General features: G+C 71.9%; 57 protein-coding genes, 1 tRNA gene and 1 pseudogene (1 of these 59 running past the window's edge). 35 read left to right on the top strand and 24 right to left on the bottom strand.

The window, feature by feature from the left end; genetic code table 11:
- Window positions 1–827, bottom strand: partial view of a glucose-1-phosphate adenylyltransferase gene (glgC, locus tag QZL85_RS11655; RefSeq protein WP_295576851.1) — the 5' portion only. 418 nt of this gene lie to the left of the window's left edge; the window shows 827 of its 1,245 coding nt (coding positions 1–827); the start codon lies at window positions 825–827; its stop codon lies off the left edge, out of view.
- Window positions 828–873: 46 nt separating this feature from the next.
- On the opposite strand from glgC, the gene glgA reads away from it, so the two are divergent.
- From glgA to QZL85_RS11635, 4 genes are all read left to right on the top strand, one after another.
- Complete coding sequence (glgA, locus tag QZL85_RS11650) at window positions 874–2,067, top strand: glycogen synthase (protein WP_295576849.1); 1,194 nt, start codon at window positions 874–876, stop codon at window positions 2,065–2,067.
- A 9-nt stretch (window positions 2,068–2,076) separates the two neighbouring features.
- Complete coding sequence (locus QZL85_RS11645; RefSeq protein ID WP_295576847.1) at window positions 2,077–2,862, top strand: ABC transporter ATP-binding protein; 786 nt, start codon at window positions 2,077–2,079, stop codon at window positions 2,860–2,862.
- 86 nt (window positions 2,863–2,948) lie between these two features.
- The gene (locus tag QZL85_RS11640; RefSeq protein ID WP_028495801.1) at window positions 2,949–3,200 is read left to right on the top strand and encodes a type B 50S ribosomal protein L31; all 252 of its coding nucleotides are present in this window, start codon (window positions 2,949–2,951) and stop codon (window positions 3,198–3,200) included.
- Between the two features lie 71 nt (window positions 3,201–3,271).
- Entirely contained in the window at window positions 3,272–3,784 is a 513-nt protein-coding gene (locus QZL85_RS11635) for a hypothetical protein (RefSeq protein WP_295576846.1), read from the top strand.
- Window positions 3,785–3,893: 109 nt separating this feature from the next.
- On the opposite strand, the gene QZL85_RS11630 is transcribed toward QZL85_RS11635, so the two are convergent.
- The gene (locus QZL85_RS11630; protein ID WP_295576845.1) at window positions 3,894–4,661 is read right to left on the bottom strand and encodes an exonuclease domain-containing protein; all 768 of its coding nucleotides are present in this window, start codon (window positions 4,659–4,661) and stop codon (window positions 3,894–3,896) included.
- Window positions 4,662–4,726: 65 nt separating this feature from the next.
- On the opposite strand from QZL85_RS11630, the gene QZL85_RS11625 reads away from it, so the two are divergent.
- Window positions 4,727–5,626 (top strand): alpha/beta fold hydrolase, encoded by a 900-nt coding sequence (locus QZL85_RS11625; protein WP_295576844.1) that lies wholly within the window; start codon window positions 4,727–4,729, stop codon window positions 5,624–5,626.
- On the opposite strand, the gene QZL85_RS11620 is transcribed toward QZL85_RS11625, so the two are convergent.
- The gene (locus QZL85_RS11620) at window positions 5,586–6,146 is read right to left on the bottom strand and encodes a CGNR zinc finger domain-containing protein (protein WP_295576843.1); all 561 of its coding nucleotides are present in this window, start codon (window positions 6,144–6,146) and stop codon (window positions 5,586–5,588) included. The two genes, QZL85_RS11625 and QZL85_RS11620, sit on opposite strands and share 41 nt — an antisense overlap.
- 93 nt (window positions 6,147–6,239) lie before the next feature.
- On the opposite strand from QZL85_RS11620, the gene QZL85_RS11615 reads away from it, so the two are divergent.
- Entirely contained in the window at window positions 6,240–7,229 is a 990-nt protein-coding gene (locus QZL85_RS11615) for a DMT family transporter (protein WP_295577198.1), read from the top strand.
- Here QZL85_RS11615 and QZL85_RS11610 read toward each other — a convergent pair.
- On the bottom strand, window positions 7,177–7,650 hold the full coding sequence (locus QZL85_RS11610) for an Lrp/AsnC family transcriptional regulator (protein ID WP_295576842.1): 474 nt from the start codon (window positions 7,648–7,650) through the stop codon (window positions 7,177–7,179). The genes QZL85_RS11615 and QZL85_RS11610 overlap by 53 nt on opposite strands.
- Window positions 7,651–7,819: 169 nt before the next feature.
- Between QZL85_RS11610 and pdhA the strand changes: the two genes are divergently transcribed.
- From pdhA to QZL85_RS11595, 3 genes are read left to right on the top strand one after another with little or no spacing between them, the layout of a single operon-like run.
- Window positions 7,820–8,950 (top strand): pyruvate dehydrogenase (acetyl-transferring) E1 component subunit alpha, encoded by a 1,131-nt coding sequence (gene pdhA, locus QZL85_RS11605; RefSeq protein ID WP_295576841.1) that lies wholly within the window; start codon window positions 7,820–7,822, stop codon window positions 8,948–8,950.
- A complete protein-coding gene (locus QZL85_RS11600) occupies window positions 8,947–9,957 on the top strand; it encodes an alpha-ketoacid dehydrogenase subunit beta (RefSeq protein ID WP_295576840.1) in 1,011 nt (336 codons plus the stop codon). The genes pdhA and QZL85_RS11600 overlap by 4 nt, the downstream gene beginning before the upstream one ends.
- The gene (locus QZL85_RS11595; protein WP_295576839.1) at window positions 9,954–11,315 is read left to right on the top strand and encodes a dihydrolipoamide acetyltransferase family protein; all 1,362 of its coding nucleotides are present in this window, start codon (window positions 9,954–9,956) and stop codon (window positions 11,313–11,315) included. The genes QZL85_RS11600 and QZL85_RS11595 overlap by 4 nt, the downstream gene beginning before the upstream one ends.
- A gap of 28 nt (window positions 11,316–11,343) precedes the next feature.
- Here the strand turns inward: QZL85_RS11595 and QZL85_RS11590 are convergent, their stop codons facing one another.
- Window positions 11,344–11,976 (bottom strand): TetR/AcrR family transcriptional regulator, encoded by a 633-nt coding sequence (locus tag QZL85_RS11590; protein WP_295576838.1) that lies wholly within the window; start codon window positions 11,974–11,976, stop codon window positions 11,344–11,346.
- Window positions 11,977–12,077: 101 nt separating this feature from the next.
- Here QZL85_RS11590 and QZL85_RS11585 point away from each other — a divergent pair, with 101 nt between their 5' ends.
- Genes QZL85_RS11585 through QZL85_RS11565 form a run of 5 tightly spaced genes read left to right on the top strand, consistent with a single transcriptional unit; the run spans window position 12,078 to window position 18,051 of the window.
- Window positions 12,078–13,682, top strand: a complete 1,605-nt coding sequence (locus QZL85_RS11585; RefSeq protein ID WP_295576837.1) for a carboxyl transferase domain-containing protein — start codon at window positions 12,078–12,080, stop codon at window positions 13,680–13,682.
- Window positions 13,683–13,686: 4 nt separating this feature from the next.
- On the top strand, window positions 13,687–15,591 hold the full coding sequence (locus QZL85_RS11580) for a biotin carboxylase N-terminal domain-containing protein (protein ID WP_295576836.1): 1,905 nt from the start codon (window positions 13,687–13,689) through the stop codon (window positions 15,589–15,591).
- Entirely contained in the window at window positions 15,581–16,744 is a 1,164-nt protein-coding gene (locus QZL85_RS11575) for an acyl-CoA dehydrogenase family protein (RefSeq protein WP_295576835.1), read from the top strand. Before QZL85_RS11580 ends, QZL85_RS11575 begins: the two co-directional genes overlap by 11 nt.
- Before the next feature lie 18 nt (window positions 16,745–16,762).
- On the top strand, window positions 16,763–17,242 hold the full coding sequence (locus QZL85_RS11570) for a MaoC family dehydratase (RefSeq protein WP_295576834.1): 480 nt from the start codon (window positions 16,763–16,765) through the stop codon (window positions 17,240–17,242).
- Between the two features lie 11 nt (window positions 17,243–17,253).
- Window positions 17,254–18,051 (top strand): CoA ester lyase, encoded by a 798-nt coding sequence (locus QZL85_RS11565; RefSeq protein ID WP_295577197.1) that lies wholly within the window; start codon window positions 17,254–17,256, stop codon window positions 18,049–18,051.
- A 24-nt stretch (window positions 18,052–18,075) separates the two neighbouring features.
- On the opposite strand, the gene QZL85_RS11560 is transcribed toward QZL85_RS11565, so the two are convergent.
- Window positions 18,076–18,681, bottom strand: coding sequence for a histidine phosphatase family protein (locus QZL85_RS11560; protein ID WP_295576833.1), 606 nt, complete (start codon window positions 18,679–18,681; stop codon window positions 18,076–18,078).
- Window positions 18,682–18,715: 34 nt separating this feature from the next.
- Window positions 18,716–19,573, bottom strand: a complete 858-nt coding sequence (locus QZL85_RS11555) for a Sir2 family NAD-dependent protein deacetylase (protein ID WP_295576832.1) — start codon at window positions 19,571–19,573, stop codon at window positions 18,716–18,718.
- Between the two features lie 61 nt (window positions 19,574–19,634).
- Between QZL85_RS11555 and QZL85_RS11550 the strand changes: the two genes are divergently transcribed.
- Entirely contained in the window at window positions 19,635–20,435 is an 801-nt protein-coding gene (locus QZL85_RS11550) for an RNA methyltransferase (RefSeq protein WP_295576831.1), read from the top strand.
- 18 nt (window positions 20,436–20,453) lie between these two features.
- Here the strand turns inward: QZL85_RS11550 and QZL85_RS11545 are convergent, their stop codons facing one another.
- Window positions 20,454–21,311 carry an SGNH/GDSL hydrolase family protein gene (locus QZL85_RS11545; protein ID WP_295576829.1) on the bottom strand — a complete coding sequence of 286 codons (858 nt, stop codon included), beginning with the start codon at window positions 21,309–21,311 and terminating at the stop codon, window positions 20,454–20,456.
- A gap of 67 nt (window positions 21,312–21,378) precedes the next feature.
- On the opposite strand from QZL85_RS11545, the gene QZL85_RS11540 reads away from it, so the two are divergent.
- From QZL85_RS11540 to QZL85_RS11520, 5 genes are all read left to right on the top strand, one after another.
- The gene (locus QZL85_RS11540) at window positions 21,379–23,199 is read left to right on the top strand and encodes a DEAD/DEAH box helicase (RefSeq protein ID WP_295576828.1); all 1,821 of its coding nucleotides are present in this window, start codon (window positions 21,379–21,381) and stop codon (window positions 23,197–23,199) included.
- Window positions 23,200–23,307: 108 nt separating this feature from the next.
- The gene (locus QZL85_RS11535; RefSeq protein ID WP_295576827.1) at window positions 23,308–24,396 is read left to right on the top strand and encodes a VIT1/CCC1 family protein; all 1,089 of its coding nucleotides are present in this window, start codon (window positions 23,308–23,310) and stop codon (window positions 24,394–24,396) included.
- Window positions 24,397–24,467: 71 nt separating this feature from the next.
- A tRNA-Leu gene (locus QZL85_RS11530) sits at window positions 24,468–24,552 on the top strand.
- 75 nt (window positions 24,553–24,627) lie between these two features.
- A complete protein-coding gene (locus QZL85_RS11525) occupies window positions 24,628–25,926 on the top strand; it encodes a M20/M25/M40 family metallo-hydrolase (RefSeq protein WP_295576826.1) in 1,299 nt (432 codons plus the stop codon).
- 9 nt (window positions 25,927–25,935) lie between these two features.
- The gene (locus tag QZL85_RS11520; protein ID WP_295576825.1) at window positions 25,936–26,769 is read left to right on the top strand and encodes an undecaprenyl-diphosphate phosphatase; all 834 of its coding nucleotides are present in this window, start codon (window positions 25,936–25,938) and stop codon (window positions 26,767–26,769) included.
- A 12-nt stretch (window positions 26,770–26,781) separates the two neighbouring features.
- Here QZL85_RS11520 and QZL85_RS11515 read toward each other — a convergent pair whose 3' ends face one another.
- Window positions 26,782–27,642: a PAC2 family protein gene (locus QZL85_RS11515; protein ID WP_295576824.1), complete on the bottom strand. Its 861-nt coding sequence runs from the start codon at window positions 27,640–27,642 to the stop codon at window positions 26,782–26,784.
- A 103-nt stretch (window positions 27,643–27,745) separates the two neighbouring features.
- Here QZL85_RS11515 and QZL85_RS11510 point away from each other — a divergent pair, with 103 nt between their 5' ends.
- From QZL85_RS11510 to lnt, 9 genes are all read left to right on the top strand, one after another.
- Window positions 27,746–28,435 carry an HAD family phosphatase gene (locus QZL85_RS11510; protein ID WP_295576822.1) on the top strand — a complete coding sequence of 230 codons (690 nt, stop codon included), beginning with the start codon at window positions 27,746–27,748 and terminating at the stop codon, window positions 28,433–28,435.
- The gene (locus QZL85_RS11505; RefSeq protein ID WP_295576821.1) at window positions 28,432–29,445 is read left to right on the top strand and encodes a tRNA (adenine-N1)-methyltransferase; all 1,014 of its coding nucleotides are present in this window, start codon (window positions 28,432–28,434) and stop codon (window positions 29,443–29,445) included. The genes QZL85_RS11510 and QZL85_RS11505 overlap by 4 nt, the downstream gene beginning before the upstream one ends.
- Before the next feature lie 4 nt (window positions 29,446–29,449).
- A complete protein-coding gene (locus tag QZL85_RS11500) occupies window positions 29,450–30,400 on the top strand; it encodes an FKBP-type peptidyl-prolyl cis-trans isomerase (RefSeq protein ID WP_295576820.1) in 951 nt (316 codons plus the stop codon).
- A gap of 57 nt (window positions 30,401–30,457) precedes the next feature.
- Complete coding sequence (locus tag QZL85_RS11495; protein ID WP_295576819.1) at window positions 30,458–31,450, top strand: YafY family protein; 993 nt, start codon at window positions 30,458–30,460, stop codon at window positions 31,448–31,450.
- Window positions 31,447–32,406, top strand: coding sequence for a YafY family protein (locus QZL85_RS11490; RefSeq protein WP_295576818.1), 960 nt, complete (start codon window positions 31,447–31,449; stop codon window positions 32,404–32,406). Before QZL85_RS11495 ends, QZL85_RS11490 begins: the two co-directional genes overlap by 4 nt.
- A gap of 57 nt (window positions 32,407–32,463) precedes the next feature.
- The gene (locus tag QZL85_RS11485; protein ID WP_295576817.1) at window positions 32,464–32,730 is read left to right on the top strand and encodes a twin-arginine translocase TatA/TatE family subunit; all 267 of its coding nucleotides are present in this window, start codon (window positions 32,464–32,466) and stop codon (window positions 32,728–32,730) included.
- Between the two features lie 66 nt (window positions 32,731–32,796).
- Entirely contained in the window at window positions 32,797–33,564 is a 768-nt protein-coding gene (gene tatC / locus QZL85_RS11480; RefSeq protein WP_295577196.1) for a twin-arginine translocase subunit TatC, read from the top strand.
- Window positions 33,564–36,035 (top strand): RNA helicase, encoded by a 2,472-nt coding sequence (locus QZL85_RS11475; RefSeq protein WP_295577194.1) that lies wholly within the window; start codon window positions 33,564–33,566, stop codon window positions 36,033–36,035. The genes tatC and QZL85_RS11475 overlap by 1 nt, the downstream gene beginning before the upstream one ends.
- A 38-nt stretch (window positions 36,036–36,073) precedes the next feature.
- The gene (gene lnt, locus QZL85_RS11470) at window positions 36,074–37,639 is read left to right on the top strand and encodes an apolipoprotein N-acyltransferase (protein WP_295576816.1); all 1,566 of its coding nucleotides are present in this window, start codon (window positions 36,074–36,076) and stop codon (window positions 37,637–37,639) included.
- Between the two features lie 3 nt (window positions 37,640–37,642).
- Here the strand turns inward: lnt and QZL85_RS11465 are convergent, their stop codons facing one another.
- From QZL85_RS11465 to QZL85_RS11450, 4 genes are all read right to left on the bottom strand, one after another.
- Window positions 37,643–38,017, bottom strand: a complete 375-nt coding sequence (locus QZL85_RS11465) for an RNA polymerase-binding protein RbpA (protein ID WP_295576814.1) — start codon at window positions 38,015–38,017, stop codon at window positions 37,643–37,645.
- A gap of 105 nt (window positions 38,018–38,122) precedes the next feature.
- A complete protein-coding gene (locus tag QZL85_RS11460) occupies window positions 38,123–38,896 on the bottom strand; it encodes a glycerophosphodiester phosphodiesterase family protein (RefSeq protein WP_295576812.1) in 774 nt (257 codons plus the stop codon).
- On the bottom strand, window positions 38,893–39,900 hold the full coding sequence (locus QZL85_RS11455) for an SPFH domain-containing protein (protein WP_295576810.1): 1,008 nt from the start codon (window positions 39,898–39,900) through the stop codon (window positions 38,893–38,895). The genes QZL85_RS11460 and QZL85_RS11455 overlap by 4 nt, the downstream gene beginning before the upstream one ends.
- On the bottom strand, window positions 39,893–40,369 hold the full coding sequence (locus QZL85_RS11450; RefSeq protein WP_295576808.1) for an NfeD family protein: 477 nt from the start codon (window positions 40,367–40,369) through the stop codon (window positions 39,893–39,895). The genes QZL85_RS11455 and QZL85_RS11450 overlap by 8 nt, the downstream gene beginning before the upstream one ends.
- A gap of 121 nt (window positions 40,370–40,490) precedes the next feature.
- Here QZL85_RS11450 and QZL85_RS11445 point away from each other — a divergent pair, with 121 nt between their 5' ends.
- Together QZL85_RS11445 and QZL85_RS11440 are read left to right on the top strand one after the other, a co-directional pair.
- The gene (locus QZL85_RS11445; RefSeq protein WP_295576806.1) at window positions 40,491–41,255 is read left to right on the top strand and encodes an SDR family oxidoreductase; all 765 of its coding nucleotides are present in this window, start codon (window positions 40,491–40,493) and stop codon (window positions 41,253–41,255) included.
- Between the two features lie 2 nt (window positions 41,256–41,257).
- Entirely contained in the window at window positions 41,258–43,240 is a 1,983-nt protein-coding gene (locus QZL85_RS11440; protein WP_295576804.1) for a S9 family peptidase, read from the top strand.
- Window positions 43,241–43,309: 69 nt separating this feature from the next.
- Here the strand turns inward: QZL85_RS11440 and QZL85_RS11435 are convergent.
- From QZL85_RS11435 to QZL85_RS11410, 6 genes and pseudogenes are all read right to left on the bottom strand, one after another.
- Window positions 43,310–43,843 (bottom strand): annotated as a pseudogene (locus QZL85_RS11435) (DUF308 domain-containing protein); the annotation flags it as partial.
- Window positions 43,844–43,892: 49 nt separating this feature from the next.
- Complete coding sequence (locus QZL85_RS11430) at window positions 43,893–44,813, bottom strand: AEC family transporter (protein WP_295576802.1); 921 nt, start codon at window positions 44,811–44,813, stop codon at window positions 43,893–43,895.
- 113 nt (window positions 44,814–44,926) lie between these two features.
- The gene (locus QZL85_RS11425) at window positions 44,927–45,646 is read right to left on the bottom strand and encodes an aquaporin (protein WP_295576801.1); all 720 of its coding nucleotides are present in this window, start codon (window positions 45,644–45,646) and stop codon (window positions 44,927–44,929) included.
- Complete coding sequence (locus QZL85_RS11420) at window positions 45,643–46,299, bottom strand: arsenate reductase ArsC (RefSeq protein ID WP_295576800.1); 657 nt, start codon at window positions 46,297–46,299, stop codon at window positions 45,643–45,645. Before QZL85_RS11420 ends, QZL85_RS11425 begins: the two co-directional genes overlap by 4 nt.
- Window positions 46,296–46,712, bottom strand: coding sequence for an arsenate reductase ArsC (locus QZL85_RS11415; protein ID WP_295576799.1), 417 nt, complete (start codon window positions 46,710–46,712; stop codon window positions 46,296–46,298). Before QZL85_RS11415 ends, QZL85_RS11420 begins: the two co-directional genes overlap by 4 nt.
- Before the next feature lie 40 nt (window positions 46,713–46,752).
- A complete protein-coding gene (locus QZL85_RS11410) occupies window positions 46,753–47,667 on the bottom strand; it encodes a metalloregulator ArsR/SmtB family transcription factor (RefSeq protein ID WP_295576798.1) in 915 nt (304 codons plus the stop codon).
- A 37-nt stretch (window positions 47,668–47,704) separates the two neighbouring features.
- Here QZL85_RS11410 and QZL85_RS11405 point away from each other — a divergent pair, with 37 nt between their 5' ends.
- Both QZL85_RS11405 and QZL85_RS11400 read left to right on the top strand, forming a co-directional pair.
- On the top strand, window positions 47,705–48,307 hold the full coding sequence (locus QZL85_RS11405; protein ID WP_295576797.1) for a dihydrofolate reductase family protein: 603 nt from the start codon (window positions 47,705–47,707) through the stop codon (window positions 48,305–48,307).
- Window positions 48,304–49,116 (top strand): MBL fold metallo-hydrolase, encoded by an 813-nt coding sequence (locus QZL85_RS11400; RefSeq protein WP_295576796.1) that lies wholly within the window; start codon window positions 48,304–48,306, stop codon window positions 49,114–49,116. Before QZL85_RS11405 ends, QZL85_RS11400 begins: the two co-directional genes overlap by 4 nt.
- A 14-nt stretch (window positions 49,117–49,130) precedes the next feature.
- Here the strand turns inward: QZL85_RS11400 and QZL85_RS11395 are convergent, their stop codons facing one another.
- Entirely contained in the window at window positions 49,131–50,027 is an 897-nt protein-coding gene (locus tag QZL85_RS11395) for an SRPBCC family protein (protein WP_295576795.1), read from the bottom strand.
- On the bottom strand, window positions 50,024–50,356 hold the full coding sequence (locus QZL85_RS11390; protein ID WP_295576794.1) for a helix-turn-helix transcriptional regulator: 333 nt from the start codon (window positions 50,354–50,356) through the stop codon (window positions 50,024–50,026). The genes QZL85_RS11395 and QZL85_RS11390 overlap by 4 nt, the downstream gene beginning before the upstream one ends.
- 74 nt (window positions 50,357–50,430) lie before the next feature.
- Between QZL85_RS11390 and QZL85_RS11385 the strand changes: the two genes are divergently transcribed.
- Window positions 50,431–51,051, top strand: a complete 621-nt coding sequence (locus QZL85_RS11385; RefSeq protein ID WP_295576793.1) for a DUF2087 domain-containing protein — start codon at window positions 50,431–50,433, stop codon at window positions 51,049–51,051.
- A gap of 4 nt (window positions 51,052–51,055) precedes the next feature.
- On the opposite strand, the gene QZL85_RS11380 is transcribed toward QZL85_RS11385, so the two are convergent.
- The 3 genes from QZL85_RS11380 to QZL85_RS11370 all read right to left on the bottom strand — a co-directional run bounded on the left by QZL85_RS11380 (window position 51,056) and on the right by QZL85_RS11370 (window position 53,555).
- Complete coding sequence (locus QZL85_RS11380) at window positions 51,056–52,300, bottom strand: RNA polymerase sigma factor (protein WP_295576792.1); 1,245 nt, start codon at window positions 52,298–52,300, stop codon at window positions 51,056–51,058.
- Window positions 52,300–52,719, bottom strand: coding sequence for a YciI family protein (locus tag QZL85_RS11375; RefSeq protein ID WP_295576791.1), 420 nt, complete (start codon window positions 52,717–52,719; stop codon window positions 52,300–52,302). Before QZL85_RS11375 ends, QZL85_RS11380 begins: the two co-directional genes overlap by 1 nt.
- A 92-nt stretch (window positions 52,720–52,811) precedes the next feature.
- Entirely contained in the window at window positions 52,812–53,555 is a 744-nt protein-coding gene (locus QZL85_RS11370; RefSeq protein ID WP_295576790.1) for an SUMF1/EgtB/PvdO family nonheme iron enzyme, read from the bottom strand.
- A 34-nt stretch (window positions 53,556–53,589) separates the two neighbouring features.
- Here QZL85_RS11370 and QZL85_RS11365 point away from each other — a divergent pair.
- Window positions 53,590–54,887 (top strand): nitrate/nitrite transporter (locus QZL85_RS11365; RefSeq protein ID WP_295576789.1); only part of this gene is annotated, 1,298 nt, incomplete at its 3' end.

Raw genomic sequence — 54,887 nt, 5'->3', positions numbered from 1 at the left:
ATGTGGGCGTCGAAGAACGAATCGATCGTCCCCACGTCCCGCCAGTAGTCGCGGTCGCGATCCGTGGACCCGGGCACGTCGTTGCGCTTGAAGTCGTACACGGCGGCCTCGCCGCGGCGCACGAAGTAGGGGACGATGTCGCCACCCATGTCGTGATTCGACGTCGGGAGCTCCCCGTCGGCCTCCACGGCCTCGATGAGCGCGTCGGTGTCGAAGATGTAGTTGCCCATCGAGGCGAGGACCTCGTGCGGGCTGTCCGAGAGCCCGGTCGGGTTCTGCGGCTTCTCCAGGAACTCGCGGATCGTGAGGTTGTCCGCCGGGTCGAGGTCGATCACGCCGAACTGATTGGCGAGGGCGATCGGCTGCCGGATGCCGGCGACCGTCGCGCGTGCGCCGGATTCGATGTGCGCATCGATCATCTGCTCGAAGTCCATGCGGTACACGTGGTCGGCGCCGATCACGGCGACGATGTCGGGCTTCTCGTCGTGGATGAGGTTCAGCGACTGCAGGATCGCGTCGGCCGACCCGGAGAACCACCTCTTGCCCAGGCGCTGCTGCGCCGGCACCGACGCGACGTACGCGTTCAGGAGCGCCGACATCCGCCACGTCTGCGACACATGGCGGTCGAGGCTGTGCGACTTGTACTGCGTGAGCACGACGATCTGCCGAAGACCGGAGTTCACGAGGTTGGAGATGGCGAAGTCGATCAACCGGTACTGCCCGCCGAAGGGCACGGCCGGTTTGGCGCGATCCACCGTCAACGGCATGAGGCGTTTGCCCTCGCCGCCGGCGAGGATGATTCCGAAGACCTTCGGCGCTGCAGGCATGCCCCCACACTAGGCCCGGGTTCGGGCTCTGTACTAGTTTCAACTCATGCGCGTCGACATCGTCACGAAGGAGTACCCGCCCGAGGTCTACGGGGGAGCGGGGGTCCACGTGACGGAGCTCGTCAAGGCGCTCCGCACCGCCATCGAGGTCGAGGTGCGGGCGTTCGGCGCGGACCGCGACGAACAGGGGACCACCTCCTACGGCGTCCCGACGGAGCTCTCCGCCGCGAACGCGGCCATCCAGACCCTCGGCACCGACCTGGAGATCGTCGGCGATGTCGCCGGTGCCGACGTCGTGCACAGCCACACCTGGTACGCGAACTTCGCCGGCCATCTCGCCTCGCTGCTGCACGGCATCCCGCATGTCGTCACGGCGCACTCCCTCGAGCCGCTGCGTCCGTGGAAGGCCGAGCAGCTGGGCGGCGGGTACGCCGTGTCCAGCTACATCGAGAAGACCGCGTACGAGGGCGCCGCGGCCGTCGTGGCCGTCAGTGAGGGCATGCGCCAGGACATCCTCCGCAGCTACCCGGCGCTGGATCCCGCGAAGGTCCGGGTCATCTACAACGGGATCGACGTCGAGACCTGGCGCCCCGTCTCCGACGACGCGCTGCTGGCGCGCTACGGCATCGACCCTGCCCGCCCGTCCGTCGTCTTCGTCGGGCGGATCACGCGGCAGAAGGGCCTCCCGTACTTCCTCCGCGCCGCCGAGCGTCTCCCGAAGGACGTGCAGGTCGTGCTCTGCGCCGGAGCGCCGGACACCCCGCAGATCATGGCCGAGGTGCAGGAGCTCGTGCGCGGCCTGCAGCAGACGCGTGAGGGCGTCGTGTGGATCGACGACTTCCTGCAGCGCGATCAGCTCTGCGCCATCCTCACCGCCGCCACGACGTTCGTCTGCCCGTCGGTGTACGAGCCGCTCGGGATCGTCAACCTCGAGGCGATGGCGTGCGGCGTCGCCGTCGTCGGCACCGCGACCGGCGGGATCCCCGAGGTCGTCGTGGACGGCGTGACGGGCCGTCTCGTCCCGATCGAGCAGGTGCAGGACGGCACGGGGACGCCGCTGGATCCGGAGAAGTTCGTCGCCGATCTGGCTGCGACCCTGACCGAGGTCGTCTCCGATCCAGAGCGCGCGCGGGCCTACGGCGCGGCGGGCCGGGAACGCGCCGCGGAGGAGTTCAGCTGGGCGGCGATCGCCGACGCCACGGCCGCGCTGTACCGCGAGGTGACCGCCGTCGGCCGATAGGCTGGAGGTATGCCCCACGTCCTCGATTTCGCCGACGTCGTCGTCCGCCGCAACGCCCGCAACATCGTCGATCACGTGGCCTGGACCGTCTCCGACGACCAGCGCTGGGTGGTGCTCGGACCCAACGGGGCCGGCAAGACGACCATTCTGCAGCTGGCCGCGACCCTCATCCACCCGACGTCCGGCGCCGTCACGATCCTCGACGAGCGGCTGGGCCGCACCGACGTGTTCGAGCTGCGTCCCCGGATCGGCTTCGCCTCGTCGGCGATGGCCAAGCGGATCCCGCCGGAGGAGACGGTGCTGGATGTCGTGCTCACGGCCGCGTTCTCGGTGCTCGGCCGCTGGCACGAGGACTACGAGACGATCGACGAGCGCCGCGCGCGTCGCGTCCTGGCCGAGTGGAAGCTCGAGCACCTCGCCGAGCGCACGTTCGGCACCCTGTCCGACGGCGAGCAGAAGCGGGTCCAGATCGCCCGTTCCGTCATGACCGACCCGGAGCTGCTGCTCCTGGACGAGCCGGCCGCAAGCCTCGACCTCGGCGCGCGCGAGGAGCTCCTGGGTCTCCTCGGCGGCTACGCGCAGACGCCGACGACGCCCGCCATGATCATGGTGACCCACCACGTCGAGGAGGTGCCGGTCGGCTTCACGCACGCCCTGCTGCTCCGCGACGGCGCGATCGTCGCCGCCGGGCCCATCGCGGAGACGCTCACGGCGGAGAACCTCACGGCGACGTTCGGCGTGGAGATCGCGCTCTCCGAGGACGGCGGACGCTTCGCCGCGCGCGCCGCATCCTGAACCTGATAGAATCTCTCTTTGGTGCGTTCGCACCGCAGACTTTGACCGTCCTGGCCAAATCCAGGACACCCGGCTAGAGGACCATCATGAAGACTGACATCCACCCCGACTACCAGGCCGTCGTGTTCCGCGACCTGGGCTCCGGCGACACCTTCCTCACCCGTTCGACGGTGACCAGCGACAAGACGATCGAGCTCGACGGTGTGACGTACCCCGTCGTCGACGTCGAGATCTCGTCCGCTTCGCACCCGTTCTACACGGGCAAGCAGCGCATCATGGACTCCGCCGGCCGCGTCGAGAAGTTCAACCAGCGCTTCAAGAACTTCGGCTCCAAGTAAGCAGCCGTCCCCGAAGGCCCCGCTCCGGCGGGGCCTTCGTCGTGCGCCGGGGTCTCGGTTAGCGTGGCGGCATGGCCGTTCGCAGACTCGTGCTCCTCGCGCCCCTCCTCGCCCTGCTGACGCTGACCGCGGGCTGCGCGACGGTGGTCGGAGCCTCCCCGTCGCCGTCCGCGTCGGCGTCCCCGTCGCCGACGGCCGCGTGCCCCGAGCAGGAGGGCGTGGACCTCCCGGAGGGCTGCGCCGGGTACGACCCGGATGCCGCGATGGCGCTGAACGACCTCTACCGCCAGCGCCTGGAGCTGAGCGCCGACGCGCAGGCGGAGAACGAGCGGCTCATCGCCCCGGTCACCGCCGCGCTCGAGGCCCTGCGTACGGCCGACGGCGGCTTCACCGAGGAGGGCGTGCGCGCTGCCCTCGCGGACGCCGGAGTGACCGCGATCCAGACCCGCACGGGGGCTGGCGACGTCCTGTTCGGCGCGGCGGGCCCCGCCGGCGGCTGCGTGTACGGGGCGCTGGAGGCGGAGCGGGTCACCGTCGAGGTGGGCGGCATCATCATGGACGGCGGGTGCCTGCCGGCGCAGTGATCCCGGCCCGTCGGTGCCACCTGGTTCAGGCGATCCGCCCGGCTCAGGCCGATCGCGGCCGGATCGGCCTGACTCCACGTCGGCAGGCCGCCGCCTCTGACCCCGCGAGTCAGCGGATGGGCCAGCTGCCGTCGAGCGCGTCTTCGGCGTCGAGGCGGCCGATGCGGATGAAGTACTCCGTCAGGCTCTCCGCCTGCGCGCGCGCCCAGCCGATCTGCTGCGTGTGCAGCTCGTGCACCGTCGGAGGCAGCGCGAAGCGCGCGGCGAGCGCCTGTGCGACGCGTCCTGCCGCGATCGCGTCGGCTGCCGCATCGTGGGCGCCCTCCAGCGTGACGGCGTAGTGCGCCGCCACGACCTCCAGGGTCCGCTTGCCGCGGCGGTACCGGTCGTACGTCTTGTCCAGGACGAGCGGGTCGATGACGGGGGCGGGATCGAGGATCGGCGGGATGCCGTGCCGGAGCGCCTCGTGCTTGAGCAGCGAGAAGTCGTACGGCGCGTTGTACGCGACCACGGGGATGCCGGCGTCCAGGAGCGCCCGCAGGGCCTCGACGATCTCCGCCACGACGTCGGCGGATGGGCGGCCCTCCGCTCGCGCGTGGGCGGTCGTGATGCCGTGCACGGCGGTCGCGCCGGCGGGGATCTCCACACCCGGGTCGGCGAGCCATCCGTGCGCACGGACGACGCCGCCGTCCGCGTCGAGCAGCCCCACGTGGGCCGTGACGATGCGGTCCGTCGCGACGTCGACACCCGTCGTCTCCAGGTCGAAGACGCCGATCGCGTGCGCCCACGGGGGAAGCGCCGGCGCCTGCGGAGGCTCCTGCTCCTGCGCCCACGCGTCGTCCCAGAGGGCGAGCGGCTCGGGCTGCCACATGTCCATGCTCCGACGGTAGGTCCTGGCGCCGACACGACGGGGGAGCCGCGCCGCACTCGTAGACTCGACGGGTGACCGCGCCGCACCCGTACGCCGACCTGCTCGCCGCGATCCCCGTGCAGCGACGCGAGGTCGCGGTGCTCGGCGGGACGACGGCGTACTGGGTCTACGGCCCGGAGGACGCCGCCGCCACCGTCATCGCGGTGCACGGCTTCCGCGGCGAGCACCACGGGCTCGAACCGGTCGTCGCGCACCTCGACGGCATCCGCGTCATCTCACCCGACCTCCCCGGCTTCGGGGAGAGCGCGGCCGTCCCCGGACGCCGGCACACGCTGGACCTCTACGCCGAGTGGCTCACGGCGTTCGCCGGCGCGGTCGCCCCGGGCGCCGAGATCCTCGGGCACTCGTTCGGCTCCATCGTCGTCGCGGCCGCCGTGGCGGGCGGGCTGCCGACGCCGCGCGTCATCCTCGTGAACCCCATCGGCGCTCCGGCGCTGGAGGGCCCGCGCGGCATCCTCACGCGGCTCGCCGTCTTCTACTACTGGGCCGGCGCACGCCTCCCGCGCCGGCTGGGGGAGGCGGTGCTGCGCAGTCGCCTGGTCGTGCGGATCATGAGCGTCTCGATGGCCAAGACGAAGGACCGGGCCCTGCGCGCCTTCATCCACGACCAGCACGATACGTACTTCTCGCGGTTCGCGGACCGCGAGGTGCTGCGCGACGCGTTCGTGGCGTCGGTGTCGAACGACGTGCGCGCCTTCGCGCCCCGCATCACGCAGCCCACGCTGCTGATCGCCGCGGTCCGCGACGACATCACGCCGATCGAGGCCGAGCGCCACCTGCAGACGCTGTTCCCGCGGGCCGAGCTCGTCGAGATCGACGACGTCGGCCACCTCATCCACTACGAGACGCCGCGGGTCGCGGCAGCCGCCGTCACGCGGTTTCTCGCGCCTTCCGGCGGCGGTACGCGTTGACGTTCATCCGGTTCCCGCAGTTGCCGGTGTCGCAGTAGCGCTTCGAGCCGTTCTTCGAGTAGTCGACGTAGACCGAGCGGCAGTCGTCCGCGTCGCACACGCGCACCCGGTCGTACATGTCCGAGCGGATGACGTCCACGAACGCCATGGCCGCCTCCACGAGGATGCGGGTCGCGAGCGGGGCGCCCTCGTCCGTCGCGTGGATGTGCCAGTCGTAGGAGTCGTGGATGACGAGCTGCGGCAGCGCCTTCCCGTCGCGCAGCATCGCGTTCACGAGCGGCACGGCCGCTGCGCGGTCGACCTGCCAGAGCGCGTGCAGCCGCGGGCGGATGCCGCGCAGCGCGACCAGCTCCTCCGTGTCGCGTCGCATCGAACCGGTGTACGGGAACTCGATGAGGAAGGCCGCGAGATCGTCCTGATCGGCGAGGTGGTCCACGCCCTCGAAATCGGTCTCCGGCAGGGTGTTCACGAGGGCGGTGGCGGCGCGGAGGGACAGCTCCGTGTCACGGATGAAGACCATCTTGACTCCTGACGCTCGCGGGCGGTACGGTCACCAGTGTAAACACATTTCACCCCTGACAGTCGAGGACCGACGGTGACTCAGACGGCGTCCCTGCCCATCATCCCCGTGGCGGCCGTCGCGGCGCCGGACCGCCGCGCGAGCGGCATCGTCCTGGCCGTCGTCTCGGCCCTCGCGTTCTCCTCCAGCGGGCCGCTCGTCAAGCCGCTCCTCGAGGCCGGCTGGTCGCTGTCCGCCGCGCTGATCGTGCGGATGGGGCTCGCGGGCCTCCTCCTCTCGCCCATGCTGTTCCGCGTGCTCCGCCGGGAGCGGTCGTTCCTGCGCCGGCACTGGCCCTCGCTCCTCGCCTTCGGCCTCATCCCCGTCGCCGGCTGCCAGCTGCTCTTCTTCTCCGCGATGCAGCGGATGCCGGTGGCCGTCGCGCTGCTCATCCAGTACCTCGCGCCCGTCTTCCTCGTCGCCTACGTGTGGCTCCGGACGCGCCGGGCCCCCTCCGTCCTCGTCCTCGCCGGCTCCGCCGTCGCGGTGATCGGGCTCGTGCTCGTCGTCGACGTCGTCGGCGCGCGGTTCGATCTGCTCGGCACGCTGTTCGCCCTCGCGGCGGCCGTCTGCGTCTGCGTGTACTTCGTCATGTCCGAGCGCACCGGCGACGACCTGCCGCCGCTCGCGCTCGCCTCCGGCGGGCTGCTGGTCGGGGCGGCGTTCATGGCGCTGCTGGCCGTCACCGGCATCCTGCCCTTCGCGGCCCCTGCCGTCACGGTCGCCTTCCACGGCGTCGAGCTGCCCGGGATCGTGCCGCTGCTGTTCGTCGGCGGGGTCGGCACGACGCTCGGCTATGCGCTCGGCGTCGTCGCCGTCCCGCGGGTCGGCTCGCGGCTGGCGTCGTTCATCGGCCTCTCCGAGGTGCTGTTCGCGCTGGCGTTCGCGTGGCTGCTCCTGGGCGAGGCGCCCGCGCCCATCCAGTTCGCCGGCGGCGCGCTCATCCTCGTCGGCGTCGTGCTCGTGCGGATGGATGCCGGGGCGGTCGCCGTCAGCGCTCCCGTCGAGCCTCTTCCAGCAGGGGCCGCACCCGATAGCCGATGACCTCGCCCATCACGAGCGAGGTCTCGGTGCGCTCGACGCCCTCGATGGCGAGGATGCGGGCGTCCACGTCGAACAGGTGCTGCGTGTCGCGGGCGGCCACCCGGACCAGCAGGTCGACCTGACCGCTGAGCCCGTGCGCCTGCAGCACCTCGGGGATGAGGGCGAGCTCCGCCGTGATCCGCGGGAGCTGCGCCTGATGTACCGTGACGCTCAGCATGGCCTCGATGGGGAACCCCAGCTCGGACGGCGCCATGGCCCGCTCGAAGGAGAGGAACACGCCGGAGCGGTCGAGCTTCGCCATGCGGGCCTGCACGGTGTTGCGTGAGAGCCCGAGCCGCTCGCTGAGCGCGACGACCGTGGCCCGATGGTCATCGGCGAGCGCGTTCAGCAGCTCCAGATCGACGTGGTCCAAAGATCCCATAGTGCGAAACAATAGCAGGCCTCGTCGCGCGCAGGTTGGCAACATGCTCAACCCCCAGTGGCATGCTTGAGCTAGGTGCGATGCGGACGTAACCTCAGGTCAGCCGGCGACGATGCCGGCGCTCTGCATCGGCCGACGTCCACAAGACCTCCGGCCGGGAACAGGAGGGATGACGATGACGCACACCCTGAACCCCTCGGTCGAGACCTCGACCGACCTCGACGACCTCGCCCGGCTCCTCACGCCGGACGGGCGACGCATCTCCGACCGCCAGCTCGACCCGTGGATCGAGGACCTCGACCGCGAGGCCCTCCGCGGTCTGTACCGGGACATGGCGCTCCTGCGACGGCTCGACGCCGAGGGCGTCGCGCTGCAGCGCCAGGGGCAGCTCGGACTCTGGGCGCCCGCGCAGGGCCAGGAGGCCGTGCAGATCGGCACGGCGCGCGCCTGCCGCGCCGACGACTTCCTGTTCCCGAGCTACCGCGAACTCGGCGTCCAGCTCGTCCGCGGCGCCAAGCCGGCGGATTTCATCCTCGCCTGGCGGGGTGAGATGCACTCGACCTACAACCCGTACGAGCTCAACACCGCGACCCCGCAGATCATCATCGGCGCGCAGACGCTGCACGCCGTGGGCTACGCGATGGGCGTCCAGCGCGACGGCACCGACCAGGTCGCCGTGGCGTACTTCGGCGACGGGGCGACGAGCCAGGGCGACGTCAACGAGGCCATGGTCTTCGCCTCGTCGTTCCGGTCGCCCGTCGTCTTCGTGTGCTCGAACAATCAGTGGGCGATCTCCGAGCCCGTCACGGTGCAGGCGAAGTACCCGATCGCCGGTCGCGCGCCCGGGTTCGGCATCCCGAGCCTGCGCGTGGACGGCAACGACGTCCTGGCCTGCCTCGCCGCGATGCGGTGGGCGCTCGACCACGCCCGCACCGGTAAGGGCCCCGTCTTCATCGAGGCCGTCACCTACCGGATGGGCCCGCACACCACCTCGGACGACCCCACCCGCTACCGCTCGGCCGACGAGGTCGAGGCGTGGCGCCGGAAGGACCCGCTGACCCGGCTCGAGGCGCTGCTGCGCTCGCAGGACGCGTTCGACGACGCGTTCGCCGCCGACGTCCAGGCCGATGCCGACCGCTTCACGGCCGGCATGCGCGAGGCGGCCCTCACGGCCGTCACCCGACCGGCGATCGAGGTGCTCGACGACGTCTACGCCGAGCCGCACACGGGCCTGGACGAGCAGCGGACGCGGTTCGCGGCGTACCTGTCCGGCTTCGAGGGCGAAGGGGATGCATCATGACGCAGCTGACGATGGGCAAGGCGCTCGGCGCGGGACTGCGTCGCGCGATGGCCGACGACGACCGCGTGATCGTCATGGGTGAGGATGTCGGCAAGCTCGGCGGCGTCTTCCGGATCACCGACGGGCTGCAGACCGAGTTCGGCGCGATGCGGGTCATCGACACCCCGCTGGCCGAGTCGGGGATCATGGGCACCGCCGTCGGCCTCGCCTTCCGCGGCTACCGCCCGGTCGTCGAGATCCAGTTCGACGGCTTCGTCTACCCCGCGTTCGACCAGATCGTCTGCCAGGTCGCCAAGCTGCACTACCGCACCCGCGGGAACGTGACCATGCCGATCACGATCCGCATCCCGTGGGCGGGCGGTGTCGGCGCGGCCGAGCACCACTCCGAGTCGCCCGAGGCGTACTTCGTGCACACCTCCGGGCTCCGCGTGGTCGCGGTCTCCAACCCGCAGGACGCGTACGTCATGCTGCGCCAGGCGATCGCGTGCGATGACCCCGTCGTGTTCTTCGAGCCCAAGCGGCTCTATCACTCCAAGGGTGAGGTCGACCTCGACGGCGACATCGCCGACGCCGCCCCGATGGGCGTCGCGCGCGTCGTCCGAGAGGGCTCCGACGTCACACTGCTCACCTACGGCGCGCAGGTCTCGACAGCGCTGGATGCCGCCCTCGCCGCTGAGGACGACGGCATCTCCATCGAGGTCGTCGACCTCCGATCGATCTCCCCGGTGGACTACACGACCGTCACCGCCTCGGTCCGCAAGACCGGGCGCGTCGTGGTGACGCACGAGGCGGCCCGCGAAGCGGGCGTCGGCGCCGAGCTCATCGCGAGCATCACGGAGAAGTGCTTCCACTACCTCGAGTCCGCCCCCGTCCGCGTGACGGGTCACGACATCCCGTACCCGCCGGCGAAGCTGGAGAAGCACCACCTGCCCGACCTCGACCGCATCCTGGACGCCGTCGACCGGGTCCTGGACCGTCCGAACAGCCTCTCGGGGGTGCAGCTGTGATCGTCGAGTTCCGCCTGCCCGACCTCGGGGAGGGCCTCCCCGAGGCGGAGATCGTCCAGTGGCACGTCGCCGTGGGCGACACCGTCACCCTCAACCAGACGATCGCCGACGTCGAGACCGCGAAGGCCATCGTCGAGCTGCCGTCGCCGTACGCCGGCACCGTCCGCGAGCTGAAGCACGCGGACGGCGACGTCGTCGCGGTGGGGGACGTGCTCATCGCGTTCGAGGTCGCCGGCGCCGGGCCCGGCGCCGAGCCCCCAGCGCCCGCGGCTGCGGACACCACCGCCCCGGCCGACGAGGCGGCGCAGCCGAACCTGGTCGGCTACGGCGCCGCGCCGCGGGGATCCGCGCGACCGCAGCGGCGTGCCCGCGTCGGCGCGCCGGCCGCCGCGAGCGACACGGCGGTCCTGGAGGCCGCGCCGCACGACGTCGTGACGGCCTCGCCGCCGGACGACACCCGGCACGAGCGCCCGCGCTCCACCCCGCCGGTCCGGAAGCTCGCGAAGGATCTCGGCATCGACCTGGCCCTCGTCGAGGCCTCCGGCGCGACCGGTGTCATCACGCGCGCCGACGTCGAGGCGTTCGCCGCCCGCACGACGACGCCCGCGGCCACCGCCGCACCCGCGCGTCCGGCCGCACCGCGCGTCGAGCGCGGCGAGCGGGAGACCCGCATCCCCATCCGCGGCGTCCGCAAGCACACCGCGGAGGCGATGGTGCGGAGCGCGTTCACGGCGCCGCACGTCACGACGTTCCTCACGATCGACGTGACCGCCACGACGCAGCTCCTCGCCGGGCTGAAGGCCGATCGGCGGCTCGCCGATCACCGGATCGGCATCCTCGCGGTCGCGGCGAAGGCCGTCTGCCTGGCCCTCGCCTCGCACCCCGAGCTCAACTCGCGCTGGGACGAGGCCGCGGGCGAGATCGTCCAGTACCACTACGTCAACCTCGGCATCGCAGCGGCGACCGATCGCGGGCTCGTCGTGCCCAACGTGAAGGATGCCGACGGGCTGACCCTGGTCGAGCTCTCCGACGCGATCGGCGACCTCGCCCAGACGGCGCGCGCCGGCAAGGCGGGCTTGGACGTGCTGACCGGCGGGACCTTCTCGATCACGAACTTCGGCGTGTTCGGCATGGACTCCGGGACCCCGATCCTCAACCCGGGCGAGGCCGGCATCCTCGGCCTCGGCGCCGTGCGGCGCCAGCCGTGGGAGCACGAGGGCGGGATCGCGCTCCGCGACGTGCTCACCCTCAGCCTGTCGTTCGACCACCGGCTGGCGGACGGCGAGCAGGGCTCGCTGTTCCTCCGCGACGTCGCGGACGTGCTGCGCGAGCCTGGTCGGGCGATGCTCCTGCGCTGATCCGGCGCCGCGTCGCGTCGCCCGACTGTCAGTGCGGGGTCGCGAGGGCGGCGTGGGCCATCGTGGCCAGCAGCGCCCGGACGGCGTCGTCGTCGGGCGCGTCGCGGAGGCCGCGCACGCTGTGCGGCGTCGAGTTGATGAGCCCGAATCCGGCGTGCGCGCGCACTCGGAGGTCGCCGGGGGAGCGGTGCGGGTGCAGATCGGAGAGGACCCCCGTCCACACGTCGACATACTCCCGCTGCAGGCGGCGGACGCGGTGACGATCGTCGTCGTCGAGCCGCGCGAGGTCGCGGTCCTGCACCCGGATGACGTCCGCGGCGTCCAGGGCGAAGTCGACGTGGAACCCGATGAGGCCGCGGAGCCGTTCGTCCGGGTCGGCGTGGGCCGCGATGACGGCGCGACCGCCGCTCAGGAGGTCCTCGCTCGCGCGGAGGAGGATGCGGCCGAGCAGGGCGCGCTTGCTCGCGAAGTGCCGGTACACGGCGGGACCCGTGATGCCGACGGCCGCGCCGAGGTCTTCGAGGCTCACGCCGTCGAAGCCGTTCTCGGCGAACAGCCGTGCGGCTTCGCGGAGGAGCGCCGCGTGGCGGTCGGCTTTCGCGCGCTCGCGCTGCGTGGCCGTGGTGTCCGCGGCGGGGTGGGACGGAGAACGCCTTGCCATGTCAGTTAATCCTCGCTAACCTGGTGCTCTCAGTTAGTGCACACTAACCGATGGACCGGTCCCACGACAATGGCCGATCCGCCGACATCGATGGAGATGCCATGGCCACGCTCACGAGCGCCCTCGTCCGCGACGCGCAGTTCACGCGCCGGCGGGACGCGCAGCAGGATGCGGCCGACCGGCTGCGCGCACGCCTCGCGGCCGTCGCCCTCGGCGGTCCGGTGGCGTCGCGCGAACGCCATGTGGCGCGCGGCAAGCTCCTCCCGCGCGACCGCGTCACCCGCCTCCTCGACGAGGGGAGCCCGTTCCTCGAACTCGCCCCGCTCGCCGCAGAAGGCCTGTACGACGGCGAGGCGCCCGCGGCCGGCGTCATCGCGGGCATCGGTCTCGTGCACGGCCGGCACGTCATGGTCGTCTGCAACGACGCGACCGTCAAGGGCGGCACGTACTATCCGCTGACCGTCAAGAAGCACCTCCGTGCGCAGGAGGTCGCGCTGGAGAACCGGCTCCCGTGCATCTACCTCGTCGACTCGGGCGGGGCGTTCCTGCCGATGCAGGACGAGGTCTTCCCCGATCGCGACCACTTCGGCCGGATCTTCTTCCACCAGGCGCGGCTCTCGGCCGCCGGCATCCCGCAGATCGCGGCGGTCCTCGGCTCCTGCACCGCCGGCGGCGCGTACGTCCCGGCGATGAGCGACGAGACCGTCATCGTCCGCGGCCAGGGCACCATCTTCCTGGGCGGCCCGCCACTCGTGAAGGCGGCGATCGGCGAGGTCGTGACGGCCGAGGAGCTCGGCGGGGGAGAGCTGCACGCCCGCACCTCCGGTGTCGTCGACCACCTCGCCGAGGACGACGAGCACGCCCTGGAGATCGTCCGCGACATCGTGAAGACGCTGCCCGCTCCCGCCGCACCGGTCTGGGAGGTGACTCCGCCCGCCCCGCCGGCCGTCGACCCCGCCGAGCTGTACGGCGCCGTGCCCGTCGACGTCAACCAGCCCTACGACGTGCGCGAGGTCATCGCGCGGCTCGTGGACGGCAGCGCCTTCCACGAGTTCAAGCGCGAGTATGGCGAGACGCTCGTCACCGGGTTCGCCCGCATCCACGGGCACCCCGTCGGGATCGTCGCGAACAACGGCATCCTGTTCCGGGAGTCCGCCCTCAAGGGCGCGCACTTCATCGAGCTGTGCGACCAGCGGGGCGTGCCGCTGCTCTTCCTGCAGAACATCTCCGGGTTCATGGTCGGACGGGATGCCGAAGCCGGCGGCATCGCGAAGGACGGCGCCAAGATGGTGACGGCCGTCGCGACGACGCGGGTCCCGAAGCTCACCGTCATCATCGGCGGCTCGTTCGGGGCCGGGAACTACTCCATGTGCGGGCGCGCCTACTCTCCCCGCTTCCTCTGGTCCTGGCCCGCGAGTCGCATCTCGGTGATGGGCGGCCCGCAGGCGGCCTCCGTCCTGTCCACCGTCAAAGCCGACCAGCTCGCCGCGCGGGGCGAGGAGTGGGATGCCGACGCACGCGCGGCCTTCGAAGCCCCCGTCCGCGCGCAGTTCGAGGAGCAGGGCGACCCGCTCTACGCCACCGCCCGGCTCTGGGACGACGGCATCATCGACCCGCTCGACACGCGCGACGTCCTCGGCCTCGCCCTCGACGTCGTCTCCCGTGCCCCGCTGCCCGAACCGCGCTTCGGCGTCTTCCGGATGTGACGCGATGACCCTCTTCGACACCGTCCTCGTCGCCCATCGCGGGGAGATCGCGCGCCGCGTCATCCGCACGCTGCGGGCCCTCGGCATCCGCTCGGTCGCCGTCTTCAGCGATGCGGACACCGGCGCGCCGCATGTCCGGGAGGCCGATGTCGCCGTGCGGCTCGGCCCGGCACCGGCGGCGCAGTCGTACCTCGACGGGGAGGCCGTGCTCAGCGCGGCGCGCGAGACCGGGGCGCAGGCGATCCACCCGGGGTACGGGTTCCTCTCCGAGAACGCCGATTTCGCGCGCGCGTGCCGCGCGGCCGGGATCGTCTTCATCGGACCCGATGTGCGGGCGCTCGAGGTCATGGGCGACAAGATCCGCGCGAAGGCGCAGGTCTCCGGCAACGGTGTCCCGATCGTGCCGGGATTCAGCGCGGCGGGGCTGGACGATGCCGCGATCGCCGTGCAGGCGGCCGAGGTCGGTCTGCCCCTGCTCGTCAAGCCCTCGGCGGGCGGCGGCGGCAAGGGCATGCAGATCGTCCGGACCCTCGACGAGCTGCCCGAGGCCCTCGCCGCCGCGCGGCGCGTCGCGGCGAGCGCCTTCGGCGACGACACGCTCCTGCTGGAGCGGCTCATCGAGCGCCCCCGGCACATCGAGGTCCAGGTGCTCGCCGACGCGCACGGACGCATCGTGCACCTCGGCGAGCGCGAGTGCACGCTGCAGCGCCGGCACCAGAAGGTCATCGAGGAGGCGCCCTCGCCCCTCGTCGACCCCGCCATGCGGGCACGGCTCGGCGAGGCCGCCTGCGCGGCCGCCGCAAGCGTCGACTACCGCGGGGCCGGCACCGTCGAATTCCTCGTCCCGGGCGACAGCCCCGAGGAGTGCTTCTTCATCGAGATGAACACGCGCCTGCAGGTCGAGCACCCCGTCACCGAGCTCGTGACCGGCATCGACCTCGTCGCGCAGCAGCTGCGGATCGCCGCCGGCGAGCCCCTCGCGTTCACGCAGGACGACGTGCGCTTCGACGGCCACGCGATCGAAGCCCGCGTGTACGCGGAGAGCCCCGAGCGCGGGTTCCTGCCGGCCACGGGAGACGTGCTGCTGTGGCGCCCCGCCGCCGGTGTCCGCACCGACGCGGGCGTCGAGTCGGGCTCGATCGTCACGGCCGACTACGACCCCATGATCGCGAAGGTCATCGCCCACGGCGCGGACCGCACCGTCGCGGTGGAGCGTCTCGATGCGGCCCTGGCCGACACCGTCCTCCTCGGGGTCGACACCAACATCGCCTTCCTACGGCGCCTCCTCGCCGACCCCGCCGTACGGGCCGGCGACCTGGACACGGGCCTCATCGACCGGATGCCGGCACCCGAGGCGGCGGCTCCGTCGCCGGAGGCGCTCGCGGCCGCGGCCGCGCACCTCGCGCCGCCGGCCGCGACCGGCGTCTGGGGGTCGCTCCCGGGCTGGCGGGAGGGCGGTCGGCGCGAGCCCCGCGCGGTGCTGCTGCGCGACGAGGCCGGTGTGCTGCACCGGGCCACGGCGGGCGGGCCGACCGCGGATGTCGCGGTGGATGTCGACGGCGCCCTCTGGGTGCACACCGACGCCGGGACGCACCGGCTCCGCCCGGTCACCCGCGAGGCCGCACTCGCCGAGCGCCTCGCCGCGCGCGGCCGCGACGCGGGGGCGCAGAGCCCCGAGCTGCGCGCGCCCATGCCCGGGACCGTCGTGGCGGTGCACGTCGCCGACGGTGCGGTCGTGGCTGCCGGTGACCGTCTGGTGACCGTCGAGGCGATGAAGATGGAGCACTCCGTGACGGCGCCGCACGACGGCGTCGCGCGCGTGCACGTGGCCGTGGGCGCTCAGGTGCGCCGCGACGAACTGCTGGCCGATGTGGCCGCCGAGACCCGGGAGGGAACCGATGACGATTGACCTGTCCACGTACGGACTCGACGAGGAGCAGCTCGAGCTCGCCCGGCTCGTCCGCGCCTTCGCCGACGAGGTCGTCGCGCCGGTCTCGTATGAGGCCGACCGCACGAAGACCCTGCCGATGGATGTCGTCGCGCAGATGGGCGACCTCGGCCTGTTCGGCCTGCCGTTCCCCGAGGAGGTCGGGGGACAGGGCGGCGACTACCTCACGCTCTGCCTCGCGATCGAGGCGCTCGGGCGCGTCGACCAGTCCCTCGCGATCACCCTCGAGGCCGGAGTGAGCCTCGGCGCCATGCCGGTGTTCCGGTTCGGCACCGACGCGCAGCGCGCCGAGCTGCTGCCGGATCTGCTGGCCGGCCGCGCGCTCGCCGGGTTCGGACTCACCGAGCCCGAGGCCGGGTCGGACGCCGGCGCGACCCGCACCACCGCGCGACTGGAGGCCGGGGAGTGGGTCATCGACGGGGCCAAGCAGTTCATCACGAACTCCGGCACGCCGATCACACGGTTCGTCACGGTCACGGCCGTCACCGGCGAGACCGAGGGACGCAAGGAGATCTCGACGATCATCGTCCCGTCGGGCACGCCCGGCTTCACGGTGGAGCCCGCGTACGACAAGGTCGGCTGGCATGCGAGCGACACGCATCCGCTCACCTTCTCCGGCGCGCGCGTTCCCGAGGCGAACCTGCTGGGGGAGCGCGGGCGCGGGTTCGCGAACTTCCTGCACATCCTCGACGAAGGCCGCATCGCGATCGCGGCGCTCTCCACGGGAGCGGCGGAAGGATGCCTGGAGGCCGCCGCCGACTACGCCCGCAGCCGCATCGTGTTCGGCGAGCAGCTGTCGACACGGCAGTCCATCCAGTTCATGCTCGCGCGCATGCAGCAGCGCGTGCACGTCGCGCGGCTCGCGTGGCTGCACGCCGCACGCCTGCGCGATGCGGGGAAGCCCTTCAAGACGGAGGCCGCGATCGCGAAGCTCACCTCGAGCGACGCCGCGATGGACAACGCGCGCGACGCGACGCAGATCTTCGGCGGCAACGGGTTCATGAACGAGTACCCCGTCGCCCGGCACTACCGCGATTCGAAGATCCTGGAGATCGGAGAGGGCACCTCCGAGGTGCAGCTGCTCGTCATCGCCCGCGCCCTCGGCGTCGTGTGAACCGGGTACGGTGACAGCGTGACCGAGATCCTGCAGCGCGGCCGGTACGTCGACGAGCTCGCGGTGGGCGACGTGTTCTACCATCGCCCGGGACGCACGGCCACCGAGGCCGACAACGTGCTGTTCTCCGCCCTCACGATGAACACGCAGGCGCTGCACCTGGATGCCGCGTACGCGGCCACTCAGGAGTTCGGCGAGCGTCTCATGAACTCCATGTGGACCCTCGCGACGATGGTCGGAGCCTCCGTCGCGCAGGTGACGCAGGGGACGCTCGTCGCGCAGCTCGGCCTGTCGGACATCGCGTTCCCCGCGCCGCTGCTGCACGGGGACACGCTGTACGTCGACACCGAGATCCTCGAGACGCGCCTGTCGCGGTCCCGTGTCGGGCAGGGCGTCGTGACGATGCGGCACACCGGCCGCAATCAGGACGGCACCGTCGTCGCGACGGCGACGCGTGTCGCGCTCATGCTCTGCACCCCCGCCGAGGAGCAGTCGTGAGCGGCTTCGCGATGGGCCCGGCGCTGCTGTTCTGCCCCGCCGACCGGCCGGAGCGGTTCGCGAAGGCGGCGGGCCGCGCCGACGCCGTGATCCTCGACCTCGAGGACGCCGTGTCCGCGGACGCGAAGGCCTTCGCCCGCGGCGCGGTCATGGAGTCCGACCTCGACCCGGAGCACACGATCGTCCGCGTGAACGCGCTGGACGGCGAGCACATCGAGTCCGACCTCGCGACCCTTTCGCTGACGGACTATCGCACCGTCATGGTCGCCAAAGCCGAGTCGGCCAAGCAGATCGGGCGCCTCGATCGGCGCTTCGCGGTCATCGCGCTGTGCGAGACGGCGCGCGGCGTCGTCGCGGCCGAGAAGATCGCGGCACTGGACAACGTCGTCGCGCTGATGTGGGGCGCCGAGGATCTCGTCGCCTCGCTCGGCGGCACCGCCAGCCGGAAGCCCAAGGGGGGCTACCGCGACGTCGCCCGGCACGCCCGCGCGCGCGTGCTGCTCGCCGCCGGCGCCCGCGGCAAGGCCGCGATCGACGCCGTGCACCTGGACATCGCCGACCAGAAGGGGCTCGCGCGGGAGGCCGCGGATGCGGCGGCGAGCGGCTTCGCGGCGACCGCCTGCATCCATCCCGACCAGGTGTCCGCGATCCGTGCCGCCTACCGCCCCGACCCCGGTGCGCTCGCGTGGGCGCGGGGCGTCCTCGCCGCCGCCGAAGGGCAGCGCGGCGTCTTCGCGCTCGATGGCCGTATGGTCGACGAGCCCGTGCTGCGGCACGCCCGCACGCTCGTCCGCCGCGCCGACGCCTGACCCGCGCCCGCGGGCGGCCGCGGGTCAGTGGATGACGCCGACGTAGGACAGCAGGCTCAGGCGGTCGCGCTCGACGAGGAAGGTGTGCGTCGAGCCGTTCGCGAGCTTCTCGCCCTCGGCGGGGAACGCCCCACCGGTCGCGTGCCGGATGAGCTCGCGGATCAGCGCGCCGTGCGAGACGATCACGAGCGACGGCGCGGCCGGGGCCGTCAGCCGCCGCGCGTCGCGCGTGACGCGCCGGAGGCCCGCGACGGCGCGCGTGCGGACGTCGGCCCACGGTTCGGCGTTCGGGATCTCGGCGGTGGTCCAATCGCCCCAGCGCTCGAGGAACTCGTGCACATCGACGCCCTCGGCATCGCCGTAGCTGCGCTCGCGGAGCTGCGGGTACGTGCGCGGCTCGGCGGCGCCGAGCTCGGCGGCGATGATGCGGGCGGTCTCGTGTGCGCGGGACAGGTCGCTGGAGGCGACGACGAGCGGCGACTCCGCCGCGAGCTCCTCCTTGAGGCGGAGACCGGTCGCGCGGGCCTGACCGCGTCCGGTGTCGTTCAGGGGGATGTCGGTGGAGCCCTGGATGAGCCGGTTGAGGTTCCAATCGGTCTCGCCGTGGCGCACGAGGGTGAGAGTCGTCACCCGTCGAGCCTACGGTCCGAGAGAGCGGCGGGGTTCACCGCAGCGCAGTCAGCGCCCGCGCGATGACGGGCAGCGCTTCGCTGGTCCCGGTGTCCACCTTGACGGTCGCCTTGGCATCCGCCCGGGTCTCCCCGCGATTGATGATGACGACGGGCAGTCGGCGGCGGCGCGCGCGTTCGACGAGGCGGATGCCGGAGTTCACGACGAGCGAGGATCCCGCCACGATGAGCGCCTCGCTGGTGCCGACGAGCTGCTCGGCCTCCCGGAACTTCTCCGCCGGGATGTACTCGCCGAAGAAGACGACGTCGGGCTTCAGCATCCCGCCGCAGACGCTGCAGTCCGGGATGACGAAGCCGTCGCTCGACTCGGGCAGCACGTCGCCGTCGGGGCCGAGCTTGATGCCCTCCGGCACGGTGATCCACGGGTTCGCGAGCTCGACGCGCACAGCGAGGTCCCGCCGGTCGAAGACCTGCCCGCAATGCGTGCAGAACACCCGCCGCATCGTCCCGTGCAGCTCGACGACGCGCCGGCTGCCGGCGCGCAGGTGCAGGCCGTCCACGTTCTGCGTGATGACGCCGGTCGCGATGCCGGCGCGCTCGAGGTCGGCGAGCGCGGTGTGGCCGTCGTTGGGACGGGACGCCGAGAACGCCTGCCAGCCGAGGTGGCTGCCCACCCAGTACCGGCGGCGGGCCGCGTCGCTCGCGAGGAACTGCTGGGCCGTCATCGGCGTGCGGGTCGGCGCGCCCTTGCCGCGATAGTCCGGGATGCCGGAGTCCGTCGACACGCCCGCCCCGGTCAGCACGGCGACCTTCCGGCCCGCGAGGGCGTCGATCGCGCGCCCGACGGCGGCGGTGACCGCCGGGTCGGGATCGATCGTCGTCTGCGCTGCCACGGCCCGAGCCTACGCGCCCTCGTTTTCCGGGATGTTACGCGGGGCGTGACAGCATGGAGCCATGCCCCTCCTGCGGATCGACGACGAGCACGATCCGCGGCTCGCGGACTACCGGGGCCTCACCGATGTGGCGCTGCGTCGTGTGCTGGAGCCGGAGGGCGGGCTGTACATCGCCGAGTCGGCGAAGGTCATCGCCCGCGCGATCGCCGCCGGACACCGGCCGCGGTCGGTGCTCGTGCAGGAGAAGTGGCTCGACGACGTGACCGCGCTCGCGGGAGACGCGCCGGTCTACGTTGTGTCGGACGAGGTCGCCGAGCAGGTCACGGGCTACGCCGTCCACCGCGGTGCGCTCGCCGCCATGCATCGCCCCGCCCTGCCGTCCGTCGCCGACACCGTCGCCGGTGCCCGGCTCGTGCTGGTGCTAGAGGACATCGTGGACCACACGAATGTGGGTGCCGCGTTCCGCGCGGCGGCGGGGATCGGCGCCGACGCCGTGCTCGTCACGCCCCGCTGCGCCGACCCCCTGTACCGCCGCAGCGTCCGCGTGAGCATGGGGACGGTGTTCCAGGTGCCGTGGACGCGGCTGCCGGCGTGGCCGGAGGCCGGCGGCATCCTGCACGACGCGGGCCTGCACCTCGCCGCGCTCGCCCTCGCCGAGGGCGCCGTGCGGCTGGACGTCTTCTCCGCCGCCCGCCCCGAGCGGGTCGCGCTGCTGATGGGCGCCGAGGGCGACGGCCTCTCCCGCCGTGCGCTGCAGGCCGCCGACACCGTCGTCACCATCCCGATGGCGGGCGGCGTCGACTCGCTCAACGTCGCGGCCGCCGCCGCCGTGGCCCTGTGGGAGCTGCGCCCGCGCGACTGACGCGCGCGACCGACGATCTCAGTCCGCGGCGGAGGGCTCCTCGGCGATCACGCGCCGCTGCACCGGCAGCGCATCCGGGCGCTTCGCGGTGATGGCATCCCCGGAGGACTGGTGCCGCACGCGCCGCAGCACCCACGGCACCAGGTGCGTCCGCGCCCACACGATGTCGTTCGTGCGGGCCGCGCGCCACGTGAGGCGGGGGAGGGGTTCGGGCTGCATCGCCTGCAGATCGTTCGGGACGTTGAGCGCGCGCAGCACCATCCGGGCCACCTCGTGATGGCCGAGCGCGTTGTAGTGCAGGCGGTCGTCGTCGAAGAACCGCATGTCCTGCACTTCCTTCAGCGCCCACTGGTCGGCCACGATGCAGTCGTAGCGCTCCGCGATCGCGCGGATGTTCTCGTTGTAGATCGCGACCCGGCCGCGGATGCCGCGGAACACCGGCGTGAAGTTCGTGTCGATCGCCGTGAACACCACGACGGTCGCCCCGTCGGAGGAGAGCCGGATGACGGCGTCCTCGAACTGCTGCGCGACGGCGTCGGGGTCGCCGCCGGGCCGGATCACGTCGTTCCCACCCGCGGAGAAGGTCACGAGGTCGGGGCGCAGGGCCAGGGCGGGTTCGATCTGATCCGCGATCTGGCCGATGAGCTTCCCGCGGACCGCGAGGTTGGCGTAGGCGAAGTCGTCGACGGATGCCGCGAGGACCTCCGCGACACGGTCGGCCCAGCCGCGGTGACCGCCGGGGCGCAGCGGATCGGGGTCGCCGATGCCCTCCGTGAACGAGTCGCCGACCGCGACCATCCGACGCCACGGGTGCGCCGTCTCGTTCAGGGTGTACGGCACGGGCTCGGGCCTCGCAGCGGCCTCGTCTTCAGACATCACACTTCCTCGACTCCGGGTCCCTTCCACGCTAGCGCGTCCGACATCTCGCTTAGGGTGGTCCTTCGTGTACGAGGACCAGCAGGAGCATTTCGGCAGCTTCGCCGCCGAGCACCTGTCGCCGTCGTTCCCGCAGCGAGCGCCCTGGGGCACGGCGCAGCGCCTGCGCGCCTGGCAGGCCGAGGCTCTCGACCAGTACTTCGGCATGGACGGCCCGGAGGGCATCGGCAAGGGGCCTCGGGACTACCTCGCCGCCGCGACCCCCGGCGCCGGGAAGACGACTTTCGCGCTGCGCCTCGCGAGCGAACTGCTGCGCCGCGGCGTGATCGACCGCATCGTCGTGGTCGCCCCCACGGAGCACCTGAAGACGCAGTGGGCGGATGCCGCGGCCCGCGTCTCGATCCGCCTCGATCCCCGCTTCAGCAACGGGCAGCGCACCCCGTCGCGGCAGTACCACGGCGTCGCGGTGACCTACGCGCAGGTGGCAGTCAAGTCCTCCGTGCATCGGCGGATCGTCGAGGAGTCCCGCACCCTCGTCATCCTCGACGAAGTGCACCACGGCGGCGATGCGCTCAGCTGGGGCGAGGCGCTCCGCGACGCGTACGGCCGCGCGACGCGGCGTCTGCTGCTGAGCGGCACGCCCTTCCGCAGCGACACCGCGCCGATCCCGTTCGTCGAGTACCACCCGAACGACAAGGGCATCCGCCTCTCCCGCACCGACTACAACTACGGCTACGGCCGGGCCCTCGCCGACGGCGTCGTGCGTCCGGTGCTGTTCCTCGTCTACGCCGGGAAGATGCGGTGGCGCACCCGCGCGGGCGATGAGCTGGAAGCCCACCTGGGGCAGGACAACACGAAGGACGTCACATCCCAGGCTTGGCGGACGGCGCTGGACCCCGAAGGCGACTGGATTCCCGCGGTGCTGCGCTCCGCGGACCGGCGCCTGAGCGAGGTGCGTCAGGACGTCCCGGATGCCGGCGGGCTCGTCATCGCGACCGACCAGACGGCCGCCCGGGCATACGCCGCGATCCTCCGCGACATCACGGGTGAGGCGCCCGCCGTCGTCCTCTCCGACGACAAGGCGGCCTCAGGGCGGATCGAGACGTTCGGGCAGAGCACGACGCGCTGGATGGTCGCCGTCCGGATGGTCTCCGAAGGCGTCGACGTCCCGCGGCTCGCCGTCGGCGTGTACGCGACGTCCGCCTCGACGCCGCTGTTCTTCGCACAGGCCATCGGCCGGTTCGTCCGTGCGCGCCGCCGCGGCGAGTCGGCATCCGTGTTCCTCCCGAACGTGCCGCAGCTGCTGACCCTCGCGGGCGAGCTCGAGCGGGAACGCGACCACGCGCTCGACCGCGGCGAGAAGGACGAGGACGGTCTCGAGGACGGCCTGCTCGACGCGGCCGAGCGCGAGGAGAAGGCCTCGGACGAGCTCGAGCAGGAGTTCACATATCAAGCGCTCGGGTCGGTCGCGCACTTCGACCGCGTCCTGTACGACGGTCGCGAGTTCGGGCAGCTCGCGGTCCCCGGAACGCCGGAGGAGGAGGAGTTCCTGGGGCTCCCGGGCCTGCTCGAGCCGGAGCACGTCCACGAGCTCCTGATGCAGCGGCAGTCCCGGCAGTCCCGGCACCGGCGCGTCCGCGAGGCGCGCGAGCAGACCGAGGGGGACGCGGTCGCCCCGGCCCTGCCGGCGCCGCTGCACCGGACGCTCCGGGAGCAGCGCCAGCTGCTGAACAGCCTCGTCGGGGTGTACGCGCGGCAGAGCGGCGAGCCGCACGGCGCCGTGCACGCGGAGCTGCGTCGCGTCTGCGGCGGACCGGCCGTGCCGCAGGCCACCGTCGCGCAGCTGCAGTCCCGCATCGACGTTCTCCGGGCTCGCGTCCGCTCCTGACCGCGCGGGGTTCGGAGCTCCGAAATGCTGGCAATCACGGCGTTCGGTCCGGGCTGTCGCTGCGGCGCCGGTAGCGTGAAACGGACCGACCCGAGAGTGTGGAGCCCCGTGAACGACCCCCGAGTGCCGACCGCCGGCGACCGCCGACGCTGGGCGCAGTACCTCGTGGACGAGCGGTCCGAGGCGCGCGTGTACCGCGACCTGGCCGCACGCCGCAGCGGTGAGGAGCGCGAGATCCTCCTCGCGCTCGCCGACGCGGAGGGACGTCACGAGGCGCACTGGCTCCACCTGCTCGGCGAGGAGCCCTCCCGCCTGCCGGCGCCCAGCGTCGGCACCCGCCTGCTCGGCTGGATGGCCCGCCGGTTCGGATCGATCTTCGTGCTCGCGCTCGCGCAGAACGCCGAGGACCGCTCGCCCTACGAGGCCGAGCCGTTCGCGACCGCGCGGATGGCCGCGGACGAGAAGATCCATCGCGAGGTGGTCCGCGGTCTCGCGGCGCGCGGCCGCCGCCGGCTGTCCGGCACGTTCCGCGCGGCGGTCTTCGGCGCCAACGACGGCCTCGTCTCGAACCTCGCCCTCGTGATGGGGATCGGCGCGACCGGCGTCGCGCCGCAGTTCGTGCTCTTCAGCGGGATCGCGGGCCTCCTGGCGGGTGCGCTGTCGATGGGTGCGGGGGAGTTCGTCTCGGTCCGCTCGCAGCGCGAGATGCTCGCCGCCACCGAGCCGAGCGACTACGCCGCCGATGTGCTGTCCGACCTCGACCTCGACGCCAACGAGCTCGCGCTGGTCTACCGCACCCGCGGGATGCCGCTCGAGGATGCCATGGAGCGCGCCCGCCGCGTCGTCGGGGCGGCGCAAGGGACCGGCACGCCGGCACCGCATCGCCCGACCGCGCCGGACAGCTCCGATCACGAGGTCGTCGGCGGGGCGCTCGGCGCCGCCGTCTCGAGCTTCCTCTTCTTCTCCTCCGGCGCCGTCATCCCCGTGCTGCCGTGGATCTTCGGACTGTCCGGCCTCGCGGCCGTCGTCACGGCGCTGATCCTCGTCGGCTTCGCGCTGCTCCTCACGGGCGCGACCGTGGGACTCCTGTCTGGCGGCTCGCCCCTGCGCCGCGGGCTCCGCCAGCTCGCGATCGGCTTCGGCGCGGCCGCCGTCACGTATCTGCTGGGCCTGCTGTTCGGCGTGTCCGTCGGTTGACGCCGCCGATTCTGCACGCCGTCCGGAACGTGATAATGTCGATCTTCGGTTGGAGACAACCAGACACCCATGCGCGGGTGGCGGAATAGGTAGACGCGCTAGCTTGAGGTGCTAGTGCCCGTATAGGGCGTGGGGGTTCAAGTCCCCCCTCGCGCACAGTGGAACAGGGTCCCGAAAGGGGCCCTGTTCTCGTTTTCGGAAGGCTCCGCAGGGGAAGGTAGCGTGGACGGCATGCCCGACACCGCCGACCTTCCCGAGGTCGCCCGCATCGCGCGCGACCTCATCCGGTTCGACACGACGAACTACGGCGGGGGACGCGCGAAGGGCGAGCGTGAGGCGGCCGAGTACGTCGGCGCGTACCTCGAATCGGTCGGGCTGCAGCCGGAGTACTACGAGCCGATCCCGCGCCGCACGAACCTCGCGGTGCGCATCCCCGGCCGCGACCGCGACAAGCCCGCCCTCGTCCTGCACGGTCACCTCGACGTCGTTCCGGCGGTCGCCGAGGACTGGAGCGTCGACCCGTTCGCGGGCGTCGTGAAGGACGGGATGCTGTGGGGCCGCGGCGCCGTGGACATGAAGGACATGAACGCCATGATCCTGACGTCCGTCGCCGACATCCTCCGTGCCGGCGACCGGCCCGCCCGCGACATCATCGTGGCCTTCTTCGCCGACGAGGAGAACGGCGGCGTCGAGGGCTCGCAGCTCGTCGTCCGGGACAAGCCGGAATGGTTCGCCGGCGCGACCGACGCCATCAGCGAGGTCGGCGGCTATTCGATCTCGGTCGGCGACCGCCGCGCGTACCTGCTGCAGGTGGGGGAGAAGTCCCTCGTCTGGCTCCGGCTGCACGCCACCGGCATCGCGGGCCACGGCAGCCGCCACCACCCCGAGAACGCCGTCACGCGTCTCGCCGAGGCCGTCGCCGCGCTCGGCCGCACGACCTGGCCTCTGGAGCTGACGACAACGACACGCGAACTCGTCGACGCGCTCGCGCGGCTGACCGGCGGCGACCCGGCCGACCCCGACGCCCTCGCCGATGCGACCGGACCGGCATCCGCGTTCCTCCGCTCCAGCTTCCGCACGACCGCGAACCCGACCGGTCTGTCCGCCGGCTACAAGCACAACGTGATCCCGGACGCCGCGAGCGCCGCGATCGACATCCGCACGCTTCCCGGCCAGGAGGACCTCGTCATCGCCGAGGTCCAGCGCATCGTCGGCGACGACATCCGTCTCGAGATCGCGCACCGCGACATCGGCCTCGAAGTGCCGTTCGCCGGCTCGCTCGTCGACGCGATGGTCGAAGCCCTCGGCCGCCACGATCCGGGCGTCCCCGTCGTGCCCTACCTGCTGGGCGCCGGCACCGACAACAAGGCGCTGGCCGAGCTCGGCATCGCCGGGTTCGGGTTCGCTCCGCTGCGCCTTCCCGCCGACCTGGACTTCACCGGCATGTTCCACGGCGTCGACGAGCGTGTCCCGATCGACTCCCTCCGCTTCGGGCAGCGCGTGCTGACCGACCTCCTCCGGACGTACTGAAAGGCGAGAATGCACCTCCTCGAGGCGATCATCCTCGGACTCGTGCAGGGTCTGACCGAGTTCCTCCCGATCTCATCCAGCGCGCACCTGCGCATCGTGGGCGAGTTCCTGCCGTCGGCCGAAGACCCCGGCGCCACCTTCACCGCGATCACCCAGATCGGCACCGAACTCGCCGTGCTCGTGTACTTCTGGCACCGGATCGTGCGCATCATCGCGCAGTGGTTCCGCTCGCTCACCGGCGCCGTGCCCCGCAACGACCCCGACGCCCGGATGGGCTGGATCGTCATCATCGGCACCATCCCGATCGGCGCGCTCGGCTTCCTCTTCCAGGACGTCATCCGCGACACGTTCCGCAATCTCTGGCTCGTCGCGATCGTGCTGCTCGTCTTCGGTCTCATCCTCGGCGCCGCCGACGCGCTGGGCCGGCGCACGCGTCAGGAGGCCGACCTGACCTACCCGCACGGCCTGGCCCTCGGCTTCGCGCAGGCCCTCGCCCTCATCCCGGGCGTCTCCCGCTCGGGCGCCACGACGACGATGGGCCTCGCCCTCGGGTACACGCGGCCGGCCGCGGCCGAGGTCGCATTCCTCCTCGCGGTGCCCGCCGTGTTCGGCAGCGGACTCTACGAGCTGCTGCAGGCCATCCAGGAGCCGGGCGAGGCGGTGTTCACGCTGGGGGAGACCGCCGTCGCGACCGTCGTCGCCTTCGGCGTCGGGCTGGCCGTGATCGCGTACCTCATGCGCTACCTCAAGAAGGGCAGCTTCCTGCCGTTCGTGATCTACCGGCTCGTGCTGGGCGTCGTGCTCATCGTGCTGCTCGCGACGGGCGTGCTGCAGGCGTTCTGACGCTCCGCGGGCTCAGCGGCGCGGCTCGTCGCGACCCGGCTTCGACGGGCCCTCGCCGTCGCGCCGCAGGTACTTCTCGAACTCCTGCGCGATGGCGTCGCCGGAGGCCTCGGGGGAGTCCCAGGTGTCCCGCGTGCGCTCCAGCTGGCGGATGTACTCGGTCATCTCCTCGTCGTCGGCCGCCGCGGCATCGATCGACGCCTCCCACGCGAGGGCCTCGGCGGGCAGCTCGCCGCGCGCGATCGGGCTTCCGGTGAGCTCGGTGAGCTTGTCGAGGAGGGCGAGGGTCGCCTTCGGCGAGGTCGTGTGCCCCGCCACGTAGTGCGGGACGCTCGCCCACAGGGCGGCCGTCGGGATGCCGGCGTCCTCGGCGGCGGCGGCGAGCACGCTCAGGATGCCGACAGGCCCCTCGTACGTCGAGCGCTCGAGGCCGAGCTCGGTGCGCAACTTCTCGTTGTCGCTGCCGGCGAAGACGGAGATGGGGCGGGTGTGCGGCACGTCGGACATCATCGAGCCGAGCGCGACGAGCCCGGTGATGTCCTCGCTGAGCGCCGCATCGATGAACTCGGCCGCGAAGGCCTGCCACGCGCGCGCCGGTTCGACCCCGCTCAGGAGCCACAGGCGGGTGCCTTCGCCCGACGCGGGACGCCACAGGGTGGCCTCCGGCCACGTGAGCGACCGGGTGCCGTCGGCATCCAGTCGCACCTGCGGGCGGGTGTACTGATAGTCGAAGTAGAGCTCCGGGTCGACCGACAGGACCGGCTCGTACTCGTTCTCGGCGCGCAGGCGCGCGGCGGCGGCCGAGGCCGCTTCCCCGGCGTCGTTCCAGCCGTCGAAGGCGACCACGAGGACACGCTGACCCAGACTGTCCACCCCGCTCCTTCCCTTGGTGTGCGGTTCCCCCACGATACGCCCGGCGAGCACCGTGCGGGCGGGGGCGCGGTCCCGGCGGAGCCCCGCTCGGTAGCATAGGGCGGTGACTTCCCCCCTTCCCGCCGCGGTCCTCTGGGACATGGACGGCACGCTCGTGGACACCGAGGCCTACTGGATGGCCGCCGAGACCGCGCTGGTCGACAGCTTCGGAGGGCAGTGGTCGCACGAACAGGCCCTGAGCCTCGTCGGGATGGGCCTCGAGGGCTCGGCCGCGATCCTGCAGCAGGCGGGTGTGCAGATGAGCGTCGGCGCGATCGTCGATCACCTCACCGAGGCCGTCACGGACCAGCTCGCCGAGAGCGGCAACCCGTACCGTCCCGGGGCCGTCGAACTGCTGCGCGACCTGCGTGATGCCGGCGTGAAGACCGCACTAGTCACGATGTCGCTGCGCCGCATGGCCGACACGGTCGTCGGGCAGCTGCCGTTCGACGCGTTCGACGTCGTCGTCGCCGGCGACGACGCGACACGTCCGAAGCCCTTCCCGGACGCCTACCTGCAGGCGGCGCGGATGCTGGGGGTCGACCCCGCGGACGCCATCGCGATCGAGGATTCGCCGAACGGCATGCGCGCCGCGGTCGCGTCCGGCGCCGTGACGCTGGGCGTCCCGCTCATGGTCTCCCTCGTCGGCACCGGCGCCGACGGACTGTGGGACACGCTCGAGGGCAGGACGACCGACGACATCCGCGCCTTCCACGCCGAACACGCCGCACGCCGACCGGGAGTGTCCGCATGACCGCCGACCTGCGACCCAGCGGCCCGTTCCGCTACGGCGACCGTGTCCAGCTGACCGGCCCCAAGGGGCGCCTGCACACGGTCACGCTGCGCGAAGGCGGCGAGCTGCACACGCACCACGGCGTCCTCCGGCACGAGAACATCGTCGACCAGCCGGACGGCTCCGTCATCACCAACAGCGGCGGCCACGACTACCTCGCGCTGCGCCCGCTCCTCCGCGACTTCGTGATGTCGATGCCGCGGGGGGCGGCGATCGTCTACCCCAAGGACGCCGCGCAGATCCTCGCCGCGGCGGACATCTTCCCCGGCGCGACGGTCGTCGAGGCCGGCGTCGGCTCGGGAGCCCTGTCGCTGTGGCTGCTCCGTTCGATCGGCGACGGCGGCCGCCTGCTGTCATTCGAGCGGCGCGAGGAGTTCTCGCAGGTGGCCGAGGCGAACGTCGAGACGTTCCTCGGCCACTACCCGCCCGCATGGCAGGTCGTCGTCGGCGACCTGGTGGAGCAGCTCCCGCGCGTCGTGGAGCCGGGATCGGTCGATCGGGTGGTGCTCGACATGCTCGCGCCGTGGGAGTGCATCGATGCCGTCGCCGAGGCGCTGACCCCTGGCGGCGTCGTGCTCTGCTACATCGCGACGGCGACCCAGCTCAGCCGTGTCGCGGAGTACATCCGGGCCTCCGGGCTGTTCACCGAGTCCGAGGCGACCGAGACGATGGTCCGCGGCTGGCACGTCGAAGGCCTGTCGGTGCGCCCCGACCACCGCATGGTCGCCCACACCGGATTCCTCCTCACCGCCCGCAGGCTCGCGCCCGGCGCCGTGCCGCCGGACGTCCGCAAGCGCGCGCTCAAGAAGCCGACCTACGCCGACGAGGACGTGGAGCAGTGGACCCCCGGCGCGGTCGGCGACCGTCAGATCACCGACAAGAACCTGCGCAAGCGCGTGCGCGATGCGCAGCGCGCCGCGGAGGGTGCGCGGCTGGCGGCGGGGGAGAGTGCCGGCGACGCCGTAAACTGATCGGATGCGCAGGATCCCCGCTGTCGTCGCCGTTCTCGGCCTGTCCGCTCTGGCCCTCGTCGGCTGCTCGTCGACGGCCCCGGCCGCCTCGTGCGACCGCGCCGACTCGGACTCCTCGGCCCTCGACCTCATCGAGGTGAGCGGAGCCACGGGCTCCGCCGTCGTGACGGTCGCCCCGCCGGTCTACGTCGAGAAGACCGTCTTCACCGACGCCGAGGTGGGCGACGGTCCCGCCGTGACCTCGCGCGCCCAGGACGTGCAGTTCACCGCGACGATCGTCGACGGCGAGTCGGGCGAGACGCTCGTCTCCGCGGGGACGCAGGCCCAGCCGGTCGCCGAGTGGGCGACCTACTACGAGGGCATCGCGAAGATGCTCGAGTGCGCGACCGAGGGCTCCCGCATCGTCGGCGCCGTCGCGCCCGATGATCTCTCCGACGAGGCCAACGCCAACCTGGGGCTCGCGGACGGGCAGGCCGCGGTCATCGTCCTGGACCTGGAGCGCGTCTTCCTCGCCGCCGCCGACGGTGCTCCGCAGTTCAACGACCGCCGCGGCATGCCCTCCGTCGTGCTGGCGCCCGACGGCCGCCCCGGAGTCATCGTCCCCGACGCCGCGCCGCCGACCGATCTCGTCGTCGAGGTGCTGAAGAAGGGCGCCGGCGAGCCGGTCACGGCGGAGGCCCCCGCCCGCATCCACTACACCGGCGTCACGTGGGACGACGGCGAGGTGTTCGACTCGACGTGGGAGAAGGGCGCCTCGGCCAGCGTCACGCTCGACGGCGTCGTCCCCGGCTTCGCGCAGGCGCTCGAGGGTCAGACCGTCGGATCGCAGCTGCTCGTCGTCATCCCGCCGGACCTCGGTTACGGGGCGCAAGGCAGCGGTGCCGTCCCGGGCGACGCGACCCTCGTTTTCGTCATCGACATCCTGGGACTGGACGAGGTCGCCGCGACGCCGTAGCACCGACACGGCACTGCCGCAGGGAGGGCCGCGACGGCACCGGCCTAGGATGGTGCAGTGGCCAAGGACTCGACCCGCACTGCGCCCGAGGAGCGTCTCGTCAACCTCGTCGTCGCGCTCATGGCGACCGAGCAGGGGCTGACCAAGGACACGATCCTGACCTCGGTGTCCGGCTACCGCGAGCAGAGCGAGGCCGGCGCCAAGAAGGATGCGCTGGAGAAGATGTTCGAGCGCGACAAGGAGAACCTCCGCGCGCTCGGGGTCCCCATCGAGACGATCGGCGACTACGCCGATCCGGACGACCTGCGCGAGGCGCGGTATCGCGTGCCGACGGCGGAATACGAGCTGCCCGCGGACATCACCTTCACCCCTGCGGAACTGGCCGTGCTCAACCTCGCCGGCGGCGTCTGGAGCGAGAGCTCGATGTCCGCGGACGCGCGTGGCGGCCTGCGCAAGATCCGCGCACTCGGCAACGAGGTCGACGCACCCATCATCGGATACTCGCCCCGCATCAACCTGCGAGAGCCGGCGTTCAGCCCCCTGCAGCGCGCCATCGAGCAGGGGCGGGTCGCGGAGTTCGACTACCTCAAGGGCGGCGACGACACGGCCCACACCCGCCGCATCCAGCCGCTCGCGCTGCTCGAGTACGAAGGCCGCTGGCACGTCTACGGTTTCGACCTGACGCAGGACGCCGAGCGCACCTTCCTCCTCTCGCGCATCGTCTCCGACGTCCGCCTCACGCGGGACACGTTCGACCTGGCGCTGCGGGACGGCGCGGGCGACAAGGCGCTCCGCGGGCTCCGGGACGTGGCCGAGCGCCAGCACGCGCTCCTCGAGGTCGCGCCCGGCACCGAGGCCGCGCTGCGGCTGCACCGCCGTGCGATCCCGGCCGAGCAGGGCATCCACGTACCGTACGTCGACGGCCACGTCTTCGCCGACGAGCTGGCCTCCTACGGTCCGGAGGTGCGGGTCGTCGGGCCCGCGCAGCTGCGCGACGAGGTCATCGCCCGGCTGGAGCGGACGCTCGCCGTGCACAGAGGAGTCTCATGAGCGCGAAGCCGCTGCTGGCCACCGATCGCGCCGCGCTCATCCTGCAGCTCGTCCCGTATCTCATCGGCAAGGGGGAGGTGTCCGTCGCGGAGGCGGCCGACGCCTTCGAGGTCACCCCCGAGCAGATGCGGGAGATGGTCGAGAAGCTCACCGTCATCGGCCTGCCCGGCGACGGCGGCTTCTGGCAGATGGCGAACGATCTGTTCGACATCGACTGGGACCTCCTCGACGAGCAGGGAATCATCTCGATCACCAACAGCGTCGGCCTGGAGCGGACACCCCGCCTCACGGCGCGCGAGGCGGCGGCCCTGCTGGCCGGCCTGCAGCTGGCCGCCTCGCTGCCGGGCGTCGGCGACAGCGGCGTGGTGCAAGGCCTCCTCGCGAAGCTCGCGCGCGGCGCGTCGGCGGCTCCCGCCGACGTCATCGTCGCGCCGGACGCCGTCGACGACGTGCGGCTGCAGGTCGCGGAGGCCCTCCGCCGCGGCGTCGCCGTCTCCTTCACCTACCAGGCGCCCGATCACACCCCGACCATCCGGACCGTCGACCCCGTCAAGGTGCACATCGCCGGCGGGCAGTGGTACCTGCAGGGCTGGTGTCACCTCCGGGAGGCGATGCGCACGTTCCACCTCGACCGTGTCGCCGACGTGCGCCTCACCGACATCCCGATCGCGCACGGGTCCGACGCGGTGCCCGAGCTGTTCGAGCCGAGCGAGACGGATGCCGTCGTGGAGGTGCGCTACCGCGCCGCGATCGCACCGCTGCTGGCGGACTACCTCGACCGGGCCACCGTCACCGGCGACGGCGAGTTCCGCAGCGCACGCCTGCGGGTCGCCGATGAACGCAGCCTCAAGCGCCTGGCCGCCCGTCACGGCGGGGACGTCGAGATCCTCGCTCCCGAGCCCGGCCGCCGCGCCGCCGCGGCGTGGGCCGACGCAGGGCTCGCGCAGTACCGCTGACCGGTCCCGCGGTCCCGACAGGTAGACTGAGAAAAATCTCGCGACGAGGAGCCGCCCATGGGAAATCTGTTCGCAGGTCCACACCTGTGGATCCTCCTGATCGTCATCCTGCTGCTCTTCGGGGCGGCCAAGCTGCCGGCGCTGGCGAAGAGCATGGGGCAGTCCGCCCGCATCTTCAAGGGCGAGATGAAGGCGATGAAGCAGGACGACGTCGCGGCCGGGACGGCATCCACCGTCGAGAACGAGGCGTCCCCGACCGTGGCACCCACGGCCCCCGCCGATCCGACGCCCGGACCGACCGGCTCCGACACCGCCAGGCCGTAACCGGTCGTGGCCACGGCCTTCCGCCCGCGGCTCGGTGAGGCCGACAGCCCGCGTCGCGACAAGCGCATGACGCTGGCCGAACACCTCCTCGAACTGCGCAAACGACTCATCATCGGCGCCGCCGCGCTCGTCGTCGGCATGGTGCTCGCCTTCTTCCTCACGGATGCCGTCATCTGGGCGATGACAGAGCCCATCCGTCTCGTCGCGGAGCGCCGCGGCGACGACGAGCTCGTCAGCCTCATGTACCAGAACGTCACGGGCCCCTTCGACATGCGTCTGCGGATCGCGTTCGCCGTCGGCATCCTCGTCTCCGCCCCGGTCTGGCTCTGGCAGATCTGGGCGTTCCTCGTGCCGGGGCTCACCCGCAAGGAGGTCCGGTACACGATCGGCTTCCTCGTCGCCGCCATTCCGCTCTTCTTCGCCGGCTGCTACGTCGGCTGGCTCGTCATGCCGCACATCGTGGAGATCATGGCCGGCTTCACGCCGGACGGCGCGTCGAACATGTTCGAGGCCCGGTACTACTACGACTTCGTCTTCAAGCTGCTCGTCGTCGTCGGCGTCTCCTTCGTCCTGCCGGTGTTCCTCGTCGCGCTGAACCTCGCCGGTGTGATGAGCGGACGGGCGATCCTCGGCGGCTGGCGGGTCGCGATCCTCGTGGCCGTCGTCTTCGCGGGCCTCGCGACACCGGCCGCCGACATCGTGAGCATGCTGCTGCTGGCCGGCATCCTCATCGTCCTCTTCTTCGCCGCGGCCGGTCTGTCCATGATCTTCGACCGCCGCCGCGCCAAGCGTGACGCCGCCGTGCTCGGCTCGACGCCGGGACCGCTGTCGTGATGGATCCGGCCGAGCGATTCGCTCGGGCCGAGGCCACGAAGTCCCACCCGCTGTCGGCCGCGTTCGCCCAGGCGCAGCGCTTCGACCTCGATCCGTTCCAGATCGCGGGATGCCACGCACTCGAGGAGGGCAAGAGCGTCCTGGTGGCCGCCCCCACCGGGGCGGGCAAGACGATCGTGGGGGAGTTCGCGATCCATCTCGCGATGCTCCAGCCCGGCGACAAGGCGTTCTACACCACGCCCATGAAGGCGCTGTCGAACCAGAAGTTCCGCGAGCTGCAGGACGTCTACGGCGCCGACGAGGTGGGCCTCCTCACCGGCGACACGAACATCAACGGCAACGCCCGCGTCGTCGTCATGACGACCGAGGTGCTCCGCAACATGCTCTATGCGGACTCGCCGGCGCTCCGCGGTCTCCGCTTCGTCGTGATGGACGAGGTGCACTACCTGGCCGACCGGTTCCGCGGCGCCGTGTGGGAGGAGGTCATCATCCACCTCCCGCAGACCGTGCGGATCGTGTCGCTGTCCGCGACCGTCTCCAACGCGGAGGAGTTCGGCGACTGGCTCGACACGGTGCGCGGCGACACCGAGGTGATCGTCTCGGAGATCCGGCCCGTGCCCCTGGAGCAGCACGTGCTCGTCCGCGGCGACCTCCTTCCGCTCTTCGACGACCGCGCCGGCATCGCGACGGCGCAGGTCAACCAGGAGCTCATGCGCATCCGCTCCGTCAAGGGCCCGAACTTCGAGCGCAACCGCCAGGTGCAGCAGCAGCGCAGCGCCGGGGGCTTCGAGGGGGCCCACCGGCGTCCGCACAAGGGCGGCAAGCGGCCCGTCCGCTCCGCGAACGTGCAGCGCATCGAGCGCCTGGACCGTCCCGACGTCGTCGAACTGCTGGCGCGGAACAACCTGCTGCCCGCGATCTTCTTCATCTTCAGCCGAGCCGGCTGCGACGCCGCCGTGCAGCAGGTGCGCCGGTCGGGGGTGCGGCTCACGAGCCGCGAGGAGCGCGACGAGATCCGGCAGATCGTCGACGAGCGGACGCGGACCATGCTCGACGAGGACCTCGGGGTGCTCGGCTACTGGGAGTGGAAGGAGAACCTCGAGCGGGGCGTCGCCGCGCACCACGCCGGGCTCCTGCCGGCCTTCAAGGAGATCGTCGAGGAGCTGTTCCAGCGGAAGCTCGTCAAGGCCGTCTTCGCGACCGAGACGCTCGCGCTCGGCATCAACATGCCCGCGCGCACCGTCGTGCTGGAGAAGCTGGAGAAGTTCAACGGCGAGGCGCGCGTCGCCATCACGTCCGGCGAGTACACCCAGATCACGGGCCGCGCGGGACGCCGCGGGATCGACGTCGAGGGCCACGCCGTGATCCAGTGGACGGAGGGCCTGGACCCGCAGGCGGTGGCGGCCCTCGCCTCGCGGCGCACCTATCCGCTGAACTCCAGCTTCCGGCCCACCTACAACATGGCGGTGAACCTCATCGACCAGTTCGGCCGGCCGCGGGCCCGGGAGATCCTGGAGTCCTCGTTCGCCCAGTTCCAGGCCGATCGCGCGGTCGTGGGGCTCGCCCGCCAGGTGAAGGAGGCCGAGGAGTCGCTTGCCGGCTATGCCGCCTCGATGACCTGCGACCGTGGCGACTTCGCCGAGTTCGCCACCCTCCGCAGCGAGCTGAACGACCTCGAGAAGCTCAACCGGGCCGACCGCACCGCGACCGCGAAGACGCGGCAGCACCGGCAGAACGAGATGCTGTCGCTGCGTCGCCGGCTGCAGCGCCACCCCTGCCAGTCCTGCCCGGACCGCGAGCACCACGCGCGATGGGCGGAGCGGTACGCGAAACTGCGGCGGCGCACTGACAAGCTGCGCCAGCAGATCGAGACCCGCACCGGCACGGTCGCGCGCATCTTCGACCGGGTCGTCGACGTCCTCGCGACGCTGGACTACGTCGCGGTGGCGCCGGACGGCGTCGTCACGCTGACGGATGCCGGTGCGACGATGCGGCGGATCTACGGCGAGCGCGACCTGCTCGTGGCGGAGTCCCTGCGCCTCGGCCTGTGGCGCGATCTCGACGCTCCCGGGCTCGCGGCGCTCGCCTGCTGCCTCGTCTACGAGCCGCGGCGCGACGAGGCCGGGCCGGGGGAGCGGGGCCTGCCCCGCGGCGCGTTCCGTCAGGCGCTCAGCGAGACCCAGGACCTGTGGGTGCGGCTGGACGACCTCGAACGCGACCATCGCCTTCCCGGCTCCGAGCCCGTCGCCACCGGGCTCGCCCGCGCCATGCACTCGTGGGCCCGCGGGATGCCGCTGGACATCGTGCTCGACGAGGCCGATCTCGCCGCGGGGGACTTCGTGCGCTGGGTGAAGCAGACCATCGATCTGCTCGATCAGCTCTCGATCGTCGCCGACGCGGACGTCGCGGGGACCGCGCGCCGCGCGCTGGAGTCCGTCCGCCGCGGCATCGTCGCCTACAGTTCGGTGTGAGCGCCGGCCCGCGCAGTCGGTCGCCTAGGCTCGAAGCCGTGCCCGAACGTCCTCGCCCGCTGCTGCCCCTGTGGGCGGCGCTTATCGCCGCGGCGGCCGGTGGGCCCGTCCTGGACCTCGCGTTCCCCGACGTGGGCTGGTGGCCCCTGGCCTTCGCCGGGGTGGCGCTGTCGCTCGTGTCGCTCGTCGGCCGGACGGCGTGGGGCGCGTTCGGCGTGGGGCTCGTCTTCGCGGCATCCTTCTACCTCATCCACATCGTCTGGATCACGCGGTACCTCGGGGTCGTGCCCTGGTTCGCGCTGGCCGGCCTCGAAACGGTGCTGAGCGGTCTCGGCGCCATCCTCATCGCGCTCGCCTACCGGTGGATGCCGCGGGTCCTGCCGGGTCGATGGGGACGCCTCCTCGCCCTCCCTGCCCTCGTGGCGGGACTGTGGACCGCGCGCGAGCTCTTCCTCGGGTCGTGGCCCTACACCGGGTTCCCCTGGGGGCGGATCGGGATGAGCCAGTCCGAGAGCCCGCTCGCACACCTCGCCTCGTGGACCGGCGTCACCGGCCTCACCTTCCTCATGGTCTTCGTCGTCGCGGCGGTCATCGAGTGGGTGCGGCTCGGCGCGTTCCGCGACGTCCGCACCGCGCTCCCGGCGGCGGTCGCCGTCCTGCTGCTGGTCGCGCTGCCGGCGTTCCCGACGACGGATGCCGGATCGGTGCGCGTGGGGGCCGTGCAGGGCAACGGCCCCGCCGGCTATTTCGACGAGCGGGAGCGGTACGCCGTGCTGCAGGCCCAGCTGGACGCGACGGCGCCGCTGATCGGCGAGGACCTCGACATCCTGCTCTGGCCGGAGGGCGGGATCGACGCCGACCCGACCGCGAACGCGTCCGTCGCCCGCACGCTGGACCGGCTCTCCGAGGCCGCCGGCGCGCCGCTCGTCGTCAACGCCGCGACCGAGCGCGGCGACGACATCTTCAACACCTCGATGGTGTGGGAGGCCGGGCAGGAGAACCCGGTGGCCGTGCACGACAAGTCGCGTCCCGTTCCGATGGGGGAGTACGTCCCGGACCGGTGGTTCTTCGAGATGCTGGCCCCCGACCTCATCGGTCTCATCCAGCGCGAGTACACGCCCGGGACGAACCCGCCGTTCTTCGACGTGGGCGGGGTCGGGGTGGGGCTCGCGATCTGCTTCGACGTCATCTACGACGACGTCATCTGGTCCGGCGCCCGGGAGGGCGCCGAGGTCTACATGTTCCAGACGAACAACGCCGACTTCCGCGACACCGACGAGAACCTGCAGCAGCTCGCCTTCGCGCGGATGCGCGCGATCGAGACCGGACGGTCGGTGGTGAACCTGTCCACGGTCGGGACGAGCCAGGTCATCGCGCCGGACGGGTCCACGCTGGAGTCGCTGCCTGCCGGTGAGGCGGGCGCGATCCTCGCCGAGGTGCCGCTGCGGACGGGGCTGACCCCCGCCGTCGTCATCGGGCCGGCGGTGCAGCTCGTGCTCGGGTGGGGGAGCGTCCTGGGCCTCGTCGTCCTCGGCGGGGTGGCGCGGCGCCGGCGCACGACGAAGACGCCGGCCTCCGAAGAGGCCGGCGTCTCGGTGGTGTGAGCGTCAGGCGGAGAGGCGGGCGTCCTCGCCGGATCCGCGACGCGCACGCAGGAGGGCGAGGCGCTCTTCGAGGAGCTCCTCGAGCTCGGGAAGGCTGCGGCGTTCCAGGAGCATGTCCCAGTGCGTACGCGCGATCTTGTCGCCGGAGTGGTCGACCTCCACGAGCGTGTCGCCGACACGCAGAACGGCCTCGGCGCCGCAGGTGCGGCACTCCCAGGCCTCGGGGACCTCTGCGTCTGCGGCGAAGGTCAGGACGGTCTCGCGGCTGCACTGCGTGCAGACGTAGGTGTGATTGGCGCGGTCATGGAACACGACGCCTTCCTCGCTCTGTAGGCTGGAAGCGCCGAGTCGGATGCCGCGAAGGCTGCGATCTGCCATCGTATGGTCCTCTCGTCGTCCTCAGGTATAACGTCCGCACCTGGGTGGATCATCCGAACGACGGGATGCCGGCCGCCTTTCACAGCGGATGCTCAGGGGATCGTGTCAGCCGCGGCCGGAGAGGACCTGCAGGGCCGTGTCGGCGCGGTCGGTGACGAGTCCGTCGACACCCAGCTCGAGCAGGCGGCGCATGTCGTCGGGGTCGTTGACGGTCCACACGTGCACCTCGACACCGGCGCGGTGGGCGACGTCCAGGAGGCGCCGCGAGACGACGCGGACGCCGCGATGGCGCTCCGGCATCTGCAGGGCGTCGACGCCGGCGAGCGCGCGCCGCGCGAGTCGTTCCGAACGGCTCGCGACGGCGCCGAGGACCCGCGCGATGGTCGCGGTGCCGCCCGATGTCGCGGGGGAGCCGCCGCCCGCGGCTGCGGACCGCAGGGCGACCCGACGGCGCTCGTCGGAGAAGCTCGTGAGCAGCACCCGGTCGGCGTGCGCTGCCACGGCGCGGCCCACCGGAAGCGCGGCGGCTTCAACCTTCACGTCAAGGTTGAACCTGAGGGTGGGGAAGGTGTCGAGCGCCTGCGCCAGCGTCAGCAACCCGCCACGGGTGCCCATGATCGCCTGGAGCTCCCGCAGTCCCACGTCGGCGACACGGCGCGGGTCGCCCGCCACGCGGCGGAGGTCGTCGTCGTGGAACAGGATGACCTCACCGTCGGCCGTGAGGTGGCAGTCCGACTCGACGTAGGCCGCGCCGGCGGCATGCGCCGCGGCGAAGGCCGCAAGGGTGTTCTCCGCGACGCCCTCGGCGTCGTGCGGCACGAGCCCGCGGTGGGCCAGCACCCGCGGCGCCGCGGATGCCAGGAACCACGGGTGCGTCACGGCACGGGATCGGCAGGCGGGGTCGGCGGGGAAGCAGCCGTCGTCGGCCCTGCCGCCGGGGCGTCCGGGGCCGTGGGGGTCGCCCGCGACGGCTCCGCGGCATCCCAGGTCCGCCCGGCGAAGCCGGCGCTGAGTCCCTTGAGCGCCTCGGTCATCTCGCTCGGGATGATCCAGAGCTTGCTCGACGTGCTCGAGGCGATCTTCGGCAGGGTCTGGAGGTACTGGTATGCGAGCAGCTTCTCGTCCGGACGACCGGCGTGGATCGCGTCGAAGACGTTCTTGATCGCGGCGGCTTCGCCCTCCGCGCGGAGGATCGCGGCCAGCTTGTCGCCCTCGGCGCCGAGGATCGCCGCCTGGCGCCGGCCCTCCGCTTCGAGGATCTGCGACTGCTTCGAACCCTCAGCCGTCAGGATCGTGGCGCGACGCTCGCGCTCGGCGCGCATCTGCTTCTCCATCGAGTCCTGGATCGAGTGCGGCGGGTCGATGGCCTTCAGCTCGACGCGTGAAACCCGGATGCCCCACTTGCCGGTCGCCTCGTCGAGGACGACGCGCAGCTGCCCGTTGATGTTGTCGCGGCTCGTCAGGGCCTCTTCGAGGTTGAGCCCGCCGACGACGTTGCGGAGGGTCGTGGTCGTGAGCTGCTCGACGGCGCCGAGGTAGTTCGCGATCTCGTAGGTCGCGGCGCGCGCGTCGGTGACCTGGAAGTACACGACGGTGTCGATGGAGACGACGAGGTTGTCCTCCGTGATGACCGGCTGCGGCGGGAAGGACACCACCTGCTCGCGCATGTCGACGAGAGGCCTGACCCGGTCGATGAACGGGACGAGCAGGTTCAGGCCGGGGCTCAGCGTCCGCTGGTAGCGGCCGAGTCGCTCGACGACCCCGGCGTAGGCCTGCGGGATGATCCGGATCGAGCGGAACACGACGACGATGACGAAGATCGCCACCACGACGAGCAGCACGACGATGAAGATCTGGCCGATGAAGGCTCCGACGTCACCCATGGTCAGTGGTCCTTTCTTCGGGCGCGACCTCGACGGTGGCGCCGCGCACGGCCTGGACGACCACGCGGGAGCCGACATCGAGGCCGGTGGGATCGCCGACGAGGCGCGCCGTCCAGGTCTCGCCGTTGTCGAGGCGGACGGACCCGTCGCCGCCGACGAACGGAGTGACCACGCGGGCGCCGATGCCGTAGAGCGCGTCGACGTTCGTGGGGATGAGCGCGCTGCTGCGATGCAGGGCGCGGAGCAGGAGCGGCCGGATGGTGAACAGCAGCAGCGCCGAGACGGCCGCCGCGGCGAGCACCTGGAGCCACCACACGCCGCCCAGCAGGTTGACGCCGAGGCCGCCGATGAGCGTCCCGGCGCCGAGCATGAGGAAGGTGAACTCCAGCGTGAGCAGTTCGATGATGATGAACAGGAGAGCCAGCACCAGCCACGCGATCCAGAGGTACTCGGTGAGATCCGGCAGCATCGCCCGCTCCTTCCGCGTCGTCTTGATCAAAACCTACACCGGGAGCCGAGCGACCCGGTTGGTAGGCTCGCAGAGGCCCTCGGCGGATGCCGTCGGCGACTCGACGCAGCAGGAGCAGCACATGTCCCAGCCCATCCCCGCCGGATCGCTCACCGGGCGGACCGCCCTCGTCACGGGCTCCTCGCGCGGCATCGGCGCGGATACGGTCCGCTACTTCGCGCAGGCCGGCGCGAACGTCGTGATCAACTTCCGCAACAAGGCGCCGCGCGCCGAGAAGCTCGCCGGCGAGCTGCGTCAGCTCGGCGTCGAGGCGCTCGTGATCGGCGCGGACCTCACCGACCCGGCATCCGTGACCGAGATGTTCGCCGCCGTCAAGGAGCGGTTCGGCGGCCTCGACATCCTCGTCCTGAACGCCTCCGGCGGCATGGAGAGCGGCATGGCGGAGGACTACGCCCTCACGCTCAACCGCGACGCCCAGGTCGGCGTCCTCGAGGCGGCGCTGCCGCTCCTGCACGACGGGTCGCGGGTCGTCTTCGTCACAAGCCACCAGGCCCACTTCATCCGCACCACGCCGACGATGGCCGAGTACGACGTCGTCGCCCAGTCCAAGCGCGCCGGCGAGGACGCGCTCCGCGAGCGCATCCCGGCGCTGACCGAGCGCGGCATCGACTTCGTCGTCGTCTCCGGCGACATGATCGAGGGCACGATCACCGCGACCCTGCTCGAGCGGGCCAACCCCGGCGCGATCGCGGGTCGCCGCGAATCGGCCGGCAAGCTCTACAACGTCGCCGAGTTCGCCGCCGAGGTCGCCCTCGCGGCCGTCGAACCCGTTCCCGCCGACAACACGCGCCTGGTCGGCGACGTGAGCTCGTTCGGCGGAGAGTGAGCATGCGCGCGGCCGACATCGACAAGCTCGTCAGCGTCGGACGCCCGACGATCGCGCCGGACGGCGCGTTCGCGGTGTTCGCGGCATCCCGTCCGGATCTGACGGCCAACCGCGCCGTGGGTCAGCTGTGGCGCGTCGACCTGCCGGACGGCACGCCGCGGCGCCTGACCCGCGGCGTCTCCGACACCGCGCCCCGCCTCGCGCCGGACGGTGCCGCGGTGGCCTTCCTCCGCGCCGACGCGAAGGGGAAGGCGCAGGTCTTCGTCGTCGCGGCCGGGGGAGGGGAGCCCGTGCAGGCCACGGACGCCCGCGCCGGGGTCGGCTCGTTCGCGTGGTCACCGGACGGCGCGCGTCTGGCCTACACGGCGCGCACCCCCGAACAGGGTCGGTACGGGACCGTCGAAGGTCTCGAGCCGATCGCCGAGGCGCCGCGTCGGATCACCGGCATCCGCTGGCACGCCAACGGCCTCGGCTATCTCGCCGACCGCCCGGCGCACGTGTTCCTCATCGACGTCCCGTCCGTCGACGCCGAGCCGTTCTACGAGCCGGCGCCCGCCGTGCGCCCCGAGGGCGAGGACGCGCCGAAGAAGCAGCTCGTCGCGGCCGAGGCCGTGCAGCTCACGAGCGGCGCGGGCTCCTACGGCGGCGTAGCCTTCACCGCCGACGGCAGCGAGATCCTCGCGGCGGTCGACGAGATCGAGACCGACCGACGCGACCTGAGCTCGCGTGTCGTCGCCCTGTCCGCGGACGGCGGGACGGAGCGCGAGGTGCTCGCCCGGACCGCGCTCCTCTCGGTCGACGAGATCGTGGTCGCGTCGGACGGCACCGTCGCGCTCCAGGCGAGCGGCGTCGGGGAGGGGCGGGTCGACTTCATCGCGCCCGCCGTCGGGCTGTACCTGCTGGAAGCGGACGGACCCCGTCTCCTGACCGACCCGGACGTCCTCGACCTCGGCGAGGTCGGCTCGCACATCACGGCCGTCGGCGACGATTTCCTCGTGCAGAGCCGCTCCCGCGGGACGGTGTCGCTGGTCCGCGTGTCGCGGGACGGCGCGACTGCTTCCGTGTTCGACGGCGACGTCGAGGTCGCGGGACACGCGGCGGCGGGGGAGCGGATCGTGGTCGCCTACGCGACGCCGGACTCCTTCGGGGAGCTCGCCCTCGTGGATCGGGGCGCGCTCACGGACTTCGGTGCACCACTGCGTGCGCAGGGTCTCGTCCTGCCCGGCGAGCGGGAGATCACCGGCCGCGACGGCTACCCGATCCACGGCTGGGTGGCGGTTCCGGCGGGGGAGGGGCCGTTCCCGGTCATCCTGCAGATCCACGGCGGGCCCTATGCCAGTTATGGCATACATCTCTTCGACGAGACCCAGGTGCTGGTGGACGCCGGCTACGCCGTCGTGTACTGCAACCCGCGGGGGAGTGCGGGCTACGGTCGCGCGCACGGTCGCAGCATCCGTCAGGCGATGGGAACCGTCGACTTCCATGACGTCATCGACTTCCTGGAGGGCGTCGTCGCCGGCGACGAGCGCCTCGATGGCGCCCGAGTCGGCGTCATGGGCGGCTCGTACGGCGGCTATCTCACGGCGTGGACCATCGCGCACGACCACCGGTTCGCCGGCGCGATCGTCGAGCGCGGCTTCCTCGACCCGGTGAGCTTCCAGGGAACGAGCGACATCGGCTCGTTCTTCGGTGACGAGTACGTCGGCGTCGACCCGGTGCAGATGGCCGCGCAGAGCCCGATGGCCGTCGTCGACCGGGTGCGGACGCCGACGCTCGTGCTGCACTCGGAGCTCGACTACCGCTGCCCGCTCGAGCAGGCGACGCGGTACTACGCGGCGCTGAAGCGCCAGGGGACCGAGGCCGAGATGCTCGTCTTCCCCGGCGAGGACCACGAGCTCACGCGCGCCGGCCAGCCCCGGCACCGTGTGCAGCGCTTCGACGCCGTGCTCCAGTGGTGGGCGCGACACCTGCCCGTCACGGGCTGAGGCGGGCTCTCTGCGTCCGTACGTGACGGCGCGGACGATGTTCGTGATGCCCAGGACGATCGCGCCGATGCCGAGGAGCCACCACAGCACGACGGCGCCCCAGAGCGGCGAGAACAGCAGCATGACGCCGGCGAAGATGGACAGCACGGCGAACACGAGCGTCCAGATGCGCGACGGTGAGCTCCCCAGCGTCGAGAGCGACACGACGCCCTCGATGATCCACATGATGCCGACGAGGATGCCGAGGAACGCCGCCAGCCAGACCGCGGTCGCGGTGAGGTTGGCGAACGCGACGATGCCGGCGACGATGAAGATGACGCCCAGGACCACGTGTCCGAGGCGCGCCCAGCCGCCCTTGTTCCGCGAGAAGAGGCCGAGCGCCGCGTAGGCGAGTCCCGACGCGATGGCGTAGATCGCGATGATGCCAGCGACCACGAGGGCGGTCTTGCCGGGCCAGATGAGGATCAGAAGGCCCGCGATGAGGGCGAGGATGCCGCTGATCCCGAGGGCGGCGCGGAGGGTGTCGGTGGCGGGCCTTCCGAGGTCGGTGTCCGTGGTCAAGGGAGGCCCTTTCTCGAAGCTCTCGGGGGACGAAGGTGGCACCAGGGTAGACCCCGCGGCATCACCGGGGCTACGACATCCGGTGGCGAGCTCAGCCGAGCAGGAACGTGATGCCCAGCAGCACCGGTACGCAGCCGATCGTCGTGAGCAGGACGGTGTCGCGGGCGATCGTCTCGCCGACGTCGTAGCGCTGCGCGTAGTTGAAGACGTTCTGCGCGGTCGGCAGGGCCGCCAGGACCGTCACGATCAGGACGTCGGACGGGTCGAGGCGGAACAGCAGCGCCGCGACGGCCCACGCGATGACCGGCATGACGATGAGCTTGAGCGTCGTCGCGAGCAGGATGTCACGGCGCCGGCCGGACGGGGACAGCACGCGCTGGCCGTACAGCGACATCCCGTAGCCGATCAGCAGCACGGGGATGCACGCGTCGGCGACGAGGGATGCCGGCTCCCACACGATGGGCGGCAGTCGGACGCCGGAGAGGGAGACGATCACGCCGAGCACGGATCCCACGACGATCGGGTTCGTGAGCGTCCGCCGCAGGATCGGGATGACGCGTCGCTGTCCCGTCGAGAACGCCTCGAAGACCGCCATCGACAGCGGCGTGAAGACGAGCAGCTGCAGCAGGATGACGGGTGCCGGGTATGCCGCACTGCCGAGCAGGTACAGCGACAGCGGGATGCCCATGTTGTTCGAGTTGACCTGGCCCGCCGACAGCGTCCCGATGAGCGTCTCGCCGGCGTTCCGTCGCCACACGACGCGTGCCACGACGGCGTGGATGACGAAGACGCCGACGGCGGCGATCGCGGAGACCGGCAGCAGCGCGGAGAACAGCATGTGGACGTCGGCCTGCGCCAGCACGACGAACAGCAGGAACGGCGAGAGGACGAAGAACGTCAGCCGTCCGAGCACGTGTCGCGCGTGCGGACCGAGGAGGTCGATGCGAGCGATGACCCAGCCCACGAGGATCGCGACGCCGACGACGACGAATCCGGTGAGCGAGTCCAGCACACCTCGAGCCTAGGTGGCCGGGCGGGTACAGCCCTTCTCAGGAGGATCCGTATAGCCGATAATGCACATTATGTCAGATCGAAGGGACCGGAGCGGCGGGAGGAGCCGGCCCGTCACTCCCCCTGCTTCGCAGTGATGCCGGAGAAGAGGACGGAGGCCAGACCGAGGGCGACCGCTGCCCCGATCACCTGTGCCCCGACGAACGGGATGACCGACGCCGGTGCGATGCCCGCGAAGGTGTCGGTGAAGATGCGCCCGATCGTGACGGCGGGGTTGGCGAACGACGTCGAACTCGTGAACCAGTAGGCCGCCCCGATGTAGCTCCCGACCGCGGTCGCGATCACCGGAACGCTGCGCCCCGTGCGGGTGAGCCCGATGATGAGCAGCACCAGTCCCCCGGTCGCGACGATCTCCGCGAGGAACGTCGCGGGCGTCGCCCGAGCGGTCGTGGAGATCGCGGTGGGTGCGGCGAACATCGCGTTGGCCAGCACCGCGCCCGCGCTCGCCCCGGCGATTTGCGCGATCACGTAGATGACCAGCGCCGGCGCCGTGAGCCCGGTGCGGTCCTTCCTGCCCAGGATGGCGTCGGCGAGCGAGACGACGGGGTTGAAATGCGCCTCGGAGACGGGAGCGAGCAGGAGGATGAGGACGCCGAGACCGAGCGCGGTGGCGATCGCGTTCTCGAGCAGCTGCAGCCCGGGGTCGGTGGACAGCCGCTCCGCGGCGATCCCGGATCCGACGACGATGGCGACGAGCAGGGCGGTGCCCAGGAACTCGGCGATCGCTCGCCGCCAGAGCGCGGAACGGGTGACGGTGGGCGCGTCGAGGGTCACTGCGCTGCGGCCGCGGGGGCGAGTTCGGCGAGAAGGTCTTCCACTCGGCTTCTGATCGAGTCGCGGACGGCGCGGAGGCCGTCCAGGTCGAGCTCGGCGGGGTCCTCGAGCTGCCAGTCGAGGTATCTCTTGCCCGGGTAGAACGGACAGGCATCGCCGCACCCCATGGTGACGACGGCGTCGGCGGCGCGCACGACGTCGTCGGTGAGCGGTTTCGGGAACTCTTCGCCGACATCGATGCCGGCTTCGGCGAGGACCTCGATCACGCCCGGCAGGATCGCCGTGCCGGGTTGCGATCCGGCGGAGCGGACGTGGACACGATCGCCGGCCACATGGCGGGTGATCGCCGCCGCCATCTGCGAGCGGCCGGAGTTCTGAACGCAGACGTACAGGATCTCCGGGACCGGCTTCGCGATCAGCCCGCGCGACTGCGCGAGCGCGCTGAGCCGGTCGCGGGAGAACTTCTCGGTCACGGTCGGCAGATGCGTGGTGACGCTCGCGGTGCGGGCGAGGGCTGTGTAGGACTCGAACACCACGCGCTCGACGGTCTCGGCGTTGACCATCCCCGCGAACTGGTGCGCCAGGCGTTCCGCCGCCCGGTGCAGTACGTGGTCCGGGGTGAGGAGGCCGTCCTGCCCGCGACCTGCGGTCACGTCCGATCCCCCGCCGGCGCGAGTTCGCCGATCAGCGTCTCGACGCGAGCGCGGATGTCGTCACGGATGCGGCGGACCGTATCGGCATCCTGCCCGGCGGGGTCATCCAGCTGCCAGTCCTCGTAGCGCTTGCCCGGGAAGATCGGGCAGGCGTCCCCGCACCCCATCGTGATCACGACGTCCGACTCCCGCACCGCGTCGACGGTCAGCAGCTTCGGCGTGTTCCCGCGGATGTCGATCCCCTCCTCCGCCATCGCCTCGACGGCGACGGGGTTGATCCGGTCCTTCGGCTCGGACCCCGCGGAGAGCACCTGGATCCGATCGCCGGCCAGCTCCTGCAGGTAGCCGGCGGCCATCTGGGAACGGCCCGCGTTGTGCACGCAGACGAACAGGACGGTGGGCTTGTCGGTCATGGCTGGCTCGCTTTCCTTTTCCAAAAGCATAGACCGAAATCTATGAATCCATCGACGGGTCGGGCGACGAATCGGTGAACAGTTCCGGAAGGAGCGCGCGGATGCGCCGATGGATGTCGTCGCGGATGCTCCGGACGGTGGCGAGCGGCTTGTCCACGGGGTCTTCGATGTCCCAGTCGAGGTAGCGGCGCCCCGGGTAGATGGGGCACGCGTCCCCGCATCCCATCGTGATCACGACGTCGGCCGCCCGGACGGCATCGTCGGTGAGGGGCTTCGGGAACTCGGCGCCGAGGGGCACTCCGATCTCGTCGAGCGCGCCGACGATCGCGGAGCGGACCTCCGCGGCCGGCGCGGAGCCTGCGGTGCGGACGATCACCCGGTCCCCCGCGAGCTGACGGAGGATCCCGGCGGCCAGTTGCGAGCGGCCGGCGTTCTGCACGCAGACGAACAGCACGGACGGCTTGGTGGTGTCTCGGCTCTCGGTGCGGGCGAGATCGTCGAGCCGGGATGCGGCGAACGCGGCCGTCCGGGACGCGAGCAGCCGGGTGGTGCCGCGGGCCGTGAGCAGATCCCGACTGTCGGTGACGTAGCGGGCGATGGTCTCCCGGCTGAACGTGCCGCGGTAGCGATCGGAGAGATCGTCGACCACGCGGTCCCACTCCGGCTGCTGTTCGGATGAGGCGCGGGCGGAGCCGAGCAGGGCGTCGATGCGCTCGGCGTGATCGGGGTGGATCGAGTACCAGACCCGGCGCCCGTCGCGCTCGCGCAGGACGAGTCCCTCGTCGTGCAGGGCCGCCATGTGGTGGCTGACGGTCGGCTGGCGAAGCCCCAGGACTTCGGCGAGCTTGCCCACCAGTGCGCGGCGGTCCGGCGCCGCGTGGATCAGCTGCAGGATCCGAGCGCGGGTCGGGTCGGCTGCGACGCTGAGCGAAGGAAGCGACCCTGCGGAAGTCATAGATGTCAGTCTATGCTCCAGCGAGTACGCTTCGATCATGGCGGACACCACCTGTCACATGTCCATCTCGCTCGACGGCTTCGTCGCCGGCCCCGACCAGAGCCGCGAGAACCCGCTCGGACGACGCGGGATCGAGCTCCACACGTGGCACATCGGCGACGCCCGTGCCACGGAGGCCGACGCGACCGCCGCAGACTGGCTCATGCGCCCCCCCGGCGCGTACCTCATGGGTCGCAACATGTTCGGCCCGATCCGCGGTGCATGGGACGGGGACTGGCGCGGGTGGTGGGGCCCGGAGCCGCCGTACCACGCGCCCGTGTTCGTTCTGACCCATCACGCCCGTGAGCCGATCGAGATGGAGGGCGGAACAACGTTCCACTTCGTCACCGACGGCTTCGACACGGCGTTCGCGCGCGCGCAGGAGGCGGCGGGCGGACGGGGCATCGACATCGCCGGAGGCGGGTCCCTCGTCCGCCAGGCGCTGCTCGCGGACGTCATCGACGAACTCACGCTCGACGTCGCTCCCGTCCTGTTGGGCTCCGGCGAGCGGATCTTCGACGGCGTCGGCACGTTCGGGCTCGAACCCGTCGAGGTGCTGCACTCCCCCCTGGCGACCCACATCCGCTACCGCCGCCCATGATCACCCCGGTCGCCGACGATGTGCGGGTCCACGAGAGCGAGTTCTTGCAGAGCAACGCCGTGATCGTGCAGGGTGCGAGCGGCGTGCTGGTGGTCGACCCCGGGATCACCCGCGCGGAGCTCGCCGGTCTCGCCGCCGACCTTCGCGAACTGCGTCAGCCGGTCGTGGCCGGTTTCGCCACGCATCCGGACTGGGACCACGTCCTCTGGCATCCGGACCTCGGTGACGCGCCTCGCTACGGAACCGCGCGCGCCGCGGCATCCATCCGCGACGTCCTCGCGCAGGCGGACTGGAGGGAGCAGGTGGCCGAGGGGCTCCCGCCGGAGCATGCCGAGGACATCCCGATGGAGCTCCTCGGCCTCATCACGGGTCTGCCCGACGGCGCAGTCCGGCTCCCCTGGGACGGCCCGGACGTCCGGATACTGGAGCACCGGGCCCACGCCCCGGGCCATGCCGCGCTGTGGCTCCCGGAGAGCGGTGTGCTCGTCGCGGGCGACATGCTCTCCGACATCCTCATGCCGTTCCTCGACCTCGCTGCCGACGACCCCATCGGCGACTACCTCGCCGCGCTGGAGCTGTTCGAGACCGTCGCAGAAGATGTCGCCGTCGTCGTCCCCGGACACGGCTCCGCCTGCTCCGGCGACCAGCTGCGCGCGCGGATCGACCTGGATCGCGCGTACGTCCGTGCGCTGCAGGACGGGGGCGCGGTCGCCGACCCGCGGATCGGGCCGTCGGCGCCGCTGGAGTGGCTCGTGGACGTGCACGAGTGGCAGATGCAGCGCCTCGCCGAGCGCGGCTCCGGGAGCTGACGAGGGTCGGCCGCTCAGGCCTCGAGCGTCCTGCGGAGCCGGCTCAGCGTGAACTCCCACCCCTGCCGGTAGCTCGCCGCCGGTGCCTCGTCATCCCACGGTCCGGTGTGGCGCACGGTGAGCCGCGCGCCGCCGTCGATCGCGGCGATCGTGAGGTCGCACGCCTCGTCGGTCGATGTGCCGTCCGCGTCGCTCCACCGCCAGCTGAACGCCAGGTGCGTCGGGGCCTCGACCTCGAGGTAGCGGCCCTCCAGGACGATGCCGGCCCCAGGCGCCGCGATGCGGTACGCGCCGCCCGGACGTGGGTCGGCGGCGATGTCCACGTCGTCCCAGTGCGTCCACCACCACGTGCGGAGGCCCTCCGCCCTCGCGATGGCGTCCCACACCCGCTCCGGGGATGCCGAGAGGTCCACGGCGATCTCCAGCGCCCGCGCCTGCATGTCCCGCCAGCGTGCCGCGCTCAGGGTCTCCGCGTCCGCGCCGGGCCAGGCGCCGCCGAATCGCGTCGCGAGCGTCGCGAAGCACTGCTCCCATCCTCCGCCGTACTCGGGCACGTGGTCGGGTTCGCCGAGGCGGTGCACGAGGCTCAGCGCCGTGCCGTCCCCGTCCGGCGCGAGGTCGACGACGATCCGACTCGGCCGCTCGCCCTGCCACTCCCAGTGGACGACCAGCAGACGGTGCGGCTCGCATGCCTCGACGCTCGCGTGCGCCGGCCTATCGGGTGCGTCGGCGAAAGCGATCCGGAAGCCGTCGATCCGGTCACCCGTCACCTCGCCCAGCCAGCGTCCGAGGCGCGCGGGCTCGGTGAGGGCCGACCAGAGGTCGCCGGGCGATGCGTCGTAGCGGCGGGCGAACCGCAGCACCGGCTCCGCCGCGGTGCCGGTGAGGCTCCGCCGGAAGTCCTCGATCACGATCGTCCCCGATCCCGCGCTCCGCGCGTCAGCTCCGTCTCCAGTGCGTCCAATCTGTTCCGCCAGAACGCGCGGTGCCGATCCACCCAGTCCGTCACTTCGGCCAGAGCATCGCTGCGGAGGGCGTAGACGCGATGCGAACCGCGCCGCTCGTCACCCGCGAATCCGCTCTCGCGGAGCACGCGGAGCTGGTTCGAGACGGCCGGCTGCGAGATGCCGAACTCCTCCCGGACCGCCGACGTGAGCTCCCCGGCCGTCCGCTCCCCCGTCGACAGCAGCTCGACGATGCGGCGCCGAACCGGGTCGGCGAGGATGTCGAAAGCATTCATATTGCAGTGATATCACGGCTCGGTGATACAGACAAGACACTGCGCCGGCCAGGCGCCGCGGTTAGCCTGTCCGCATGACCCGCGTGCGGCTCGAGCTGAACCCGTTGTCCGACGACGGAGATCGGCGCCGATGGCTGCTGCGCATCGACGGCGTCGACGTCGGCTGGCTCGACGGGGTGCACACGGGCGGCACCGTGGGGCTGTCGTTCTCGGTCGTGGAGGCGGCGCGGGCGTCCGGCGTGGTCGGCGGCGCCATCGGGCGCATCCTCGGCCTCGCGCCGTGGGGATCGGACGTCGCGTACGTCCTGGCCGTCGTGCCCGCCGACGCCGACGGCGCGGGGACGGCGCGCGCGGCGGGCTTCTCCCCCGCCGGATCCGACGCCCAGGGCAACGACGTCTGGCGCCGCGATGCGCCCCGGCCGCGTCCCGCGAAGGACGACATCACGCGGTTCCTCGACGGCACGGGGCGGATCGACCGCTACCCCGCCGCGGCCGCCGAGCGGCGCGAGCTGCTCCGCTGGGTCGTGGAGCGCGCCCTCGGCATCGACGAGGTGCTCGCCGAGGCCGAGGTGAACGAGCGCCTCGCGCCGTACGCACCCGCCGCCGACGTCGCCGTCCTGCGCCGCCACCTCGTCGACCACGAACTCCTCGAGCGCACGGCTTCCGGGTCGCAGTACGCCCGCATCGCGGGGTGAGGCCTCAATCCAGCGCCGCGGCCTTCTGCTCCAGCACGGCGCGCTGCGGCGCGCTCGCGGTGCGGGATGCCGCCTCCGCGAACTCCGCCCGCGCTTCGGCGGTGCGCCCGAGCCGGGCCAGCAGCTCCCCGCGCACGCTCGGCAGCAGCGGCGACCCGCGCAGCTCCCCCGCCGCCGCCAAGGCGTCGACGATCCGCAGCGCCGAGGCCGGTCCCGTCGCCATGGACACGGCGACGGCCCGGTTGAGTTCGACGACGGGGCTCGGCGCGATCCGGCCGAGTGCCTCGTACAGCAGCACGATCCGCTCCCAGTCCGTCTCCTCGACGCTGGGCGCGACACCGTGGCACTCCGCGATCGCCGCCTGCAGGGCGTACGCGCCCCTCCCCTGCCCGCGCGCCGCGGCCGCGGCGTCGGCGCGGCGGAGCGCAGCCCGCCCGCGGGCGATCTGACCGCGGTCCCAGCGCGTCCGATCCTGGTCGGCCAGCAGCACGGGCGTACCGGCCCGCGACTCCCGCGCGGCGAACCGCGACCGCTGCAGCTCCATGAGCGCGACGAGCGCGTGCGTCGCCGGCTCGCGCGGCAGCAGGTTCGCAAGAACCCGCCCGAGCCGGAGCGCCTCGTCCGCGAGGTCGGGCCGCGTCCACCGCTCCCCCGACGTGGCGGCATACCCCTCGGTGAAGACGAGGTACACGACGCTCAGCACCCCGTCGAGCCGCTCGCGCCACTCGGACGGGTCCGGCGTCTCGAACGGCACATGCGCCGCGGCGAGGGTCTTCTTCGCCCGCGTGATCCGCGCCTGCACCGTCGCGACGGGCACGAGCAGCATCCGGGCGATCTCGACGGTGTTCAGACCTCCCACGACCCGGAGCGTCAGCGCGACCTGCGACTCCCGCGACAGCGCCGGGTGGCAGGCGGTGAACACGAGCCGCAGCAGGTCGTCGTCGATGGGCTCCCACGCGTCCTCGCCGGCTTCCGCGAGGTCGTGCGCGATCGCGCGGTGCCGTTCGTCGAGGCGTTCCCGCCGCCGCCACGCGTCGATGACGCGCCGTTTGGCGACGGCGGTCAGCCACGCCCCCGTGTTGGCGGGGATGCCGTTCTCCGGCCACGATGCGAGCGCCTCGGCCACGGCCTCCTGGGCCATGTCTTCGGCGAACCCGAGGTCGCCGGTCATGCGGGCGAGGGCGGCGACGATCCGAGCGCCCTCGATGCGCCAGACGGCGTCGACGGCGCGCGCCGCGTCCGCCGGCATCACGCCTCCTCGAACTGCTCCCGCCAGCCGGCTTCCTTCTTCACGAACTCGTTGTCGGCGTAGTCCGCGAAGTCGGTCTCGTCGGTCACGCGTCGCACTTCGAGCTTCGATCCCGGCCCGAGCGGGCAGCGCTTGGCCCATTCCAGCGCCTCGTCGGCGGTCGCGGTCTGGATGATCCAGAAGCCGTTGAACAGCTCGTGCACTTCGCCGTAGGGGCCGTCCGTGACGAGCGGAGTCTCGCCGCTGAAGTCGACGACGTAGCCGGGCTCGGGGGCGAGCCCGTCACCGGCGACCATGACGCCGGCCGTGATCATCGCCTCGTTGTAGGCGCCCATCGCGTTGATGACCGTCTCGAAGTCCATCTCCTCGTACGCCGCGACCGCGTCGGCGGTCGCCCGCATGATCAGCATGTGCTTCATGTGCTCTTCTCCTGGTGTGTGGGGCGCCGTGTGCTCCCTCCACTATGACGTCGAACGGGGAGGAGCGGAATCGACATCCCTCCCGGAATCCGTCAGCGCAGGGGCGTCCACCCCGGCGGCAGGGGGCCGTCCACGTCGGCGCGGGCCTCGTCATCCGCCGCGGACCACCCCTGCGCCGCCCGCGGCGTGTCGAACCCGCCGCGCGCGACGCGGAAGCCGACGTCCTCGTGGTGCATCCGCGGGGCGCCGCCGCGCCGCGTCGACGCGCGGACGCTGGCCGCATCGTCCGCGAACCCGCCGCCGCGGAAGACCCGATAGTCCCGATACCGGGCGGGGTCCAGGAGATCCCAGCACCATTCCCACACATTGCCGAGCGTGTCGAACAGACCGTTCAGGTTCGGCAGCTTGCCGCCCACGTCCTGCGGCGCGTCCACCCCGTCGGCGCTCGTCCAGGCGACCTCCCGCAGCGGACCGTAGTGCGCGCCGGTGGAGCCGGCCCGACACGCGAACTCCCACTCGGCTTCGGTCGGGAGGCGGTACCCGTCGGCATCGACGTGCCACGTCACGTCCTCGCCGTCGAACGCGTAGACGGGGTCGAGGCCTTCCCATTCGGAGGCGGCGTTGCAGAAGTGCACGGCCCTCAGCCACGCGACATCCACCGCCGGCCGCCGCGGATGCGCGGCCGTGATCCCGAGGATCTCGGCGAGCTGCTCCTGGGTGACGGGATACACGCCGATCTCGAACGGCGCGAGCTGCACGGTCCGCCGCAGTCGCCGCCGCGCGTCGTGCAGCTCGACGCGTCCCCCGCCGATCCGGGCCATGTCGATGTCCACCACCCGGGCACTCTAGCGCCGCCGGTAGCGTGGGAGGGTGCCCACCTCCCCCGCGTCCTCCCTCCGGGCCTGGATCATCTGGACCGTCGGCGTCGCGGGCTACGTCCTCGCCGTGACGAACCGCACGTCCCTCGCCGGGGTCGGTGTCGATGCGGCCGACCGGTTCTCCGCGGACGCCGCGACGCTGTCGCTGTTCGCGGTGGTGCAGTTGGCGATGTACGGCGGGATGCAGCTGCCGATCGGCGTCCTCCTCGACCGCTACGGCGCGCGCCCCATCATGACCATCGGGATGGTGCTCATGGCGGCCGGACAGATCACGATGGCGCTGTCGACGAGCGTCGGGGTCGCGCTCGTCGCACGGGTGCTCGTCGGTGCCGGCGATGCGGCCATCTTCCCGGGCGTGCTCCGCCTCATCGCGACGTGGTTCCCGGCGCAGCGTGCCCCGGTCATGGTGCAGATGACCGGCATCGTCGGGCAGGCGGGGCAGCTCATCGCCGTCCTCCCGCTCGCGGCGCTCCTGCATGCGACGACGTGGAGCATCGCCTTCGGCAGCGTCGGGGGTCTCGGCCTCCTCTTCGCGGTGCTCGTGTTCGCGATCATCCGCAACCATCCGCCGGAGGTCTCCGACGACGTGTCGGTCGACACAGACACGGGCGCCATCCGCGTCGTGCGGTCCTCGGTCGACACGGGCGTCGGCATCCGCGCCGCGTGGGCGCATCCCGGGACCCGGCTGGCGTTCTGGTCGCACTTCACGACCCCGTTCGCCGGTACCGCGTTCATCCTGCTGTGGGGGATGCCGTTCCTCACCGCCGGCGAAGGGCTGAGCCTCGCGCAGGCCGCGGGGATCACGTCGGTGTACGTCTTCGTCGGCATGGCGCTCGGACCGATCATGGGCGAGCTGTCGCGCCGCATCCCGAACATGCGCTCCCGCGCGCTCGTGCTGCCGGCCGTCGCCGTGCAGATGCTCGCGTGGCTCACCGTGATCGCGTGGCCCGGTCCGGCACCGCTCTGGCTGCTGTACGCGCTCGCGTTCGCGCTGGCGATGGGCGGGCCCGCGTCGATGATCGCGTTCGACCACGCCCGCACGCACAATCCGGCGCACCGGCTCAGCACGGCCACGGGCGTCACGAACGCGGGCGGCTTCCTCGCCGCACTGATCGCGATCTTCGCGATCGGGCTCGCGATGGACCTGCAGGGCGCCGGCACCCCCGACACCTACACTCTCGACGCGTTCCGCCTCGCGTTCCTCACCCAGGTGCCGCTCTGGCTGCTGGGGGGCGCGTTCATCGTCATCGAGCGCCGCAAGACCCGCGTCCACATCGGAATGGATCAGCC

It is taken from the genome of uncultured Microbacterium sp., from assembly GCF_900078385.1.
Lineage (GTDB): Bacteria > Actinomycetota > Actinomycetes > Actinomycetales > Microbacteriaceae > Microbacterium.
Note: the sequence above shows the minus strand (reverse complement) of the source record. Positions and strands in the feature narration are given on the sequence as shown.

Excerpts from the sequence above, each read along its gene's own strand:
- QZL85_RS11450 (WP_295576808.1), bottom strand. The coding sequence starts at position 40,369 with ATGCTGCCGGATCTCACCGAGTACCTCTGGATCGCGTGGCTGGTGCTG.
- QZL85_RS11630 (WP_295576845.1), bottom strand. The coding sequence starts at position 4,661 with ATGGACATGTGGCAGCCCGAGCCGCTCGCCCTCTGGGACGACGCGTGG.
- QZL85_RS11610 (WP_295576842.1), bottom strand. The coding sequence starts at position 7,650 with ATGGGATCTTTGGACCACGTCGATCTGGAGCTGCTGAACGCGCTCGCC.
- QZL85_RS11490 (WP_295576818.1), top strand. The coding sequence starts at position 31,447 with ATGAGCGCGAAGCCGCTGCTGGCCACCGATCGCGCCGCGCTCATCCTG.
- QZL85_RS11415 (WP_295576799.1), bottom strand. The coding sequence starts at position 46,712 with ATGACCGACAAGCCCACCGTCCTGTTCGTCTGCGTGCACAACGCGGGC.
- QZL85_RS11455 (WP_295576810.1), bottom strand. The coding sequence starts at position 39,900 with ATGGGTGACGTCGGAGCCTTCATCGGCCAGATCTTCATCGTCGTGCTG.
- QZL85_RS11410 (WP_295576798.1), bottom strand. The coding sequence starts at position 47,667 with ATGACTTCCGCAGGGTCGCTTCCTTCGCTCAGCGTCGCAGCCGACCCG.
- QZL85_RS11565 (WP_295577197.1), top strand. The coding sequence starts at position 17,254 with ATGGGCCCGGCGCTGCTGTTCTGCCCCGCCGACCGGCCGGAGCGGTTC.
- QZL85_RS11385 (WP_295576793.1), top strand. The coding sequence starts at position 50,431 with ATGACCCGCGTGCGGCTCGAGCTGAACCCGTTGTCCGACGACGGAGAT.
- QZL85_RS11400 (WP_295576796.1), top strand. The coding sequence starts at position 48,304 with ATGATCACCCCGGTCGCCGACGATGTGCGGGTCCACGAGAGCGAGTTC.
- tatC (WP_295577196.1), top strand. The coding sequence starts at position 32,797 with ATGACGCTGGCCGAACACCTCCTCGAACTGCGCAAACGACTCATCATC.
- QZL85_RS11640 (WP_028495801.1), top strand. The coding sequence starts at position 2,949 with ATGAAGACTGACATCCACCCCGACTACCAGGCCGTCGTGTTCCGCGAC.
- QZL85_RS11585 (WP_295576837.1), top strand. The coding sequence starts at position 12,078 with ATGGCCACGCTCACGAGCGCCCTCGTCCGCGACGCGCAGTTCACGCGC.
- QZL85_RS11520 (WP_295576825.1), top strand. The coding sequence starts at position 25,936 with ATGCACCTCCTCGAGGCGATCATCCTCGGACTCGTGCAGGGTCTGACC.
- QZL85_RS11550 (WP_295576831.1), top strand. The coding sequence starts at position 19,635 with ATGCCCCTCCTGCGGATCGACGACGAGCACGATCCGCGGCTCGCGGAC.
- QZL85_RS11580 (WP_295576836.1), top strand. The coding sequence starts at position 13,687 with ATGACCCTCTTCGACACCGTCCTCGTCGCCCATCGCGGGGAGATCGCG.
- QZL85_RS11475 (WP_295577194.1), top strand. The coding sequence starts at position 33,564 with ATGGATCCGGCCGAGCGATTCGCTCGGGCCGAGGCCACGAAGTCCCAC.
- QZL85_RS11390 (WP_295576794.1), bottom strand. The coding sequence starts at position 50,356 with ATGAATGCTTTCGACATCCTCGCCGACCCGGTTCGGCGCCGCATCGTC.
- QZL85_RS11600 (WP_295576840.1), top strand. The coding sequence starts at position 8,947 with ATGACGCAGCTGACGATGGGCAAGGCGCTCGGCGCGGGACTGCGTCGC.
- QZL85_RS11485 (WP_295576817.1), top strand. The coding sequence starts at position 32,464 with ATGGGAAATCTGTTCGCAGGTCCACACCTGTGGATCCTCCTGATCGTC.
- QZL85_RS11375 (WP_295576791.1), bottom strand. The coding sequence starts at position 52,719 with ATGAAGCACATGCTGATCATGCGGGCGACCGCCGACGCGGTCGCGGCG.
- QZL85_RS11620 (WP_295576843.1), bottom strand. The coding sequence starts at position 6,146 with ATGGTCTTCATCCGTGACACGGAGCTGTCCCTCCGCGCCGCCACCGCC.
- QZL85_RS11545 (WP_295576829.1), bottom strand. The coding sequence starts at position 21,311 with ATGTCTGAAGACGAGGCCGCTGCGAGGCCCGAGCCCGTGCCGTACACC.
- QZL85_RS11590 (WP_295576838.1), bottom strand. The coding sequence starts at position 11,976 with ATGGCAAGGCGTTCTCCGTCCCACCCCGCCGCGGACACCACGGCCACG.
- QZL85_RS11635 (WP_295576846.1), top strand. The coding sequence starts at position 3,272 with ATGGCCGTTCGCAGACTCGTGCTCCTCGCGCCCCTCCTCGCCCTGCTG.
- QZL85_RS11500 (WP_295576820.1), top strand. The coding sequence starts at position 29,450 with ATGCGCAGGATCCCCGCTGTCGTCGCCGTTCTCGGCCTGTCCGCTCTG.
- QZL85_RS11525 (WP_295576826.1), top strand. The coding sequence starts at position 24,628 with ATGCCCGACACCGCCGACCTTCCCGAGGTCGCCCGCATCGCGCGCGAC.
- pdhA (WP_295576841.1), top strand. The coding sequence starts at position 7,820 with ATGACGATGACGCACACCCTGAACCCCTCGGTCGAGACCTCGACCGAC.
- QZL85_RS11465 (WP_295576814.1), bottom strand. The coding sequence starts at position 38,017 with ATGGCAGATCGCAGCCTTCGCGGCATCCGACTCGGCGCTTCCAGCCTA.
- QZL85_RS11505 (WP_295576821.1), top strand. The coding sequence starts at position 28,432 with ATGACCGCCGACCTGCGACCCAGCGGCCCGTTCCGCTACGGCGACCGT.
- QZL85_RS11575 (WP_295576835.1), top strand. The coding sequence starts at position 15,581 with ATGACGATTGACCTGTCCACGTACGGACTCGACGAGGAGCAGCTCGAG.
- QZL85_RS11405 (WP_295576797.1), top strand. The coding sequence starts at position 47,705 with ATGGCGGACACCACCTGTCACATGTCCATCTCGCTCGACGGCTTCGTC.
- QZL85_RS11645 (WP_295576847.1), top strand. The coding sequence starts at position 2,077 with ATGCCCCACGTCCTCGATTTCGCCGACGTCGTCGTCCGCCGCAACGCC.
- glgA (WP_295576849.1), top strand. The coding sequence starts at position 874 with ATGCGCGTCGACATCGTCACGAAGGAGTACCCGCCCGAGGTCTACGGG.
- QZL85_RS11380 (WP_295576792.1), bottom strand. The coding sequence starts at position 52,300 with ATGCCGGCGGACGCGGCGCGCGCCGTCGACGCCGTCTGGCGCATCGAG.
- QZL85_RS11440 (WP_295576804.1), top strand. The coding sequence starts at position 41,258 with ATGCGCGCGGCCGACATCGACAAGCTCGTCAGCGTCGGACGCCCGACG.
- QZL85_RS11445 (WP_295576806.1), top strand. The coding sequence starts at position 40,491 with ATGTCCCAGCCCATCCCCGCCGGATCGCTCACCGGGCGGACCGCCCTC.